Annotated in this window: 50 protein-coding genes, 2 tRNA genes and 1 pseudogene (2 of these 53 only partly in view); 13 read left to right on the top strand and 40 right to left on the bottom strand. The window is 49.3% G+C overall.

The window, feature by feature from the left end; all coding sequences use genetic code 11:
• On the bottom strand, nt 1–196 hold the beginning of the coding sequence (locus tag AC0YNW_RS02520) for an RsfA family transcriptional regulator (protein ID WP_475830633.1). Its footprint begins 455 nt before the window's first position; only the first 196 of its 651 coding nucleotides appear in the window; the start codon lies at nt 194–196; its stop codon lies off the left edge, out of view.
• Between the two features lie 266 nt (nt 197–462).
• On the opposite strand from AC0YNW_RS02520, the gene AC0YNW_RS02515 reads away from it, so the two are divergent.
• Nucleotides 463–699 carry a DUF2626 domain-containing protein gene (locus AC0YNW_RS02515; protein ID WP_119798306.1) on the top strand — a complete coding sequence of 79 codons (237 nt, stop codon included), beginning with the start codon at nt 463–465 and terminating at the stop codon, nt 697–699.
• A gap of 62 nt (nt 700–761) precedes the next feature.
• Here the strand turns inward: AC0YNW_RS02515 and AC0YNW_RS02510 are convergent, their stop codons facing one another.
• A complete protein-coding gene (locus AC0YNW_RS02510) occupies nt 762–1931 on the bottom strand; it encodes a class I SAM-dependent methyltransferase (RefSeq protein ID WP_475830632.1) in 1170 nt (389 codons plus the stop codon).
• A gap of 199 nt (nt 1932–2130) precedes the next feature.
• On the opposite strand from AC0YNW_RS02510, the gene AC0YNW_RS02505 reads away from it, so the two are divergent.
• On the top strand, nt 2131–3231 hold the full coding sequence (locus AC0YNW_RS02505; RefSeq protein ID WP_475830631.1) for a coiled-coil domain-containing protein: 1101 nt from the start codon (nt 2131–2133) through the stop codon (nt 3229–3231).
• A gap of 575 nt (nt 3232–3806) precedes the next feature.
• Here the strand turns inward: AC0YNW_RS02505 and AC0YNW_RS02500 are convergent.
• Together AC0YNW_RS02500 and AC0YNW_RS02495 are read right to left on the bottom strand one after the other, a co-directional pair.
• Complete coding sequence (locus tag AC0YNW_RS02500) at nt 3807–5114, bottom strand: ABC transporter substrate-binding protein (protein ID WP_475830630.1); 1308 nt, start codon at nt 5112–5114, stop codon at nt 3807–3809.
• 217 nt (nt 5115–5331) lie between these two features.
• Nucleotides 5332–6663: a PhoH family protein gene (locus AC0YNW_RS02495; protein WP_387471976.1), complete on the bottom strand. Its 1332-nt coding sequence runs from the start codon at nt 6661–6663 to the stop codon at nt 5332–5334.
• Between the two features lie 112 nt (nt 6664–6775).
• On the opposite strand from AC0YNW_RS02495, the gene AC0YNW_RS02490 reads away from it, so the two are divergent.
• On the top strand, nt 6776–7399 hold the full coding sequence (locus AC0YNW_RS02490) for a YhcN/YlaJ family sporulation lipoprotein (protein ID WP_475830629.1): 624 nt from the start codon (nt 6776–6778) through the stop codon (nt 7397–7399).
• 49 nt (nt 7400–7448) lie between these two features.
• Here AC0YNW_RS02490 and AC0YNW_RS02485 read toward each other — a convergent pair whose 3' ends face one another.
• The 7 genes from AC0YNW_RS02485 to AC0YNW_RS02455 form a co-directional block, all read right to left on the bottom strand.
• A complete protein-coding gene (locus tag AC0YNW_RS02485) occupies nt 7449–7601 on the bottom strand; it encodes a hypothetical protein (RefSeq protein ID WP_387471981.1) in 153 nt (50 codons plus the stop codon).
• An 86-nt stretch (nt 7602–7687) separates the two neighbouring features.
• Nucleotides 7688–8743, bottom strand: coding sequence for an LCP family protein (locus AC0YNW_RS02480; RefSeq protein WP_475830628.1), 1056 nt, complete (start codon nt 8741–8743; stop codon nt 7688–7690).
• Between the two features lie 10 nt (nt 8744–8753).
• Nucleotides 8754–9032, bottom strand: coding sequence for a hypothetical protein (locus AC0YNW_RS02475; RefSeq protein WP_475830627.1), 279 nt, complete (start codon nt 9030–9032; stop codon nt 8754–8756).
• Nucleotides 9029–9340 (bottom strand): YlaH-like family protein, encoded by a 312-nt coding sequence (locus tag AC0YNW_RS02470; RefSeq protein ID WP_387471988.1) that lies wholly within the window; start codon nt 9338–9340, stop codon nt 9029–9031. The genes AC0YNW_RS02475 and AC0YNW_RS02470 overlap by 4 nt, the downstream gene beginning before the upstream one ends.
• 69 nt (nt 9341–9409) lie before the next feature.
• Entirely contained in the window at nt 9410–11251 is a 1842-nt protein-coding gene (typA, locus tag AC0YNW_RS02465; protein ID WP_387471990.1) for a translational GTPase TypA, read from the bottom strand.
• Between the two features lie 49 nt (nt 11252–11300).
• Nucleotides 11301–11786 (bottom strand): hypothetical protein, encoded by a 486-nt coding sequence (locus AC0YNW_RS02460; protein ID WP_387471993.1) that lies wholly within the window; start codon nt 11784–11786, stop codon nt 11301–11303.
• A gap of 217 nt (nt 11787–12003) precedes the next feature.
• The gene (locus AC0YNW_RS02455; RefSeq protein ID WP_475830626.1) at nt 12004–12669 is read right to left on the bottom strand and encodes a TerC family protein; all 666 of its coding nucleotides are present in this window, start codon (nt 12667–12669) and stop codon (nt 12004–12006) included.
• 134 nt (nt 12670–12803) lie between these two features.
• Here AC0YNW_RS02455 and AC0YNW_RS02450 point away from each other — a divergent pair, with 134 nt between their 5' ends.
• The gene (locus AC0YNW_RS02450; protein WP_387472000.1) at nt 12804–13520 is read left to right on the top strand and encodes a TerC family protein; all 717 of its coding nucleotides are present in this window, start codon (nt 12804–12806) and stop codon (nt 13518–13520) included.
• Nucleotides 13521–13570: 50 nt separating this feature from the next.
• Here the strand turns inward: AC0YNW_RS02450 and thiI are convergent, their stop codons facing one another.
• The 10 genes from thiI to AC0YNW_RS02400 form a co-directional block, all read right to left on the bottom strand.
• Nucleotides 13571–14791 (bottom strand): tRNA uracil 4-sulfurtransferase ThiI, encoded by a 1221-nt coding sequence (gene thiI / locus AC0YNW_RS02445; RefSeq protein ID WP_475830625.1) that lies wholly within the window; start codon nt 14789–14791, stop codon nt 13571–13573.
• On the bottom strand, nt 14788–15939 hold the full coding sequence (locus tag AC0YNW_RS02440; RefSeq protein WP_475830624.1) for a cysteine desulfurase family protein: 1152 nt from the start codon (nt 15937–15939) through the stop codon (nt 14788–14790). The genes thiI and AC0YNW_RS02440 overlap by 4 nt, the downstream gene beginning before the upstream one ends.
• Before the next feature lie 83 nt (nt 15940–16022).
• A complete protein-coding gene (locus AC0YNW_RS02435; protein ID WP_475830623.1) occupies nt 16023–16715 on the bottom strand; it encodes a lytic transglycosylase domain-containing protein in 693 nt (230 codons plus the stop codon).
• Between the two features lie 159 nt (nt 16716–16874).
• Nucleotides 16875–18470 carry a DUF2339 domain-containing protein gene (locus AC0YNW_RS02430; RefSeq protein WP_387472009.1) on the bottom strand — a complete coding sequence of 532 codons (1596 nt, stop codon included), beginning with the start codon at nt 18468–18470 and terminating at the stop codon, nt 16875–16877.
• Entirely contained in the window at nt 18467–19165 is a 699-nt protein-coding gene (locus AC0YNW_RS02425; RefSeq protein ID WP_475830622.1) for a YwaF family protein, read from the bottom strand. Before AC0YNW_RS02425 ends, AC0YNW_RS02430 begins: the two co-directional genes overlap by 4 nt.
• Nucleotides 19166–19263: 98 nt before the next feature.
• Nucleotides 19264–19947: a response regulator gene (locus AC0YNW_RS02420; protein WP_475830621.1), complete on the bottom strand. Its 684-nt coding sequence runs from the start codon at nt 19945–19947 to the stop codon at nt 19264–19266.
• Nucleotides 19944–21335 (bottom strand): ATP-binding protein, encoded by a 1392-nt coding sequence (locus tag AC0YNW_RS02415; RefSeq protein WP_475830620.1) that lies wholly within the window; start codon nt 21333–21335, stop codon nt 19944–19946. Before AC0YNW_RS02415 ends, AC0YNW_RS02420 begins: the two co-directional genes overlap by 4 nt.
• Before the next feature lie 25 nt (nt 21336–21360).
• The gene (locus AC0YNW_RS02410) at nt 21361–22092 is read right to left on the bottom strand and encodes a DUF6081 family protein (protein WP_475830619.1); all 732 of its coding nucleotides are present in this window, start codon (nt 22090–22092) and stop codon (nt 21361–21363) included.
• A gap of 37 nt (nt 22093–22129) precedes the next feature.
• Nucleotides 22130–23044 (bottom strand): UbiA family prenyltransferase, encoded by a 915-nt coding sequence (locus AC0YNW_RS02405; RefSeq protein WP_475830618.1) that lies wholly within the window; start codon nt 23042–23044, stop codon nt 22130–22132.
• Between the two features lie 52 nt (nt 23045–23096).
• Entirely contained in the window at nt 23097–23837 is a 741-nt protein-coding gene (locus AC0YNW_RS02400; protein ID WP_475830617.1) for a DUF1836 domain-containing protein, read from the bottom strand.
• A gap of 237 nt (nt 23838–24074) precedes the next feature.
• On the opposite strand from AC0YNW_RS02400, the gene AC0YNW_RS02395 reads away from it, so the two are divergent.
• On the top strand, nt 24075–25394 hold the full coding sequence (locus AC0YNW_RS02395) for a hemolysin family protein (RefSeq protein WP_475830616.1): 1320 nt from the start codon (nt 24075–24077) through the stop codon (nt 25392–25394).
• A gap of 82 nt (nt 25395–25476) precedes the next feature.
• Here the strand turns inward: AC0YNW_RS02395 and AC0YNW_RS02390 are convergent, their stop codons facing one another.
• Complete coding sequence (locus tag AC0YNW_RS02390; RefSeq protein WP_475830615.1) at nt 25477–26166, bottom strand: aspartate/glutamate racemase family protein; 690 nt, start codon at nt 26164–26166, stop codon at nt 25477–25479.
• 105 nt (nt 26167–26271) lie between these two features.
• A complete protein-coding gene (locus tag AC0YNW_RS02385) occupies nt 26272–26772 on the bottom strand; it encodes a pyridoxamine 5'-phosphate oxidase family protein (RefSeq protein ID WP_387472028.1) in 501 nt (166 codons plus the stop codon).
• 111 nt (nt 26773–26883) lie between these two features.
• Between AC0YNW_RS02385 and pdxR the strand changes: the two genes are divergently transcribed.
• From pdxR to AC0YNW_RS02370, 3 genes are all read left to right on the top strand, one after another.
• Nucleotides 26884–28311 carry a MocR-like pyridoxine biosynthesis transcription factor PdxR gene (gene pdxR / locus AC0YNW_RS02380; RefSeq protein WP_475830614.1) on the top strand — a complete coding sequence of 476 codons (1428 nt, stop codon included), beginning with the start codon at nt 26884–26886 and terminating at the stop codon, nt 28309–28311.
• Between the two features lie 79 nt (nt 28312–28390).
• A tRNA-Thr gene (locus tag AC0YNW_RS02375) sits at nt 28391–28466 on the top strand.
• An 8-nt stretch (nt 28467–28474) separates the two neighbouring features.
• A tRNA-Pro gene (locus AC0YNW_RS02370) sits at nt 28475–28551 on the top strand.
• A gap of 159 nt (nt 28552–28710) precedes the next feature.
• On the opposite strand, the gene AC0YNW_RS02365 is transcribed toward AC0YNW_RS02370, so the two are convergent.
• Nucleotides 28711–28833, bottom strand: a complete 123-nt coding sequence (locus AC0YNW_RS02365; RefSeq protein WP_387472032.1) for a hypothetical protein — start codon at nt 28831–28833, stop codon at nt 28711–28713.
• A 153-nt stretch (nt 28834–28986) separates the two neighbouring features.
• Between AC0YNW_RS02365 and AC0YNW_RS02360 the strand changes: the two genes are divergently transcribed.
• A complete protein-coding gene (locus tag AC0YNW_RS02360; protein WP_387472035.1) occupies nt 28987–29196 on the top strand; it encodes a DUF2536 family protein in 210 nt (69 codons plus the stop codon).
• Between the two features lie 74 nt (nt 29197–29270).
• Here AC0YNW_RS02360 and AC0YNW_RS02355 read toward each other — a convergent pair whose 3' ends face one another.
• Together AC0YNW_RS02355 and AC0YNW_RS02350 are read right to left on the bottom strand one after the other, a co-directional pair.
• Nucleotides 29271–31568 carry a fibronectin type III domain-containing protein gene (locus tag AC0YNW_RS02355; RefSeq protein WP_475830613.1) on the bottom strand — a complete coding sequence of 766 codons (2298 nt, stop codon included), beginning with the start codon at nt 31566–31568 and terminating at the stop codon, nt 29271–29273.
• A 15-nt stretch (nt 31569–31583) separates the two neighbouring features.
• Complete coding sequence (locus AC0YNW_RS02350; RefSeq protein ID WP_475830612.1) at nt 31584–34121, bottom strand: fibronectin type III domain-containing protein; 2538 nt, start codon at nt 34119–34121, stop codon at nt 31584–31586.
• A gap of 558 nt (nt 34122–34679) precedes the next feature.
• Between AC0YNW_RS02350 and AC0YNW_RS02345 the strand changes: the two genes are divergently transcribed.
• A complete protein-coding gene (locus AC0YNW_RS02345; RefSeq protein WP_475830611.1) occupies nt 34680–35264 on the top strand; it encodes a SurA N-terminal domain-containing protein in 585 nt (194 codons plus the stop codon).
• Nucleotides 35265–35300: 36 nt separating this feature from the next.
• Nucleotides 35301–36269, top strand: coding sequence for a hypothetical protein (locus AC0YNW_RS02340; protein ID WP_475830610.1), 969 nt, complete (start codon nt 35301–35303; stop codon nt 36267–36269).
• A gap of 134 nt (nt 36270–36403) precedes the next feature.
• Here AC0YNW_RS02340 and map read toward each other — a convergent pair whose 3' ends face one another.
• Nucleotides 36404–37150 carry a type I methionyl aminopeptidase gene (map, locus tag AC0YNW_RS02335; RefSeq protein WP_475830609.1) on the bottom strand — a complete coding sequence of 249 codons (747 nt, stop codon included), beginning with the start codon at nt 37148–37150 and terminating at the stop codon, nt 36404–36406.
• 154 nt (nt 37151–37304) lie between these two features.
• Between map and AC0YNW_RS02330 the strand changes: the two genes are divergently transcribed.
• Complete coding sequence (locus AC0YNW_RS02330; RefSeq protein ID WP_387472047.1) at nt 37305–37592, top strand: DUF3977 family protein; 288 nt, start codon at nt 37305–37307, stop codon at nt 37590–37592.
• Between the two features lie 91 nt (nt 37593–37683).
• On the opposite strand, the gene AC0YNW_RS02325 is transcribed toward AC0YNW_RS02330, so the two are convergent.
• The 11 genes from AC0YNW_RS02325 to AC0YNW_RS02275 all read right to left on the bottom strand — a co-directional run bounded on the left by AC0YNW_RS02325 (nt 37684) and on the right by AC0YNW_RS02275 (nt 53866).
• Nucleotides 37684–38871, bottom strand: a complete 1188-nt coding sequence (locus AC0YNW_RS02325) for an aminotransferase class I/II-fold pyridoxal phosphate-dependent enzyme (RefSeq protein ID WP_475830608.1) — start codon at nt 38869–38871, stop codon at nt 37684–37686.
• Nucleotides 38864–39799, bottom strand: a complete 936-nt coding sequence (locus tag AC0YNW_RS02320; RefSeq protein WP_475830607.1) for a D-alanine--D-alanine ligase — start codon at nt 39797–39799, stop codon at nt 38864–38866. The genes AC0YNW_RS02325 and AC0YNW_RS02320 overlap by 8 nt, the downstream gene beginning before the upstream one ends.
• A gap of 16 nt (nt 39800–39815) precedes the next feature.
• Nucleotides 39816–41306, bottom strand: coding sequence for an aminotransferase-like domain-containing protein (locus AC0YNW_RS02315; RefSeq protein ID WP_475830606.1), 1491 nt, complete (start codon nt 41304–41306; stop codon nt 39816–39818).
• Between the two features lie 405 nt (nt 41307–41711).
• On the bottom strand, nt 41712–42965 hold the full coding sequence (locus AC0YNW_RS02310) for an ABC transporter substrate-binding protein (RefSeq protein WP_475830605.1): 1254 nt from the start codon (nt 42963–42965) through the stop codon (nt 41712–41714).
• A 712-nt stretch (nt 42966–43677) separates the two neighbouring features.
• On the bottom strand, nt 43678–45096 hold the full coding sequence (locus AC0YNW_RS02305) for a TIGR02679 domain-containing protein (protein WP_475830604.1): 1419 nt from the start codon (nt 45094–45096) through the stop codon (nt 43678–43680).
• Entirely contained in the window at nt 45086–49189 is a 4104-nt protein-coding gene (locus AC0YNW_RS02300) for a TIGR02680 family protein (protein WP_475830603.1), read from the bottom strand. Before AC0YNW_RS02300 ends, AC0YNW_RS02305 begins: the two co-directional genes overlap by 11 nt.
• Nucleotides 49190–49214: 25 nt before the next feature.
• Nucleotides 49215–50357, bottom strand: coding sequence for a TIGR02678 family protein (locus AC0YNW_RS02295; RefSeq protein WP_475830602.1), 1143 nt, complete (start codon nt 50355–50357; stop codon nt 49215–49217).
• Between the two features lies 1 nt (nt 50358).
• On the bottom strand, nt 50359–51852 hold the full coding sequence (locus AC0YNW_RS02290; RefSeq protein WP_475830601.1) for a TIGR02677 family protein: 1494 nt from the start codon (nt 51850–51852) through the stop codon (nt 50359–50361).
• Nucleotides 51853–52021: 169 nt separating this feature from the next.
• Nucleotides 52022–52834 carry a hypothetical protein gene (locus AC0YNW_RS02285; RefSeq protein ID WP_475830600.1) on the bottom strand — a complete coding sequence of 271 codons (813 nt, stop codon included), beginning with the start codon at nt 52832–52834 and terminating at the stop codon, nt 52022–52024.
• A 7-nt stretch (nt 52835–52841) separates the two neighbouring features.
• The gene (locus tag AC0YNW_RS02280; protein ID WP_475830599.1) at nt 52842–53411 is read right to left on the bottom strand and encodes an AAA family ATPase; all 570 of its coding nucleotides are present in this window, start codon (nt 53409–53411) and stop codon (nt 52842–52844) included.
• 173 nt (nt 53412–53584) lie between these two features.
• Nucleotides 53585–53866, bottom strand: coding sequence for an AAA family ATPase (locus AC0YNW_RS02275; protein WP_475830598.1), 282 nt, complete (start codon nt 53864–53866; stop codon nt 53585–53587).
• Nucleotides 53867–54259: 393 nt separating this feature from the next.
• On the opposite strand from AC0YNW_RS02275, the pseudogene AC0YNW_RS02270 reads away from it, so the two are divergent.
• A pseudogene (locus AC0YNW_RS02270) lies at nt 54260–54853 on the top strand (IS256 family transposase); the annotation flags it as partial.
• A gap of 88 nt (nt 54854–54941) precedes the next feature.
• Here the strand turns inward: AC0YNW_RS02270 and AC0YNW_RS02265 are convergent.
• Together AC0YNW_RS02265 and AC0YNW_RS02260 are read right to left on the bottom strand one after the other, a co-directional pair.
• Nucleotides 54942–57179, bottom strand: a complete 2238-nt coding sequence (locus AC0YNW_RS02265) for a hypothetical protein (RefSeq protein WP_475830597.1) — start codon at nt 57177–57179, stop codon at nt 54942–54944.
• A gap of 454 nt (nt 57180–57633) precedes the next feature.
• Nucleotides 57634–57671, bottom strand: the 3' portion of a protein-coding gene (locus AC0YNW_RS02260; protein ID WP_475830596.1) for an adenosylcobalamin-dependent ribonucleoside-diphosphate reductase. The gene runs 2656 nt beyond the window's last position; the window shows 38 of its 2694 coding nt (coding positions 2657–2694); the start codon falls outside the window, past its right edge — the gene reads right to left on this strand; its stop codon occupies nt 57634–57636.

The raw sequence follows: 57671 nt of genomic DNA, 5'->3' as shown, positions 1-57671 counted from the left end.
GTATCGCATCCTCATAACGCTTGCGAACACAGCTGTTCCAGCGGAAGCCGCAAGCGGCGGACGTGCGTCCGATTCTTTCGCCCACTTCTTCGAATGCTGCGAGCTGTGTGCTTCCTTCGCGAATATGGCGTAGAGTTACCTCTGCGAGAATGAGATCATCGTCCGGGCTCCACGCGTCTTGTCTAACTGCTGTCATGCAATCAAAACCTCCTAACGTAAAAGGCGCTTACTTATCTCTATGCCCTTGGTAGAGTTCATAGAATCTATTGGATACTAAATTGTATAACCAATTTTTTGCGACCTCATACATGATTAGGATGATTCATGAGCAAACTGTATAAAACAATAACATGTTTAGTCAAAAAAATTGTCAATTCGTCACGGTTTTAGGTTTACACTCGCAGAGGCAAACGTTATAATGAAGTTTAGAAAATCGGCGCAGGGTAAAAAGGGGGATGTAACATGGCACGCATGTATCGGGTACTTGGCTTCTGGTGTTTAGTCATCGGGCTTATGGCTTTTGCAGGCCATATGACGGAATTCGCGCTGCTCTTCTTCGCGCAAGCCGTCGCTTTCGTATTCTTGGGGTACTTGAATTTCTCCGAAAGAACGTACATAATGATGTTCTGGGGTTATATGGCGGTTTCCTTCATTGGATTCACCTATTGGTCAGTCTTCAAGATGAGCCTGCCATTCTAACAACAACAAGAACAAACAAGGCTGTCTGTACTGCGAGTCACTCGCATGCAGACAGCCTTTTTCTATGTCTTCCTCAAGATCATCACCTTGAAGCTCTCGCTCATCCCGTCGCTCAGCAACAGCTGCCTGACCGCCCTATTGCGTCTGGCCTCCTCGCCAAAGGGATTGGAGCCATCATGGCTGCCAAGCAGCTCAAAAATCCCGTTGTCCAGCAGAAACTGCTTTTGCGTGTTGTAATAGTCTACACGGAATCCGGCCTCCTCCGCCGATGTCCGTATAAAGGAGAAGGAGACATGAGCGGTAATATCCCTCTCTCCTGCATGTCGGAAGGGCGAATCGCTGGCCTGGTGGCGCAAATAGGTCATAAGCGTCCCCTGCATTCGGTGCTCCGCCGCATACTCGTCCGCTTCATAGCCGTAATCAATTAACATGACGTGGTCACCTGCATAAAGCAAGTGTCCAAGCTGCAATAGCCAATCGCGTGCTCCCGGGCATAGTTCTGTTATTTGACCGTCCCGCAAAACAATGCCGTCCCTCTCCAGCCACTCAAGAAAGTCCTTATTCGATATAGGCATCTCTGTATAAATAAAACCTTGACCAGGCGCAACCGCAACCCCCAGCTCCTTATATGCATCCCCCTTGCGAATGATCCGGTGAACGGGAAAAGCGTCGAGCAGCTCATTAGCAATGAGCAGAACCGATTCTTTCCTTTGCCGGGACTCCCAATAAGTTAAACACTGACTGGACGAAAATACCGGTGGAGCGCCTGGCAATCCAGCCTTCAGATAGGACTCCTTTACTTTCGTCCGATGCCCGGGGTGATCGTCTATCAGCACTTGGCTGAAGCGCTCCTCCCATCGGGGCGTTAGCCTGCGCAGCGACGCGGCGATGCCTGCGGACAATCGCCCCGTACCGGCCCCCCATTCGGCAAGGACAACTGGCAGGCCCAGTGTGGACTGAAGCTTTAAGGCATATCGGGATACGACCTCCGACATGACGCTGCCGATGGCAGAGCTCGTATAGAAGTCTCCTTCCTTCCCGACTCTTGTTTCGCCTGCACGGTAATAGCCGTTGGTTTCATCATACAGGCAGGCTTCCATATATTCATGAAAGGTAATGCAAGGCAGCAATTGTGTTGCTCCGCCTGGCAGTACGTACCACCCCTTCTGGCGGGACCGACTAATATGATCAGCGATTCGATGGGCCAGCGGAGTATCTGGAAAGCTTGTCATGGCATGTTTCACCCTTTTCCAAATGTAAGATATAATAGAATTGGCTTCCGCATAAACTAGTTGGTGAGCTTGTGCTTACATAGTAAGGATTGCTTCGCAAACCTTAGTAATGCTTACGAAGCAAGGTTTGCTTCGCAAACCTTAGTAATGCTTACGAAGCAAGGTTTGCTTCGCAAACCTTTTAGAAGGGAGGATGACGTTGACTGAATTCAACATCCGGAGACGAATCGCAGCCGCCCTGCTGGCATCGCTGCTCTGCGCCTTCATCATGCTCCGGCTGCCTGTGCTCGCCGAAGAGCGGGCCAAGTCCCCCGACGATCTGCACTCGCTTCTGGAGAAAAGCCTGTCAGTCGTTGAAATTGACAAGGAGATCGCCCGAATCCAGCAAGAGAAGGAAGCCCTGCTCCTTACGATGACAGAAGCGGAGAAACAGCTCGCCACACAGGAGCTTGCTATAGACGGCAAACGGGAGCAGGCTGGAGATGTATTGCGGGCCTATTATATGGGTGAGAGGGACATGTTGTACTTGTCCTTGCTGACGACAGATTCGTGGACGAATTTTTTTACATTGCTGGACTATATTGATATTATTATCTCGCAAGACAAGCATACCTTGAATGCTTACATCGGGCAATATCGGGATTTGCAGGACCGTTATGCCAAGCTAGAAGGCAAGCAAGCCGAGCTTATGGCTATGGAAGAGAAATTGAACCTTCAACGGGATAGAGTATTGGCGCTGGAGTCTCAGCTTGAAGGCGAGTTGGCCGGACGCTCGGACAGCGACCGCATTCGCCTGTTGATCGAACAACTAACAGGTTTTTGGGAATCTGCAGGCTTGAAGGAAGTCCGCGCCTACTTCGGCGCGTTGTCCCAGTCGATGGGCAAGCTTCCGGGTTGGATTCAAGACAACAAGGATTTGATGGAGATCAAAGGGCTGCAATATACGATTCGTGTGCCTGAAGATAAGTTGAACGAGTTTTTGCGCGAGCAGGATGAGCGGTTCAATGACTTCTCCTTCCGGTTCGAGGATGATACCATCACCGCCTTCGGAAAACGTGACAATATAGAAATCAGCATCTCTGGTCATTACAGTCTGATTCAGGAGCCGCGCAACGGACTGCTCTTCCATGTCGACGAGCTGCTGTTCAATGGATTCATGCTTCCGGACACGACACGCAAATCCTTGGAGGATGAGTTCGATCTCGGATTTTATCCCGGTCTCATTACGACATTTCTGAAAGCCAAGTCAGTAGAGATCAAAGACGGCGAGCTGATCATCAAGTTGAGTGTTACTTTGTAGACGTGTCAACTTGTGGCGACTAATTAAAGAGTAGTTAGTTTGGTGCCGGGTTAGGTGATTTATTTGGTGCGGTCGTTTGTGAGCAGGTTAGGAAGTCTAATTTGTTGTGGTTGGTTTGGTGAGCGAGTTAGGAAATCTATTTTGCTGTAGTTAGTTTGGTAGGCGGGTTAGTTTGTTAAACTCATAAGAAAGCGCAGGGTCCATGGCTAAATCAGCCGTAGAACCTGCGCTTATTGTTTCTTCGAAGTAATCTCCATTCTCGCGATTAAGATGATACCGTCGATCGTGAGCATAACAGACAAGTAACTAATTTTTCAGCAGCTCGGTCGGCTCTTTCACGGCCTGCAAGCCGAATTTCTCGGCTTACAGCTGCTCGGCATCCTCTTCCACGGTCTGCAAGCCGATTTTCTCGGCCTACAGCTGCTCGTGCCGCTCTTTCCCAGTCTGCAAGCCGATTTTCTCGGCTTACAGCTGCTCGGTCTCCTCTTTCACGATCTGCAAGCCGATTTTCTCGGCTTACAGCTCCCGACTCTGCCAGCAATTCCGCAGTACGCTCGCCTCTCACCAAACGCAGCCTATTCCTCCGCTTCTTCGGCTGCAATCTTTTGCACGAACACATCTGTCTCCCCACCTGCTGCCTTCCACGCGCTAGACCAGTCCTTCCAGCGCTTCGGCCAGTCAGGATCAGGCAGCATGTTGTCGGTACTCTGTACCTTAGCGCTAAGAGCCTCCAGCCACCAGTATGGCGGTGTATCGCCAGACTTCGTAATCAGCCTCATCTGATCGTACAAGGACGGCCTCACCGGCAGCTTGCCGCCCTCTTCAAAGTCCTTCAAGCTGCTATACGGGCTTGTCATCTCCTGTATCCACAGCATAGCCTCACTCTCCGAAGAACTGCTCGAACTAATGGCAAAGCTGGCTCCGTTGAGCCATGGATAATGAATATCCTGCTGCTCCACGATCAGCTTGCTGCGAGCCGATTGGCTTAAGCCGCTCAGCTCCTCCCACGGCATGATGAGCATAAGCAGTCTCTGCTGCTCAATGAGTTCATTCAGCTCTGTCGAGCGATGAGACGGAATCGCGGACACTTTCCCTGCCGATTGCATCCAGGTTAACCGGTTCAGAAGCGGATCCGGCAGCGCATGCAAATTAATGAGCCGCTCCTTGCCGCCACTCATCCGGTTTGACCAGACGAGCAGCTGCTCTAACTCATCAGGGCTGAAATTCATCAGGTACAGCTCTTGGCCAGGCTCAAGCGATGCCCGCGCTGAGGTGATCTTCTCTACCACCGATTGAAAAGCATCCCATTGTTTCGGCGGCTCCGACAGTCCTCCCTCAGCCAGTAGCTCCTTGTTCCAAGCCACTACATATGGATTAATCCGATAAGGCACCGCCCACAAGTAACCGTTCCACTTCAGCGTCTCCATTAATCGCGGCAATTGATCGGTCAATACTTCTCCTGTCATCAGACTGTCTACCGGCTTCAGTAACCCTTTCACTGCAAGCGGAATAACGCCCCCATTGTCGAGCAGCATCACATCAGGAGCCGTTCCTTGATTGCTCAACGTCAACAGATGCTCATATCTGCCGGCGCTATTCCGTTCATTAGAGATATCAACCTGGATATGCGGATACTCTAGCATAAATCGTTCCGTACGCTCTACCAGCCGAGCGTAATCTGCGGATGGCAAGGAAACGTTTACATAAAGATCAGTCGACAATTGCGTAATTCGCTGGCCCCCAGCCGGCTCTATCGGCGTAATTCCGTCGGATTGATTCACTCTATTCCAGTTCCAGCTCACAGATCGCGAGAAATACAGCAGCAACAAAGCGGTGAGTAGCAGTGCACCGATAATGAGCGGCGCATACTTGCGAGGAGACACAGCTTTCTTCCTTTCCGGCTACCTTGGTTATGGGTATAGAATAGCAGTTTGCAGCCGACTTGTACAACCCTAATGAGACAAAAGAACGACGAATTTTCCTGAAAACGATTTTCCAGCTCTATGGACAAATGAAACTAACGTTAAAAGAGGGTTATCCCTCAGCGATAGCTCGAAGGATAACCCTTTCTTGATATTTATGATAGCCGCCATGGCTGCGCTACAACAAATCGGCAGCATGCTGTGCAAGCTTGGACCGCTCCCCCTTCTCCAGTGTCATGTGACCGCTGATGTTCTCGCGCTTGAACTTCTCCACGATATGCGTAAGCCCGTTGCTAATGGAATCCAGATAAGGATGGTCGATTTGCCCCGGATCACCCATCAATACAATCTTACTGCCCTCCCCAACCCTGGAGACGATCGTCTTCACTTCATGCTTGGTCAGATTTTGGGCTTCGTCAATGATGATGAATTGACCCGGGATTGAGCGGCCTCTAATGTACGTCAAGGCTTCGACCTGAATGCTGCCCATGCCCATCAATATTTTATCAATATCGCCCGCTTTTTTCGTATCGAACAGGAATTCCAGATTATCGTAGATCGGCTGCATCCATGGCCGCAGCTTTTCCTCCTTCTCGCCGGGCAAATATCCGATATCCTTACCCATAGGCACGACCGGCCTTGCAATCAGCAACTTCTTATACTTATGCTCATCTTCGACCTTCAGCAAGCCTGCCGCCAAGGCCAGCAGCGTCTTGCCTGTGCCGGCTTTGCCGGACAAGGTCACGAGCGGAATGTCATCGTTAAGCAGCAATTCCAGCGCCATCCGCTGTTGCGCGTTGCGAGCTGTAATTCCCCATACCGGATCATTGCTCAAAAAGAGCGGCTCCAGTCGCACGCCATCTTGGCTCACTTTAAGCAGGGCGGATTTGGAGGTTCCCATCTCATCGCGCAAGATGACAAATTCGTTCGGGCTCAGCCGATCCTTCATTTGCAAATGACTAACACTTAGGAAGCGATAGGAGTAAAATTCATCAATCACGGAAGGATGAACATGAAGCGTAACGTTGCCGGTGTAAAACTCGGAATGCTCCACAACCCGGTCAGACAAATAATCTTGTGCCTCCAGCCCAAGCACATCGGCTTTGATGCGAACGAGTACGTCTTTGCTGACAAGCACGACGCTCCGCTTCTCCTCGACCTTCTCCTGCTCCATATGATAATTAAGCGCAACGGCCAGAATACGGTTGTCATTGGACATCTCGCCGAACATCTCATGTACTCGCACAAAGCTGCGATGATTCAATTCCACCTTGAGCAAGCCGCCTCCCGGAAGTGCTATGCCTTCATGCAGATGGCCCTGCTCTCTCATATTATCAAGCAATCTCGACACCAGCCTGGCATTGCGGCCTAGCTCGTCAGCGAGCCTTTTTTTGGAATCAATTTCTTCCAATACGATGGCAGGGATGATTACCTCATTGTCGTCAAAGGCAAATAGCGATTGAGGATCATGGAGCAATACGTTTGTATCGAGCACGAATATTTTTTTCATGAGAACCCTCCCGGCGTCGGATATACTTCCGCATACATAGCGTCAGATGGCAGCGGACACACTAGTATACAAGCGAAACGGCGCGACACACACTGATAAAGAGGTGGCATACATGTACAAATGGTTATCTGCGGCAATCGTTATAGCGTTACTGGCTACTGGCTGTGGCGCGCGAAACGATGCATCACCCTCCCCGCAAAATGATCGCCGCTATCAGGCTGCACAGGATGGCAGCGGCAAGAAGCTCATAGAAAATCGCAGCGAAGTGGAGGCTCATCTGGAAGAGCTCGCCAAAGGTGTGAACGGTGTAGAGAATGCGCATTGCGTCATTGTAGGCAATACCGCGATTGTAGGTATCGATGTGGAAGGCTCCTTGGAGCGCTCACGTGTCGGCACGATCAAATATTCGGTAGCCGAGGCGTTCCGTAATGACGAATATGGTGTAGACGCCTTTGTCACGGCTGATATCGATATCGCTAATCGGCTGGAGGAGATCGGCAATGATATCCGAAGCGGACATCCGTTCTCTGGATTCGCGGAAGAGCTGGCTGACATTATGGGCCGACTGGTTCCTCAATTGCCGCGCGATATTGTTCCTCCTGACTCAGAGCTCGACGACAGCAACGGGATGACCGAGCCAGAACCGGATCCAGAGCAAGGCCCGGATAATGATGCGGAAGGTGAGCTCCTTGAGCAAAACAGTCTCACCAAGCCTGCTCCTTCGCGCTCACGTTAAGAAACGGTAAAGCTGTCCAAAAGACGCAAGAAGCCTAGTGATCAGATCACTAGGCTTCTTCACATGCACATGCAACCATATGCATGGCTCTATACTTGTCCTCATCTTTCCCTTTGGCAACAGAAAACACAGCTAGCCGCTTGCTCCAACCATACATATCGTCAGGATGCGGATCTACCGCCATTACTGCTGGATTGTTCATCCGCATAACCTCCTTCTGAATCGGCCTTCATTCAAAAGCAGCTGCTTAGCTCCTATTATAGCTATTATATTACCGTCAGTCTACGGTCATTCAGCCATTTTTGCCTGAAGGGCCGCTTTCACCTTTGCAAGGCTGGCTTCATCGATGTATACATTCGGGCTTCTCCACACGCCTTCAAGGGACAGGAACTCAATGTCACTGCTTCTGATCGAATAATACGTTTCGAGCATGCGGGTAATTTCTTGCTTATGCATATCAGCAGAAATATTTTTCCCCACAGCTTCGATGACGCCGCCAATTTTAGGGATGCCACCTATACTGACGAGCTTGTCCACGATTGCGCCAAGCACTTCGGTCTGTCGGCGATTGCGGTCGAAGTCGCTGGACATGTTTTTGCCGTCGTTCGATTTCCGGTATCGGACGAAATCTAGCGCTTCCTTGCCCTTCAGGTCCTGAATACCAGGCTGCAGATCAATATCTGTGCCGTCCCTGGTATCCTTGTACTTCATTCTCATGTCTACGTTGACTGAAATTCCGCCTAAGGCATCCACAACATCCGAGAAGCCTTGGAAGTTGATCATAGAGGCATATTTGATATCGATATCAAACAGCTTGCCCATGACTTCCTTTACCGCCTTCTTCGCTTCCAGATCGGCTGCTTCCTTCTTCATACCTTTGTCGCGCGTTGCAACGACGTAGTTGTCAGCGTAGAACCGATTGGCCTTCCGTCCGCGGTATCCTTCCACTTCGACGTATGTATCACGCGGAATTGCCACGACTGTCGCTTTTTTCGTCGACGGATTAAAGGCTGCTACCATCATAACATCGGTATTCAGTCCTCCACCATGGTCGCGTGAATCAATGCCCATCAGCACAAAAGCAACCGGCTTTTGCTTGACCGATTCCTTCACAGGTACAGGCGTAGCTTCTGTCTCATCCAGTGCAATCGTGTCGATTGCATCCGAAGTCTTAAGCGCCACCACAACGATAAGTGTCGCCGCCGTAAGCAGCAGTCCAAAAAAAAGAAAAAAGAAAGCCTTAAGAAACGGATTTCTTTTTTTCTTCTTAACCTTGCCAGGTTTGGCAGGAGGACCTTTTCGCCCGCTTGAACGCGGCGGCAATGAGTTCGATTGTTGGCTCATCCTCTCACCTTCAAGCTTCGTTATATTTGGGAGTAGCGTTAATGTCATGAAGCAGCTGCTCCCCGGCTTCCCGGGGATACAGCTTCAGCAAGGCGCGTCCGTCCTTCACATAACGGACGTGAAGCATGGTCTCGTCAGCCCGCTCAATCTCAAAGGACGACAGACCATGATCTTCCTGCAAAATTTCTTCAAAAAAAGCAAGCGTGTCGCGCGCAGCCCCATCTTCTTGTCTCGCATCGGCAACGAGCCGGATTTGCACCCAATTGAACAGCGCATCCTCCAGTCTCATTGCCCTTGCTCCGCTTTGCGCGATTCCGTACCACCCGTTTTGCCCTTCTTCCACTTATCGTACATTTGGCGGCCTCTGAGCATCAACATCATGATGACGGCAACCGCCATACATTGAATGATCGGAAGCTTGTCGACCTGCATAATCATCAGGACGAACGAGCCAATTACCATTACGAGATAGACCATAATTTCCTTCAGGATCGGCAGCTTCGCCTGAGGGCGGAACACCGAATTAAAGATAAAGATCGTGAATCCCAATATGAGAAGATAGGAAACGAGCTTATGCTCGCTCAACCATTCCTGCATCTTACTTACCTCCTAACGCAAGTTGGCAGCTTGCGAAACGATACACTCTGATGTCACTTCGCAGTTTGCTTATACACCAGCTTGGGACATTTTACGATGCTTCTCCGCACGCTCGCGCTCGCTTTTCACAAGAATCTTCTTGCGCAGACGAATCGATTTCGGCGTAATTTCGCAATATTCGTCGTCGTTCAAATATTCCAAAGCTTGCTCCAGGGAGAAAATAACCGGTGTCTTCAGCTTCACCGTATCATCCTTGCCCGCCGAACGGACGTTGGACAATTGCTTCTCTTTACAGATGTTGACGATGATATCATTGTCGCGGTTATGCTCGCCTACGATCATACCTTCATAGATCTCTGCACCCGGCTCCAGGAACATCAGGCCGCGATCTTCTACACCCAGCATGCCGTAGAAGGTGGATGTGCCGTTCTCGCTTGCCACAAGCACGCCCTGATGGCGGCCGCCTACGCCCGTGCCCGCAAGAGGCCCGTAGCTGTCGAACGCATGGTTCATAATGCCGTATCCGCGCGTCAGCGTCAGGAACGATGTACGGTAGCCGATCAGTCCGCGTGCCGGAATGATGAATTCCAGACGCACTTGGCCGTTGCCGTTATTGATCATGTTGACCATTTCGGCTTTGCGTGTGCCTAGGCTCTCCATAACCGATCCCATGCTCTCTTCCGGAACGTCGATCAACAGGCGCTCGTACGGCTCTTGCTTGATGCCGTCGATTTCCTTGACGATAACTTCTGGCTTGGATACTTGAAGCTCGTACCCTTCACGGCGCATATTCTCGATCAGAATGCCAAGGTGAAGCTCGCCGCGGCCCGATACGATAAAGGCGTCAGGGCTTTCGGTCTCTTCCACGCGAAGCGCAACGTCTGTCTCCAGCTCTTTGAACAACCGATCACGCAGCTTGCGGGATGTTACCCATTTGCCCTCGCGGCCAGCGAACGGGCTGTTGTTGACAAGGAAAGTCATTTGAAGCGTAGGCTCGTCGATTTTCAAAACCGGCAGCGCTTCAGGATGTTGAGGGTCGGCAATGGTTTCACCGATATTGATTTCACGAATACCTGCGATTGCCACGATATCGCCTGCTCCTGCTTCTGCGATTTCGATGCGCTTAAGGCCTTGGAAGCCGAACAGCTTCTCAATTCTCGCCTGCTTCGGCTTGCCTTCACGGTCAATAACGGCTACAGCCTGGCCTTGCTTGATCGTTCCGCGATTGACGCGGCCGATCGCAATACGGCCCAAATATTCGTTATAGTCAAGAAGAGTGACGAGGAATTGAAGCGGCTCTTCCACATTTTCAGTAGGGGAAGGGATATGGCTGACGATGGTATCGTACAGCGCCATCATATTATCATCTTGCTTCTCGGCATCCAGGCTGGATGTGCCCATCAGCGCCGAAGCATAGACTACCGGGAATTCCAATTGGTCGTCATTCGCACCCAGTTCAATAAACAAGTCGAGAACTTCATCAATTACTTCTACTGGTCTTGCGTTCGGACGGTCGATCTTGTTCACTACTACGATTGGCGTAAGCTGATGCTCAAGCGCCTTGCGCAATACGAACTTCGTCTGTGGCATGCAGCCTTCGAATGCGTCCACGACCAGCAGCACGCCGTCAACCATTTTCATAATGCGTTCAACCTCGCCGCCAAAGTCGGCATGGCCTGGCGTATCCACGATGTTGATCAGGTAATTCTTGTACGTAATGGCTGTGTTTTTCGCCAAAATCGTAATGCCGCGTTCCCGCTCCAGATCGCCCGAGTCCATTGCACGCTCTTGCACCGATTCATGGTCCCTGTACGTTCCCGATTGTTGAAGCAGCTTGTCAACCAGTGTTGTTTTGCCATGGTCAACGTGTGCAATAATTGCGATGTTGCGTAAGTTCTCTCTTGCTTGCATAAGAAATAATCCACTCCAATTGTTTTTAGATTAACCTGTTGAATCTGACCTACCAGCGCTTGCGCGGCCCAAACATCATCCAGGCACCGGCCGCAATGAACAGCGCCGCGATGAGATATATGCCCCAGCTCCACATCAAAATAAGAACCAGGAACAGAACGGACGCAACTGCGAGCGCGATGGCAGCCGTAAACACGACACGCGGCACTGCAGCCCCTCCGAACATGTAGTATTCATATAACCCTGCGGCAAAACCGAAGATGAACATCGGCCATAGATACTTTAAGCTATCCCATCCAAAAATGTTGCAAATGATAAACAGCAGTGCGTATACTACGAGCATTCCGCCGGGAACCAGCATGACGGCCGGAACTACTCTGCCGAAATAAAGCACGTGAAGCAGTACCCCGGGTATCAGAACAAGCAGCGGCCAAAATATCGCTCCCAAAAAGCCGAACACACCTATTTTGCCCAACAAGATAACGACCCCAGCTAACAGCAGGATAATTCCAGCGGAATATTTGTTAGTAGGCATATCCATTCCGCTCCTTACAACATCGATCGTATAGAAAGACGAAAGACGCCAGTTTTTTTATCTTTATTAGTTTAATGGAACTGCGGCAAAAAAACCAGTAATCTGTCGAGAGATTCACAAAAAAAAGCAAAACCTTGCAAAAAACAGCGATTGCTCGCTGTTCCTGCATATAAGGAGATCGCTTGACTTAATGCCGTTTTACCGCATCTGCAACCCCTTATCGATATTCCACCCGTTTTTTCAAAATCGCCAAGATGACAACAAGCGGCACGCACAGCAGCGGAATGAGCTGCTCCAGCGTCCCGTTGCCATGGAATACGGCGGCATGGAGGCCGGGGTCCTTCATTAGCATCTCTCCTGCTGCGAAGGCGAGCAGAGCCGCGCCAATATAGGCGAGAAAAGGGAATTTGCCCAGCAGCTTGCCCAGCAATTGGCTGCCCCATATAATCATCGGTATGCTTAGCGCAATCCCGAGCAAAATAAGGACAAGATCTCCGTCTGCGACTGCAGCGATCGCCAGGACATTGTCCAGACTCATAATGAAGTCGGCTGTCACAATGGTCCATACCGCATGTCCCAGAGTTGCCGCGCGCTTGACGTGATGGGACTCCGGCATGGCCCCTGCATCTCCCAGCAGCTTAACCGCAATATACAGCAGCAGAATAGCGCCAGCCGCTTGCAAATACGGAATTTGCAGCAATTGCAGCGCTACGACCGTCAGGATGCATCGCAGCCCCACCGCGGCGAATGCGCCCCACCAGATGGCTTTCTGGCGCTGCTTGGGCGGCAGATGCTGGCTCGCCATCGCAATGACGATCGCATTGTCTCCGCTAAGCAATACATTAATTAATGCGATTTGAAGAAAAATAAGTACGCTGTCCACGATCGATCTCCCCTCTCATAACAGGGGTATGAACAAGCTATGGGGAATATGTCCAAAAATCCATCTTCCCGAAATTCCTGATTTATTGTAGACTTCAATAAGCAAGCATAGAGATAGAGAGGAGGAAACATAATATGGACTTTTTCACGGTCGAATTTTTCACCGCCCTGTTGACTATCGTATTCATCGACCTTATTCTGGCCGGGGATAATGCCATTGTCATAGGATTGGCCGCACGCAAGCTTCCGCAGCATCAGCAGAAGAAAGCTGTCATCTGGGGTACCGTCGGAGCCGTCGGCATTCGCGTCATCGCGACGCTGCTTGTCGTTCAATTGCTCTCCGTACCTTGGCTTAATCTGGTAGGCGGTCTGCTGCTTCTCTGGATCGCATTCAAGCTGCTTGTGCAGGAAGACAGCCACGATAACATCAAGGCAGGCAATACGCTATGGCAATCCATCCGCACGATCATTATCGCGGACGCGGCGATGGGCATCGACAACGTTATCGCAGTCGCTGGCGCGGCAAAGGGCTCCTCTCATGGTGAGCATGAAATCATACTCGTCATTCTCGGCTTGATCATCAGCGTTCCGGTCGTCGTATGGGGCAGCACGCTCTTTATCAAGCTTATCAACAAATACGAGTGGATCGTCTATGTGGGCTCCGCCGTACTTGCTTATACCGCATCCAAAATGATTACGCATGAAAAACAATTCCACGGTGCACTGGATGAAAACAAACTCATCTACTGGGCGTTCATCATCGTCGTGGTCATCGTGACGGTAGGCTCCGGCTACTTCACAAACAAACGGAAACAAGCCTCCGCAGCACAGAAAAGCAGCCAGTCCCATTAAGGGATGGCTGCTTCTTTTTGGTTGATAGCCGAAAATTCACTTTTCATTCCTTAGAACCAATCGTCTTCCTCGGCAGTCTCTTTGGATTTGGTCTCGCCGGGTGACAGGTACATATATTCCGTTCCTTTAATCGCATCTTCAATCATCGTATCCAGATTGGCAATTCCCGCCTCGATATTCTCCACAATATGAAGATTCGGATTCGTGCTTGGCGATTTCGGCAAGAACAGAGTACAACAGTCCTCATAGGGCAGAATGGAGGTCTGGAACGTGCCGATCTTCTCAGCCATGGCAATAATCTCGCTCTTGTCCATCATAATAAGCGGCTTCAGCATCGGCAATGGGGTGGCTCGTCCGATGACGTTCATGCTTGGCAGCGTTTGGCTTGCGACCTGCCCCAGGCTTTCGCCGGTAACAATACCGAGCGCTCCGCTTCTGACTGCAAGACCTTCCGTGATCCTCAGCATGACTCTGCGCATGAGCGTAATAATGAGATTATCCTGCCCGCTCTGGGCAAGTGTCGTCTGTATCTCCGTGAACGGCACGAGATGCAGCTTCAGAGGCGCTCCGCTAAAGTAGGACAGACGTTTTGCCAGCGCGACGACCTTGTCCTTCGCCTGCTCGCTTGTGAACGGATAGCTGTGGAAGTGGACCGCTTCAATCTCCAGCCCTTTCCGCAGCGCCATCCAGCCTGCCACCGGACTGTCAATGCCGCCGGAGAGCAGCAGCATAGCCTTGCCGTTCGAAGCGAACGGGAAACCGCCGGCCGCAGGAATGACCTCGCAGAACAAGTAAGTGGCCTCTTCTTGGATATCCACCTTCAATTCCACTTCTGGATTTCTCACATCTACGCTCAGCTCGGGGAATGCCCGCAATATATGGGCGCCGACGAGATGATTCATCTGCTGGGACTGATGCGGGAAGCCTTTCCATGCCCGCTTTACGCTGACCTTGAACGTCTTCGGCGGCGTTTTCAAGGAATTCATCAAGGTCATCGCAGCCGCCCTGATCGCCTCCAGTTCCGATTCAGAGCTAATGACCGGACTGAGCGATATGATGCCGAACAAGTCCTTCAGCCTGTCCGCAATCGGCTCATAGGGTTGGCCGTTCAGCTTCACGTACAGCCGCCCGAAGGTCTTCCAGTAGGTCACGCCTTTGAATGGCGTCAGCGCGTTCTTCACCTGCCGCTGCATCCGTTTCTCGAATTGGTTGCGGTTTCTGCCTTTCATGATCAAATCGCCATAGCGAAGCACTATCTGGTCGTATATCAATGTTGGTTACCCCTCTCAAGCGGCTTTAATTGTTCCATCACGTCCGTGAGAGCTGCGATCAGCCGCTCCACATGCTCTTCCTGGTGTTCGTCCCCGAAGCTGATGCGCACGCCGCCCGAAGCTTGCGCCGGGCTCGCCCCGATCGCCAGCAGCACACGGCTCGGCTTGTTGTCCTTCGAGGAGCAAGCGGATTTCGTCGAAGCTATTATATCATGCTGCTCCAGCATATGAACGATGACTTCCGGCTTCATGCCGGGATAGGAGAAGTGAACGATATGGGGTGCAAGCGGCTCCGCACCATTCAGCTTCAGCCCCGGCATGGTCGCGATGAATGCGCGAAGGCGGCGGGCAAGCGCGTACATTCGCTCTGCACGCTCCTCCATGCTCTCCATCGACATGCGCAGCGCCTTCGACGAAGCGACGATAGCCGGAACGTTCTCCGTACCCGCTCGGAAGCCTCCTTCATGCGAACCGCCTGACGAGAGCGCATGCAGCTTAACCCCATCTCTCACGTACAGCCAGCCTATCCCTTTGGGACCGCGCAGCTTATGGGCTGACGCACTGACCAGATCAATACCCCATGCTTCCGGCTCCAGCGGAACCTTGCCCAGGCTTTGTACCGCATCGACATGGAACAGGATCTGTGGATAATCGCGCAGCAGCTCGCCAATCTCACGAATGGGCTGAATCGTTCCGATCTCGTTGTTCACATGCATGACCGTGACCAGAATCGTCTCGTCTGTCAGCGCGTCCCGCACGGACTCTGCCGACACATGGCCCGACTCGCTGACAGGCAGGAACGTTACCCGGTAACCCTCCGCTTCCAGCTGCTTGAGCGCTTCATTCGCGGAAGCATGCTCGATGCCCGACGCAATAATATGGTTGCCGCGCGAACGATAGTGTCTGGCAGCGCCCTTAAGCGCCAGATTGTTCGACTCCGTACCGCCGGAGGTAAACAGCCAGCTTCCTCTAGTCGTGCCGAGCTGAGCGGCGACCAGCGCGCGGGACCGCTCAATCAGCTTCGCCGCTGCCACACCGCCGGCATGCAAGGACGAAGGATTGGCATAATGCTTCCTCATCACGTCCATCATCGCGGTGATGACCTCTTCATATGGCGGTGTTGATGCACAATGGTCGAAATATAACATCCTGATCATCCTTTCCTTGAAAAAAAGAAGAGATCGCGATTCCGTCGCAAATCTTGCGAACCATGAATCGTGATCTCGATACGTTAAAGCTTAGCCTGCTGCACTTTGCCGATATAACGCTGTGTCTCTCCAGGCAGCTCGTTCCACTTCGCCAGCAGCTCCTCTTGCGAAGAAATGCCCAGACGGTCGATTCTGCCAGGTCCAGCGTTATATGCCGCAAGCGCTACCGCTTCGTCTCCTCCATACTTCCGCAGCAGCATCGCCAGATATCTCGTGCCGCCTTCGATGTTCTGTACAGGATCGAAGGAGTCCGTCACGCCAAGTCCTCTGGCCGTGCCGTCCATCAGCTGCATGAGCCCCTTGGCCCCGGCATGGGACTGGGCAATCGGGTTGAAGCCCGATTCCGTAGCGATCACGGCTTGAATCAGAGAAGGATCTACGCCATACTTGGCCGATGCATGCTGGATTAGCCCTGCGAACGGCGATGACGAGTCGAAGCTGTCTGATGACCCCGTCAGCGCAGACACCGGACTTACCGGGGCGAACGAATAAGAAGACAGCTGCTCCCATAGTGTGTCCGACCAGACCGGCGTCTTGCCGGATTCAGCGGATTCGCCTTGCGAGCCGGCAAGCCGGGACGTTAAGATCGTATCGAATGGCGAGACCAGCTCATCGGATGAGCTGCTCGCCGATTTTTTGGAATTAGCTCCAAAGTCTAGCTTCGGCGCCAATTGCGCCTGCAACAGCGCCTTCATGGAGCGCGGGTCGATACTCATGAATGATGCCCCCTAACTTAGTCAGAAAAATCGCACATGAGTTTTATATCGGTATTCATTGTACATGTTTTTAGCCCCCGCGGCTAGTCTTTCCCAATTAGTGTACGTCAAGAAGCCTTCCGCCCCGCTGCTTGCGGTACGAAAGGCCTCCATCTGCAATTATAAGCTGCCGTTATTCCCCTCTGCGGCAGCCTGCTCCGACGGTTGCTCCGGCGCTTGCCACTTGTTGTTAATCCAAGTCATCACGAAGGACAAGCCACCAAGAACGAGCAGAACGAGCACTTTGAACAGAGCGTCCTTGCCGCTCAGATCCATAAAGATTGCTTTGATCGCCACGATGACAAGCACGACCGTACCGAACCACCTGAATGTTCTTTCCTTATAATACGCACCCCACAGCATGAGCATAAGCGCGTATACAGCCCATACGACCGACAAGGTCAAATTCATGTAGACGGCAGGCGCGTCAGCAAAATATTCCGTAAAAATATTTTGGATTTGTCTTGCCATCAATCCGCCGACAATCAGGTGGGAGGCAAGAGCGAAGATTCGGGATAATACGCGGTTGGTTGTATCCGAGAATCCTTCAAAGGCAAGCTTTCTCGCATAGAAGAAACCAAGCGCAGCCAGCAGCATCCAAGCAATCGCTCCCCAGTTCAGGAATGGAATGTAGACGCCAAACCATTCGCCGCGCGGAGTCCACCAGGTGACGGCATACCAGAAGACGCCGACATAAAGCCAGATCACGATGCCCAGAATGGTCGGAATAATCCACCGTTTCACATAACCTAAAGCGGTCAGCATGCAGGCGTATGAAGTCCACATCAGCACATTGAACAGGACGCCTTCGCCGAAGCTGTTGATCGACATGAGCAGAAGCAGTACGCCGCCTAGGCCGAACGTAACGGAAGATGCCGACATCTTCCCATTTAGCTTATAGATCGTCACACCTGCAATAAGGTACACAAGTGCAATGAACGCCAGCACGAAGCCGTAATCCAGATCACCATGCCAGATGATCAGCGCCCAGATGCCGAAGATAATACCGTTCGCCGCGCTCAAATACAGATCCAATCCGTCAAAGCTCAGCTTGTTCTTCCACGACGATGCCATAAAGGCAAGCGTATAGAACAGGAACGCAGCCAGCGCGTACCGGATCGGCATGCTCCATAAGCCATCCATGGACGGCAAGAAGTGAACAAAGTAAACCGTATACATGATCCAGGTTCCCGCGAAGCTGACGATACGCAGCTCCATCCAGCTTTTGACGATGCTAAGATAGAAGAACGCCGCATTCAGCACGAACAAGTATAGGAACAGCGTAAATACTTGATCCGTCTCCGGCCGCATCAGCAGCGGCGCAAGCAAGGCGCCAACAATGGCAACATTCATGAGCATGCGGGAATCATACCGGTAGGCGTAGACGGAAATGCCGATCGTCACAGCCGTCATGCCCAGCAGGACGAGCGTCGGCTCCCACAAGTTATAGTAGATGCCTGCGAAGGAAAAGGTAGCATACAGGAGACAAGCCCCGATGCCCAGCACTATTTCTCCCGTAATGGCAAGCTTCGGGCGCTGAGCCAGCTTGCCTCCCGCTACGCCAAGACCCGCCCCCGCCAGCAAGCCGAAGCCGATCTTCATGGCATCTGATATCCAGCCGCGATCTACCGAATATTGAAACAGCGTGACAAATGCAGCGATGATGAAAATAGCGCCAAGGAGTGAGGTCCAATGTTTTTTTAACATATCCATCATGTTGATTTCCTCCCATTCATCCAATACGCAAACTGTGATACACCGTATAAAATCAGGCATAGCAGAACAGCAACCAATTCCAGCTGGAGCAAATACCACGGCCATGGAGCTAACAGATCAAGCATGGAGGCCGTAGCAGGCTTTCGGGCCAAAAACATGAAGTTCGTCGTCCCGGTCGCCATGTTGACGATGGCAGCGGGAACAGCCAGCACATGAAGCCACAGCCAAGCCCCGAAGACGGATCGCAATGTCGGCTTATATCGCTCTACCGTCATGAGATACACTGCTGAGGCGATGATGCCGATATGCGCGATAAAGAAATGAAAATATCTGAAATGCGGAAACGCTTCATCCAGGTTAGGGGTCACGAGCGCCTGCAGAGCACCCAGCGTACCGAGGAAGTAAATGATGCTGTACAGCTGCCTGATCCGAAAAGCCAGCGCGGCCGCAGACAGCAGCAGCGTCAAGCTGCACAGCTGAAATGGCAGCGATCCAGCTCCCCAGCTCCCCTCCAAGACATAGGAGGTTTGAAGCGCAATCTCGCATGCAACCAGCAAGCCCGCCATGCCGAGGCGGAATATCCGGTTGCCGCGCTCTCCCCTAAGCCGCTTGCGTCCGAAGGCAATTGCCGCGAATACGATAAGCGCAATGGCTATTGCAACCATATGCTGGACCGAAAACATCTCGAACATCATCCGCCACCCCGATCATTGTTTTTCCAAACTTTAGTACCTGGCCTCAAATACAGCTTACAATATTTTCATAAAAAAAATAGTACCAATTGTATATGGTACTACTTTCGTCCATTCTTATGATCCAGGAGCCCCATATCCTTCACCTTGGCGGCTGCTTCCTTCGAGCCCTCCACCCCAAGCTTCTTAAGAATATGATTGACATGGTTTTTGACTGTTCGCAGCGTAATGAACAATTTGTCCGCGATTTGAGGCTGGGAATACCCCTCTTGAATCAGACCCAACAGCTGCAGCTCGGAAGGCGTAATAAGATCGCTCATCTTCTTCGCTTCGAACTCCCGCTCCAGCGTCTTCAGCCGCTTGAATTCCTCACGCAGCTGCTCCGCCGCCTCCGGGCTGATCGGCGATTGCTTGCGGTACGCTTGCCGGATCGCATCCGGCAGCTTCTCGAAGCTGCTCTTGATCTGATAGTCGATTGCCCCTGCATGGAAGGACTGCAGAATCAGCTCTTTCTCCTCCATGGAGGTCAGCATAATAATGCGTGCCCCTGTTGCGAGGGAGGCTTCCTCCGCCAGCAAGATGCCTTCAGGACGGCCGTCCAGCATAATATCCATCAGGATGACATCCGGCGATCCCTCATCGCCCAGCAGCGCCTCTCTCAGCTCGCTGCCGCTGGACGCTGTCCAAATAAGCTGGAAGCCGGGTTCACCCGCCAAATAATCGGCAAGCCCCCTGCGCCAGTCCGGATCGTCCTCCACGATTCCGATACGAATCGCTTCACTCATCGCATTCGCTCCTCTGTCCGTATTGGATGATACTCCGCCTGCAGCGCTTGCTTAGGAAAGGACAGGTAGAAGGACGTACCTTCGCCTTTTTTGCTTCGCACTTGAAGCGTGCCCTTATGCTTCCTCATAACATGCAGCGCATACGGCAGGCCAAGCCCAAAGTTATGCCCCGTTCTTTTCGTGGTATAAAAAGGATCAAACACATTCATCCGCAGCGTGCGATCCATGCCAGGGCCGGTATCAGCAAGCTCCAGAATGAGCTCGCGCTTCGTCTCCGTCAGCATAACGGTCAGCTTGCCTTGTCCGTTCATCGCCTCGATCGCATTCATCGCAATATTCGTCACCGCTTCGGCAGTCTGGGCGCGGTCGATGCTGCAGATCCAGCCTCTCGCCATCGAGACCTGCAGCTGAACAGCTCCAAGCGAGGGCTCCAGCGCGCGAAGCGCTTCATCCACCACTACCGCCAAATCCACCCGCTCAGGGCGAAGGGTCAAATCCTCCGTTCTCCGGTGAACGCGGGCCACCATCTCCTCCATATGGCGGGAAGCCGACAGCACCGCCTCCACATCCGCCAGCAGCTCCTCTTGCGAGGTCTGAATCGCATAGCGCTTCATCTTCTCGCCGAACAGCCGCAGCTTGCCGGCATCGTTCTTGATCGCATGATTGAGCATCGCGGTGCCGGAAGTCACGGCTCGAAGCGTAGAATCGTATCTTTTGCGGTCAATGAGAATGCGAATGCCCATAAATCCGTATGTAAATAATCCGAGCACAAATACGAGCGTGCCGAGTCCCACAATCCACGTATTATATACCCACATCCGCAGCATGCCGAGACTTGGCAGAATGTAGTTCATCGCCATGGCGAACAATACCGGCGGCAATACGGCGAAGCAGACCAGCCAGTGCGTCCGGGCCATCGCCGCAGGCGGAACCCGCTTGCTTAAGACCAGATAAGCACCCGCAATGATGTATGGCACCGCCCACCATACGACAATCGTAAAGGTGATGGGATGCAGCGTATTATACGTCGGTGTGAACAGTGTGCAAAGCACAATCGGGATGAGCAGCAGCCAAGGCAGCGATAACGCATAGGCGCGTTTTAGCCGGATGCCTCGATAAGCTATGGCGAACAACAGGAAGAAGTACGGCACAAAGTAGTAGGAGAACACAGATGAGAACGCTTGCAGCCGGTACAAGAGAAGTTGAACGCTTGGCTTTGCGCCTTGCTCGATCGCATAAGGCAGCCAGCTCAGATCCAGCAGCGCCGCAAGCGCACCGGCGCCCCCGCTGAATGCGAGCGCGCCAAGCCGCCTGTTCACGGCAGAACCCGGATCGGATAACCACACGATGCTGGCTACGGTCCATAAAGCAATGAACACAAATAACATGCTTCGGCTCCTTCAGTAATAACTCTTATTCCTTTACTTCTATTGTAATAGGTGACCATTCCGCAATGACGGTCTGCCCATGCGCGGATACGCTGCCCTCCGGCGTCAGGTCCTTCTCGGTCATAATGCCGAGCGCTACCGTAAATTCATTGAATTTCACCGGCGTGTTCCGCTCTCTGCGTATTTCTGTCCCATTGACATAGAAGATAACCTCGTCATTCGGACGATTGTACGTAATCTTATAGGTATTGAACTCGCGCGGCGCGAATCCTTCTTTCTCTTCCTTAAATACACAGAAATATTTGGTGCGGTCGCTATCCGGCACTTGCACGCCCGGGAATGGCAGCACCGCATACACGCTGGCGTACTGATCGTTGCTGACGAAGAAGTCCAGCGCGCCTCCCGTAGTGAAGTCCAGCAGATTAAGCGATACATATCCATCATACAGATCGCCTGGAGCGGTATTGGCCGTTCTGGCGCGAATCTTCAGCTCGAAGCTAATTTCGCCTGATTCCGGCACTTTCACCGGCTCGTTGGAATAATACATATGCTTCGCATTGTCCAGAATTTGCACCTTGTCGTTGCCCCGGCTGATGGCTGCGCGCACATACAGGATGCCGTTGCGTACAATAACGACCGCCTCCGGCTCCCGATATTGCCAGAGCGTTCCGTCAGGCAGTTGGAATCCGCCGATCTTCCAGGTGGCCCCTTCATCCAGTATCGTATGGAAATCTCCCAGTGTCCATGTCGTGCTCATTGATAGCCCTTCTTTCTAAGTTGTTGGTTGGAATAAATTATTGCAGCGCTCCTTGGACAATCAACGCCACGATCAGAATCGCGCCGCAGCTCATTGTTGCTTTCAAGGAAGCGCCCATTAGCGGCAGATAGGCGACGGATTGATTATGCGAACCCAATCGTCCATATACCAAATATATCGGAATCGCCGTAAGCAGGGCAAGCAAGGCATATACAGGCAAAGCGCCTGCAGCCACGCACAGGATCAGCGCCGCATAAGCCAGGAACATCAAAATTCGGGAGAAACGAAGCGCCCGCTGCTCGCCCCATACGACCACAAGCGTCTTCTTGCCGGCCTGCCGGTCCGCTTCCCAGTGCAGGAAGTGGTGGTTGAACAGGATCAGCGTCGTCAGCAGACCGATCGGCAGCGACAGCAGCAGCGCCCGATAGTCCAGCTGGGAGACCTGAACATAATACGCTCCTGCGACTGGCAGTACGCCGAAGGAAAGCAGAATCGCAACCTCGCTGTATCCCTTCCCTCTGTAGCCGAATCGAATCGGCGGCGCGACATAGAAATACGCGATAAACGCACCCGCCAGGCCGAACACCAGCACAGGCCAGCCGCTGATCAGACTCAGCGCAACGCCCGACAGTGCCGCAATGGCGAACATCAGCCAGGTTACCGCCTTGAATTTGCCGAGGCTCCATGTTCCGTTCGTCAGAAAACCGGAATTCGTCGATATAGCGCCTTCCGTTCCTTTGGCTGCTATATCCGTCCCGCTCTTGAAATCCCACAGATCATTGACCATATTGGAGAACAGATGGGCAGCGCCAGCTCCAATCAAGGTCAGGATGAACAGCCAGGGATGGAATTCACCCTTCCAGACATAAGCGCCAAGCGCACCGAGCGCCACCGGAATAAGCATAACGGGAATAACCCTGAACCGTGAGGCTTTTAGAAATGACTTCAGCATAGTTGTACGACCTCTCTTCTAGTTTGGGAAAAACAGGACTGATCTATAAGGGCTACCTCATATAGAGCGCAGCTTGGCAATAACGTCTGGCCATAGCCTGCAGGCGGGCAGCCTGTATCGAGATCACCGCGACGAACAGCACCGTATGAAGCGCTGCCCTCTGATCGACAGATAAGGAAGACACCGCTTCGGCGAGCTTGGCCGCTTCCTCCCAGACAACCTGCTCCAGCTGCTCTTCATTCATCGAATCCCACAGCTTGCGTCTGTCCAAGGCTTGGTACAAGCTCGTATAACGCTCAAAAAGCGAAAGTGGCGTAAGCCCGTCCAGCCCCGGCTTTCCGGCAGCATTACAATCGCTGAACAGCATGGCGAACAGCCGCCTGATCGACTCAAAGTCCAGATTGGCCTTCAGATCATCAATCATGAGCAGAAGTGCCGTTTGATCAAGCGAATATTTTTTGCCCGCTTGCGGGGGGTGAAAATAAATCTTGAAATCTCTTTTCACCCAGTTTTGCATGGACGTGACCGAAAGGGTAGAAAATTCCAGCAAATGGCCGAGTTCGGCTATCTCGTGCAGGGAAAAGCCCCGTCTCTCCTTGCATCTCATCAGCTTCTCCGCGATAGGCGGAAGCGGGCTTCCGGGAAGCATGCCGCGCATTTCATTTCCTCCGACTCCTTGTCCATTCCTCGTCCATGCATGGCGCAATATATCGGAAGACTTCTTGCCGCCGTGCTCTTCAAGCGATCGCAGCACGTCCGCGAGCTCCTGGCGAGTTAGCCAATAACGGTCCATCCGCCCACCTCCTGCCGTGCTTCAAGTTCATATGAACTCATCTTACGGCTGCGAATTGTCGTTGTAAAGACTCGAAAAACGATGAGAACGATGATTCCTCCATATCTAAATGAGCCTAACGACATTTAAACGCCTCAAAACGTTCCTTTTGGCAGTTGTCATAACCTGTAATCTTTCGCTATAGTAAAGCATAAGTAAATAAAAAACTATAAATATAAAGGGTAGTGAGAATCGAAAATGGGTAGTGGTATAGAACTTAATTTAATCTTGATTGCTCTTCTTATCTTTTTGACTGCTTTTTTCGTCGCGACGGAGTTTGCCATTGTCAAGCTGCGCCCTAGCCGGATTGAACAGTTGGTGCTGGAGGGCCGGAAGAACGCGGTTGCCGTTCAGAAGGTTACAAGCAATCTGGATGCCTACTTGTCGGCATGCCAACTTGGTATTACGATTACCGCTCTCGGACTCGGATTTCTGGGAGAGCCGACTGTAGAGAAAATACTTTTACCCGTATTTCATGGCATGGAAATGAACGAGACGCTTAGCCATGCTTTGTCCATTGGTATCGCGTTTATCTTCATTACCTTTATCCATGTCGTCGTTGGCGAATTGGCTCCGAAATCCTGGGCAATTCAAAAAGCGGAGTTTCTTACGTTTTTGACGGCAAAACCGATTATTCTTTTCCATACCTTGATGTACCCGTTCATCTGGCTGCTTAACGGCTCCGCCAATGCGCTTGTGCGCTTGTTCGGCCTGAAGCCGATGAAGGAGCATGAAGATGCTCACTCCGAGGAAGAGATTCAATTAATTTTGAACGAGAGCTTCCAAAGCGGTAAAATCAACAATACAGAGTACGGCTATGTAAGTCGTATCTTCGCTTTCGACGAATTGCTTGCCAAAGAAATTATGGTGCCGCGTACAGATATGATCTGTCTGCATACCAACTATTCGCTTATGGAAAACCTGGACATTATCCGCAAGGAACAATATACACGCTTTCCGGTCGCACTGGAGAGCAAGGACAATATCGTTGGCATGATCAATACGAAGCAATTGTTTCTGGAGTACGATGCCAACAAAGCGTTTGATCTGAAAAAGCTCATCCATCCCGTACTTAGTGTATCCGAAGTAACGCCGGTCAAGATGCTCCTTAAGCGCATGCAGCAGGAACGCGTTCACATCGCTATCCTGGTTGACGAATATGGCGGAACCTCCGGTCTAATTACGATTGAAGATATATTGGAAGAAATCGTTGGCGAGATTCGCGATGAGTTCGATGCTGACGAGCGCAAGGAAATCGAACAGCTAGCCGAGAATTGCTATCTTCTGGACGGCAAGGTACTGCTCGATGAACTGGCTCAGCTTACCGGCATGAGCTTCGAGGAAGAAGACGTCGATACGGTCGGCGGCTGGCTATACAGCAAGCTGGTAGATCCGAAGCCGGGCAAAGAGCATTATATCGGAAATTTGAAATTCATCATCCGTGAAACGAGCAAAAACCGTATCCGCAAGATCGAACTGCAGATTGAAGAGCCTGAAGTGGAAGTCGAAACGGCCTAATTGGATATCTTAAATATATTGTAATAAAAAAGACGCACCGGCTGACATCAGCTGGCGCGTCTTTTATTATGTTATACCGCATTTAGTCCAATGCTTGGTTCACCGATTCAACCGCATGTATGAGCGCAGTATCGAATAGTGGCACATCTGAATCCTCTTGCTTGATCAATAAGCCAATTTCCGTACAACCGAGGACGATACCTACTGCTCCACGAGCAACCAGGTTTTGGATCACTTGCTTATAATAGTCTCTGGATGATGGTTGAATGTTCCCTACACATAACTCTTCATAGATCACTTTATTAACAGTATCTCGTTCTGCTTGATCAGGAACCAATACCGTGATGCCGTGTGACACTAGACGCGACTTATAAAAGTCTTGCTCCATTGTATAGCTTGTTCCCAACAATCCTACCGTTCGAATGTTTGTTTTTTGGATTTGAGTTGCCGTAGCGTCGGCGATATGCAAGATGGGAATCGTTATTTTATCCTCCAAATATTCAATGACCTTGTGCATCGTATTCGTGCATATGACGATAAAGTCTGCTCCCGCCTTTTCCAGGGAATGGGCGACTTCTCCTAAATACAGGCCAGCCTTGTCCCACCGACCTTCTGCTTGATAACGTTCAATTTCCGCGAAATCAACACTGTACAGCAGACATTTTGCGGAATGCAGGCCTCCGAGCCGATGTTTAACCTCTTCATTGATTATTTCATAATAGGCAGCCGTTGACTCCCAGCTCATGCCACCTATAAGTCCAATCGTTTTCACCCGCTCCACTCCTTCCTATTAGCAAACCAACATTTCATGTTTACGAACTGCATTTGCTCAAATTATAAAAGGTTTGGTTGGATGCATCAAATACCATGCCTCTTGCTAAGCATTCTCCTTCGCTGTGCGCTCGCGTACGACAAGCTTGAAGACGAACGTACGGCTTCCCATAGAGGAGCGATAGCGTTCCACATGCGAGGCAGCAAGAGGCGACTCATAGTAGCCCGGCACATACTTGTCGAGCAGCGCCTGCATCGCTTCTGTCGCCTCGGTCAGATCGGGAACGGGCTGCATCTCTCCGAAGGCCATGACGCTCATATACGCCGTATCCGTCTTCGCCGGAATCGGGTTTGGAATCGTCCCGAATGATTCGCTTAACGTCAGACACGCCTCCTTATTCCGATCCATCAGCTCCATCTTGCGTCCCTCTTCCGCACCGTGAAAGTAAAAGGCGCCTCGCTCCCTCAGCCATACGAAGTTAAGCGGCACCACATATGGAGCAAGTCCATCCGTCAGTCCCAGAAATCCGGTCTGTGCCTCCTGCAAAAATTGCTCAATCTTCTCGTCATCCTTGCATTCCCTTTTGCTAAGCCGAACGGTAAACATCTGCAACATCCCCTTCACATTCCAATCTTGATTATGATACAGTCACTTTAAAGGGAAACTGTCACTTTCAAAAGAGACAGCTTCTATAAAATCAAAGGGGACAGACAATCCATGTTATCCATTACTCCATTGCTGGAGAGAAGCAGGAGCACACCGCTGTACAGCCAGCTATATAGCTATATTCGAAGCAGCATTGAAGGGGGCAGTCTGCCCGCGGGAGAAGCTCTGCCATCCATTCGCCAGCTCGCCCAGCATCTCGGCATTAGCAAAAATACAGTAGAGTCCGCTTATGGGCAACTGGTGGCGGAAGGCTACCTGGAGAACCGGGAACGAGCGGGATATCTAATTCTTCCGCTGGAGCAATTCCCTTTTGCTGCTGTCCAAGCATCCAAAAGCGATGAGCAGCAGACGAGTCACAGCCAGCAGCCCCGTGCTGCCGTTCATTACGACTTTCATTATGGCGACATTGCATTCGACCGCTTCCCCCACAGCCTATGGAAATCATGTGTGACCGAAGCGCTGTCAGCCGACCATGTCCAGGTGCTTGGCTACGGTAATCGCATGGGACATGCCGGCTTGCGCAAGGAGATCGCGGATTATGTCTACCAGTCCAGAGGCGTCATATGCGAGGCTGATCAGATTATTATTAGCGCAGGCACGCAACATTTGATGAGCGTGCTGGTCCAGTTGCTTCAACTAAACAGGAAACCGATTGCGATGGAAGAGCCCGGTTATTACGGGGTAAAGTCCGTACTGCGCAATTTGGGCTGTACCTTAATCCCCATTGAGGTGGAGAGCGACGGGATTCAGCTCTCGCGGCTAAGCGAGACGGAGAACGCCAAGCTCGTCTATGTCACGCCGTCCCATCAATTCCCGCTCGGCATGGTAATGCCGATTCAGAAGCGCTATCGCCTGCTCCAATGGGCGACGGAGAACGCCAGCTACATCCTGGAGGATGATTATGACAGCGAATATCGTTACAGCAGCGCCCCGATTCCGGCGTTAAAAGCGCTGGACAGCCAAGACCGCGTTATCTATATGGGAACCTTTTCCAAGTCGTTTTTGCCGTCTGCCAGACTAAGCTACGCGATATTGCCATATAGTCTGCTGGAGACATGCAGCGAGAAGCTGAATTCGATCAGTCCTTCGGTATCCCCGCTCATTCAGGAGGCCATTTGGCTCTTTATGAAACAAGGCCACTTCGCTCGTCATTTGAGGCGGATGAGGCGCGTATATCAAGCGCGCCATAAAGCCCTGACGGATGCCATTCGAGAGGTCTTCGGGGACAAGTGCGGCATCATCGGCGACAGCTCGGGCATGCATCTGCTGCTGGATGTGAAGGGGCGGCAAGCGTCAGAGCTTATCCCGCTGGCGGAGCGATTCGGCTGTAGGGTCTATCCCCCCGATAAGCATTGGAACAATCCCTCGGACTGCCCGGCATCATACATCATGTTGGGATTCGGCGGACTGGATGAGCGCCAGTTGCAGGACGGCGTCCGAAGGCTTAGTCAGGCTTGGTTACCCCCATCAATTATTTGAAAATTTAAACTTCAAAAAAGGTATTGCATATCCCAACCTTTCTGTGTAATAATACATCTTGTGTTCGAGAATAATACGTGCCGCTGTAGCTCAACTGGTAGAGCAACTGACTTGTAATCAGTAGGTTGGGGGTTCAAGTCCTCTCGGCGGCACCATCTCTTCTCGGGACGTAGCTCAGCTTGGTAGAGCACCTGGTTTGGGACCAGGGGGTCGCATGTTCAAATCGTGTCGTCCCGACCATCATTGAACTTATTGCCATACATATGACAAACGCCTTCGCAACTTAAGCAGCGAGGGCGTTTTTTTCGAATTTTCGGATAGACTAATAAAAACGGCGGCCCAGCTATATAGTAGCTGATACCGCCGCTTATCAGGCGAGGTCTCCCTGCGCACACCTATTTATTCGTCCGCTTCGTCCCACTTTCTGGAGTACGCTTTTTTCGTCACCCAGAGCGTGACCCAGGAAACAAGGACGATAATAATTGCCGAGAATATCCATACCGATGCCGGAACATTGCCCATCGCAGTACCTCCTCTCTTGTCCCCCTTATTGTACATGAAATCAAGAGGAACATTCATCAATTAAGTTAACAAATTTGGAACAATTTTTATCCCGCATTAGGTATAATAGAAAGGCTATGAACATAGGCAGCCGCTTTTTAGGAGGATACACCCATGGAATTCAGAATTGATCTGATCGATACAAAGGTAGAATGCTATGAAGCGTACAATATGAAATCGCTGGAAGCCCAGCTTGAGAAGGCCATCGAGATCAATAAGGCGCTCATGCTCGATGTGCATGCGGTCTCGCATCAGACGACCTTCGATCCGCGCAGCGAGAAGATGCTGTATAGCGCGATGATTCATTTTCGCATCAAGAAATAAGCTCCTCGCGCAAAAAAAGAACTGTCTTTCGGACCTTTGGAAGTCCGTAGACAGTTCTTTTCCTATTCAGCCGATTATTGCAGTCTCCACAGGGCTGGAACGTTGGATGGCTCCCAGCCTGTCAGTGAAGTGTGAGGCTGCAAGCAAAGATAGGTTTTGCCTGCATAAGTGACGATATCGCCTGCCACGTAGCTCTTCTGGGCCACCCAAGACGTCGGGCCGGTTGTGCCCTCCGAAGTTGAAGCCTGCAAGGCATTGCTCGCGGACGACAAATTGCCCGCCGCATCCTTGGCTTTGACAGTGAAGGTATACGACGTATTCGGCGACAAGCCGCTGATCGTAGCTGTCGTGCCCGTTACATTCACGCTGGAAGTGCCGTAATAGACGGTGTAGCCGGTCACGCCGACATTATCAGTGGAAGCATTCCAGCTGAGGCTAATAGAGCTGGAGGTTGCGCCTGTGCTTGCCAGTCCGCTTGGTGCGGATGGCGCAACTGTATCGCCGCCTGTGCCTGGACCGTCGCCGCATGGTCCAATCACCTTCCATGCTCCCCATGAGCCGCTTAGGTCTGGCCGGTCGCCACGCGTCCACCACTTCGCTTCGTAGATCGTTCCGCCATAAGAAGCTCTTTGGGCACCGTTATAGGCAGTGCTCGCATTCCACTCCTGGACCGTACAAACGCTCACCGGATCGGTCGTGACCGTAACCGGTGCGCTCGCAGCGGAAATATTAAGCGCCGCATCATAGGCCTTGACCGTAAAGGTATAAGCTGTGCCGGGCGTAAGCCCGCTAATGGTCGCGCTCGTCGATGGCACATTAACGGTAATGGAGCCGTATTTCACTTCATAACCGATGACACCAACATTATCCGTGGATGCATTCCAAGACAGCGATACGCTGGTAGACGTCTTCCCTGTCGATTGGACATTGCCCGGTACGGTCGGCGGAGCAACATCCAGAATCGGCGCATCCGTTGTGACGGTTAGCTGCGCGCTGGCCGCAGACAGATTGCCAGCAGCGTCTCTGGCTTTGACCGTAAAGGTATAGGCCGTATTCGAAAACAATTCGTTAATGGTGGCTGAGGTGCCCGTTACGGTCGTCTGTTTGTTGCCGTAATAGACGATGTAGCCGGTGACTCCCCGGTCATCCGTGGACGGGCTCCAGGACAAGCTGACCGAATTTTGCGTTTTGCCTGTGGAGATCAGGTTGGCTGGCGCAGTCGGCGGTGTAACGTCACTTCCTCCCCCGCCTCCGAGTTGATCCAGATAAGCCCTGTGGTTGGTGGAGAACTGGAAGTTGTTATATTTATCCCAGTTGATCGACCACGTCATCAGCCCTCTCATGCCGGGATGAGACCCGCCCCGAAGCTGGTAGGCTCCGCCGTAGGACTGGCCTTTCATCAAATAATTAAGCGCCTTCTGCACCTCTGCTACTGAGGTAAAGCCTCCGCCCGCATTCTGATTCGCAGGCAAGCCGATGACGACTTGATCCGGACGAAGCGGCGGGAAGAAGTAGTTGGCATTGCGCGCAATCGGAAAGCCGGTCAATACCATATCCGCCATCGCGACATGGAAGTCGGCATTGCCCATCGCATAATACTGATTATCCAGCGCGGTGATGGAGCCGGAATTGTAATGCTGCACCTGCAGCCAATCCAGAATATCCCGCAGCGCGTGGATGACTGGCAAGTAAGCGCCTGCACGGTTATCGCATGAGATACAGCTTCCTCCGTAGAACGTATAGCCTACCTGTACGAAGAAGGTTTCCGGAGCCATCGTCAGCATGAAGGCGTCGCCGTAGAAATCATGAAGCTCTCTTACAGCCGAGATCAGATTCGTAATGACAGGCGTCGTCGGATTGCGGAAGTCGCTGTCCCCGCTATTCAGATAGAGCGAATGTCCTTCGAAATCAATGTCCAGTCCGTTAAACCCGTATTTCGTAATGATTGCTTTCATCGAGGAGACGAAGGCGTTTCTCGCTGCCGTGGAAGCCAGCTGCACCTGTCCGTTCGCTCCCCCGATGGAAATAATGACTTTCTTCCCTTGGCTCTGCAAATATTGAATGTCGGAGATGAACTCCGCATCGGTCGCATTATACGGTGCAAATCCGATTGTGCCGCCTTGCGGGCCGTTCGTCGGCTCTGCAAAGGACACGTTGATCACATCAAAGTCGGGTGAAATATCGCGAAGCCTAATATTGCCGGAGCCGTTATCGAAGTTATGCCAGTACCCGACGATTATTTTCTTGTCGGCCGGGATGGAGGCGCTGGCTTTCTCAACGCCCCAAGGCATACCCGTTAATATGAGCGACACCATTAGCGCCAGCAGAAGCGCGCGAACAACTGGGCTGTTCATCCGAATCGGAGTTGTCATAGCCGCTCCCCTCCCCTACACCAAAGTCCACAGCGCAGGAACGTTGGTCGGTTCCCAGCCCGGAAGCGATGTATGCGGCTGGCGGCAGCTGTACGTACGGCCTCCGTATGTCACCTGATCGCCGATCTTATAGCTTACGTTCGGTGTCCATGCCGCCGGTCCTGATGAAACATCGGTTGTCGCTTGTACGGAAGCGTTCGCCGATTGATTGCCCGCCGCATCATAGGCTTTCACATTAAATGTGTACGTCGTGCCAGATGCAAGACCGCTAATGACGGCTGTTGTACCCGTCACGTTGACGCTAGTCGATCCATAACTGACGGTATAGCCGGCGACGCCGACATTATCGCTGGACGCGCTCCACGAAAGCGATACGCTGGAACCTGTTACAGCCGATACTTGCAAATTGGATGGCGTCGTAGGCGCCGCTGTATCATCCTGCGATGGCGTTGTACGGGTCAGTGCATTGCTTGCTGGCGACAGATTGCCCGCCGCATCTCTTGCCTTGACTGTGAAGGTATAGGCGGAATTCGGCAGCAGGCCGGAAATCGTCGCGCTTGTGCCTGTCACATTCACGCTTGATGTACCATAGTAGACCGAATACCCGGTCACGCCTACATTGTCCGTCGATGCTCCCCAGGACAAGCTGATGCTGGTCGCCGTTGAGGCTGTCGAGATCAAGTTGGTGGGTGCAGTAGGCGCTGTTGTGTCAGCTCCGCCGCCGCATGAACCAATCAGCTTCCATACGCCCCATGCCCCGCTCAGGTCTGGACGGTCGCCTCTCGTCCACCATTTCGCTTCATATTCGCTTCCACCGTAGGAGACACGTTGGCCTCCCGAATAAGCTGTGTCTGCGCTCCAGGCTTGAACGGAGCAGACATTCGCTGCATCCGTCGTTACGGATAGCGCCGTGCTCGCTGAAGACACATTACCCGCTGCATCATAAGCCTTGACCGTAAAGGAATAGGCCGTGCTCGGCGTAAGACCGCTAATCGTTGTGCTGGTTGCGATTGTATTCACATTCGTCGTGCCATAGCTGACGGTATAACCGGTGACGCCTACATTGTCCGTCGATGCGTTCCAGGACAAGCTGACGCTCGTGGACGTCTTCGCTGTCACTTGCAGGTTCGCAGGCTGCGACGGCGCCGTCACATCTACGACCGGTGCATCCGTTGTTGCAGCCACTGGTGCGCTGGCTGCAGACTGATTGCCCGCCGCGTCTCTGGCCTTGACGGTAAACGTGTACGCCGTGTTCGGCGTCAACCCGCTAATCGTTGCGCTTGTACCGGTTACGGTCGTCTGATTCGAACCGTAAGCAACAATATAACCGGTTACGCCGCGATCATCGGTAGAAGCGTTCCAGGACAAGCTGACGCTGGTCGAGGTTTTGCCCGTAACTTGCAGATTGGCAGGTTGCGTTGGCGGCGATGTATCGCTTCCGCCTCCACTGCCATATTGATCGAGATAAGCCCGGTGGCTGCTGGAGAATTGGTAGTTAACATATTTGTCCCAGTTGATCGACCAGGTCATCAGACCCTTCAGCTCTGGATAGCCCGCCGGATTGCGCAGTACATAGGAGCCGCCGAACGACTGACCTTTGATCAAATAATCAAGCGCCTTCTGCACATTTGCCGGTGTCGTATAACCTCCACCCGCAGCTTGCGGGGAAGCTGGCAGTCCAATCAGAATCTGATCGGGACGGAGCGGCGGGAAGATGTTGTTCGCATTGCCGGCAATCGGGAAGCCGATCAGCATCATCTCTGCCATTGCCACATGGAAGTCCGGCGTACCCTGCGCATAAGCTCTTCCATCAGGGCCAAGCATTGTGCCGGAATTGTAATGCTGCACATGCAAGTAATCAAGATCATCGCGCAGTGCGTGGATGACAGGCAGATATGCCCCCCAAGGACCGCCGTATGTGCTGGCCCCGCCTTGCACGTAAGCCGTTTCCGGCGCCATCGTCAGCAGGAAATTCGGTCCGTAGCTTGCAATAATTTCTTTGGAAGCCGCGATCAAATTCGTGATTTTCGGCGTAGTCGGATTTCTGAAGTCGGTATCGCCAGCGCCTAGTGCGAGCGAGCTTCCCTCCAGATCGATATCAAATCCGTCGAAGCCGTACAGATTAATAATATTTTTCATCGTTGTGACGAAGGTTTGCTTCGCCTGCGTTGTGTCCAGCTCGAGCGTGCCGTTTGCTCCGCCGATGGAGATAAGCACCTTTTGCCCGCGAGCCTGAAGGAAGTCAACATCCCCCTGGAACTCGCTAACTGTCGCATTGTATGGCGTAAACACCATATTGCCTGTATGCGAGCCGCCCGTCGGCTCGGCGAACGCAACTTGCACCACATCGTAGTCTGGCGATATATCCCGAAGCCTAATGTTAGTGGAACCATTATCAAAGTTATGCCAATAGCCTACTATAATTTTGCCGCCCGGCGCGGCCGCTTTCACTGTCGAAGCCCCCCATTGAAACCCCGACCATACGACAAGCAACGCAAGCGTAATCAGACAAACCCGCCCAATCGGCGACATCATTCGCGAATAACGAAACATAAATTCCAAATCTCCCTTCGATTTTAAATGCAAGAATGGAAACATCAATGTAAGCGATTACATTACGTGGACTGACGAAATAGTGCCCCCTTTCGCTAAGACGGAACTAGAGTAATAGCATTGCTTTTCTTACAGTGGACTTGCGGTGTGCAACTGGCAGGAATGGCTGAAAGCATGAAAGAGAAGAAGATAATAACGCGGAAAACATGAAGAATATTGGAATGGATAGAGAAGATACCTATATTTTGCAGCGGATCAAGCCCCTTTGGAAAGGAGATAATCCTATAGTAGTAGGGGAAATATCTATGGTTCATAGTAGTTTGGAGTTGATAGACACCTAGACCTGCATGTTCTGATTCAAAAGCTCTAAATAAATGGAAAAATATGTACACGCATGAAAAATGTCGACAAGGACATTGTCGTTTCATTGGATTGCCAACGCAAGCAATTCTGTGAACAAGCACTACTTTTTTGAGCATATCGGGCTAAAAATGTAACTTTTTTACTTTTCATTCGTTTATAATCTTAACTACTCCCAGCTTTAGGAGGCGATATATTTTGAAGAAAAGGGTAGTCCTTGCGGTACTCATTGTTATCGCGATCGGTATTACTGTTTTTGCATTCGTCAATCCCTCCCTTCAATCCGAGCCGGTATTGGCAAAGGGAGCCGGAGTCGAGGTGACGGTGAAGCGATTTAAGGATGCGAAGCAAAACCTGGAGCTGGCCCAAAGGATGTTGGCTGTCGAACCGGAGGCCCGAACCGACCAGGAGCTGCTGGATCAGATTCTGACTGACGAGCTTCTCTATTCATACGCAAAGAAAAAAGGGGTGTCCATCCCCGAAGAGGAATTAAGACAGTTTATTGATGAGCAAAAAGCTATGCTGGAGGACACGGATCAAGTGGAAATGGCAGCGTTGATGCAAGAACGTATCCGCCTGACAGGAATGGATGAAGAATCGTTCTGGCAAGACAAGGCAACGGTAGACGGCTACAGGTATTTCATTACCATTGGCAAGCTCACGGAGCTGTTAGTGAAAGAAGACATCATTCAAGGGGGTACATTCGCGGAATTCCAAAAGAAATTGCTACAAGATAATAAAAGTTCAATAAAGGTAAACTGGGATGCTCTGGAGAAGTCTTAGCCATAAATCATACAAACGGATGGATGAGTGGATCTTATGAAAATGGTATGGGTTATGATGCTTTCCTTATTTTTATCAGGCTGTACGATTTGGGGCGGAGTTCAGGAAGCCGAACAGTCATCATCCCCTGTTGTTTCCGGTTCGGACGCAACTTCGACGACTATACCAACAACGGTCACCGCTGAACCCGCACCATTCCATATCGAGCAAGCGATCTATATTGGCAAGAGCGACCAAGGGGATGTGTATGAAGCGTTCGGCCATCTATATCTCGTCGGAGCCGATCAGCAAGCCGTTGAGATCGGCGATACCGCTGTGACAAAGCGGGGAGCCAAGCTATCGATGGACGGCTCCGTTATTGTCTACCAATTCATGGATACGGCCAATATGAGCAGCCCGCTGGCTATAGCCCTTCATGCAATCGATACAGACAAGATCACTGTGCTGGATACGTACTCCCATTTGCCTGTGCTTGGCGATTACCTCTGGGCAGGCGATCAAGTTCTCGTCATGGACGCCAGGCAGTCGCATGCTCCGATGTTCGCCATGTACAGCGGCAGCACTGGAGAGCGGACAAGAACGGGTCAAGTGTTCCAGCGGCTTCAGGAGACAGATATCCGAAGCAGCTATCTGCTTCGATTTGACCCTCCTGAGGAACTTGAATCGATCGTGAGTAAAGATTATCCGATTACGATCTCTGTGCTGACATCCGACGGCGCGCTGCATGATTTGTTGGAAGAATCGTTGTATGAGACGCAATTCCTGGATGTTCGCTTGTCGGACGATCGCTCCGTTATCGCCGTATGGACGCATCTCGTGCCGGACAATTCCTCTCAGCTAATGCTGGCTGCTGTGGACCCGGCAACTTGGAAAACTGGCGAATGGCAGACGTACAAGACAGCACCCAAGAAGGAAGGTTTCATCCGGTTTCACACAGACCGCCAAATCGTGTTGCTTAGCAACGAGCAGAGCTTCCGGCTGCCCTCTCCAATTGACCCTTCTTAAGCGTTTTGCTCATCTGCTGACGATACAGCTAGTTCATCTCGCAACTATCGACGCATATGCGACAACATACGAAAGCTCCGTAAGGCTAATGCCTTACGGAGCTTCTTTGCTGTACGTCCCCATGGAAGGGCGGTTTATAGTTTGGTCAGGATAACCGGACCGTCCTCTGTTATCGCGATGGTATGCTCGTATTGGGCCGACAGGGAGCCGTCGACCGTACGCGCCGTCCAGCCATCCGAATCGATCTTCATACGATGCGAACCCGTCGTCAGTATCGGCTCGATCGTAAAGACGAAGCCTTCCTTGAGCCGGACCCCTTTGCCCGCAGGACCGTAGTGGAGCACTTGAGGCTCCTCATGCATCTTCTGGCCGATGCCATGGCCCGTGAAATCTCGCACGACAGCGTAACCTTTTGATTCGGCATACTTCTGAATGACATTCGACACGTCGCCTAGACGGTTGCCGATGACGGCTTTTTCGATCCCGAGATACAGCGATTCCTCTGTTGTTCTCAGCAGAGCGTCCGCTTCCCCGGACACATTGCCCACACGGTAGGACCAGGCAGAATCGGCTAGCCAGCCGTTTAAATTGACGACCATATCGATCGTTACAATATCCCCATCCTTAAGCGGATTTTTGGCAGGGAAGCCGTGGCACATCACTTCATTAACTGACGCGCATGTTGCATATTGAAAGCCGTGATACCCCTTCTGCTCCGGTGTCGCACCGATCTCGGCGAGGTAACGCTCTACGAATTGATCGATCTCCCAGGTTGTAACGCCAGGCTTGAGCATGGCTTCTATTTCCTTGTGGCATTGCGCCAAAAGCACGCCAGCCTCTCGCATTTTCGCAATTTCTTCTTTTGTTTTCAACACAATCATTTCATTCACCCTCAAATCTTATTGCTGCTTCTCCCCTATTATATCGCGTTTCCCCGCTTCGGTTCTACCCACAAGGAGTATGACCTGGCTATGACGAATAAAGGAAGATATTCGCCTCGGTCACGTGCAAGAGAAAAAGAAATGAGGTTACAACTTGAAATATATCGAAGCAGGAATCGGCAATCGATGGTTCATTCGAACAGAGACTGAGCTCGATGATGGAACGGAGATTGAACAGCGGGGAATTGTGAAGCCAATCCTGTTTCACTCCGCATACTTGAGAATTTGGATCGGCAAAACAGTGTACATTTGGGATACCAAAGAAAGGTTCAAGAAAACGAAAAAGCCTCGTCGTGCCTTTAAGTTTATTTTAGGAGTCGCAAGCTATTCGTACGAAGTAGAGTTAAAGACAAGGCGTACAGAATTTAGGAGCAGAAGTTAGAGCCTTCAACCTACTTGTCTAAAAGAATAGAGCCTCAACCCGCCACAGCGTAGGTTGAAGCTCCCCGTACATTCGATATTCTTAAATGTCATCAAACCGGCTGCATCGCCTGCATAAATTTCCCCATCCGCTCCAGCGCCTTCTCCAGATCTACGATGGAAGTGGCATAGGAGCAGCGCACATGCCCTTCGCCACCCCGTCCAAATACATGTCCCGGAACGACCGCCACCTTCGCCTCCTGAAGTAAACGGAGCGCAAACTGCTCGGAAGACATGCCCGTTGATACGATAGACGGAAACGCATAGAAAGCTCCCTCAGGCTCGTGACACGTCAGCCCAATCGCATTCAAACCTGCTACAAACAGCTTGCGGCGTTCATTATAGCTTGCCATCATCTCATCCTTAGCAGTCAAGCCATGACGCAATGATTCCAGTGCGGCGATCTGTGCAATGGCTGGCGCGCACACAGCTGTATACTGATGAATTTTCAGCATGCCGGCTATAAATTCGTGCGGCCCGCACGCATAGCCTATCCGCCAGCCTGTCATCGCGAACGCTTTGGAAAAGCCGCTGATCACGATTGTACGCTCCTTCATGCCTGGCAAGGAAGCGATGCTGACATGCCCTCTTCCATATGTTAGCTCGGCATACACTTCATCCGAAATGACGGCCAGATCGTATTTGATAATGAGATCGACGATCGGCTGCCAGTCCCGCTCCGTCATTACTGATCCGGTAGGATTACTCGGATAATTGAGCATCAAAACCTTGGAATTGGGCGTAATAGCGGCCAGGAGTGCCTCTGGAGTCAGCTTGAATTGCTGCTCTGCCGAGGTTGCTACCTCTACGATTCTCCCTCCATGCAGATGAGTGATCGGCTCATAGGCAACATAACTTGGCGCCGGAATCAGTACCTCATCCCCGGGATTAATGACGGTCCGCAGCGCCAGATCGACTGCTTCACTGCTCCCCACCGTTATGATGATTTCCTGTTCGGGATTATAGGTAAGACTGAAGCTGTTTGAAAAATAAGCCGATATCTCCTCCCGCAGCTCCAACTGCCCGGCATTGGCAGTATATTTCGTATGTCCGATGCGCAATGCCTGAACACATGCCTCGCGTACCTTCTCTGGCGTGACAAAATCCGGTTCGCCAATGCCAAGAGCGATTGTATCGCCGCCAGATGCCGCATTCAGATCAAAGAAAGCGCGAATGCCTGACGGCCGAATGAGCTGCACACGGGAGGATAAAAATCGTTCCGAACCTTCTTTCTTACACATGAGCCATCCCCCGTTTCGGACTCCGCTCTTGCAAAGAGATTTCAATAATCCGGTCCAGCAGTCCGGCAAAAGTAAATCCTGCGGCAGCTGCGCTTTTGGGAAGCAGGCTGTTGGCGGTCATGCCCGGCAAAGTGTTGACTTCCAGCACGTACGGCGTATCGCCGCACAATATCATATCGACTCTTGCATAGACCGAGCATTGCAGCAGCCGGTAGCTGGCAAGGGCCGCCTCGCGGACACGCTGTTCCACAACGGAAGGCAGCTCGATCACCTTCTCTTCCGCACCGCCGTCCTCATATTTCGCTTTATAATCGAACCACTCCGAGTGCGCGGAACGGATGCCGATAATCGGCAGCGCCTCGCCGTCCACAATGGAGCAAGTAATTTCCGTTCCTTTGATGTAACGCTCAATCAGGATCGTTCCATCCAGATCGCAGGCTTCTTGGACAGCCGACTGCAGCTCCCGCTCATTATGCACAAGCTGAATGCCGATGCTGGAGCCGCCTGTATTCGGCTTCACAATAACAGGGTAGCCAAGTCTCTCCACCGCCTGCGGGTCATACTCATGCATCCCCTTCCAGCTCAGCCCCTCAGGCGTTGGCACACCGCCTGCGGCTAGCAGCGTCTTGGACAGCTCCTTGTTCATGCACAAACTGCTTGCCAGCACACCGCTGCCCGTATACGGAATGCCAAGCGTCTCCAGCGCCCCCTGCACCGTTCCGTCTTCACCGAACTGTCCGTGCAAAGCCAGCAATGCCAGATCAATGCCCGATTGCTGAACCTTCGTAATCAAATCCTCCCGCTGATCAATTACGATGGGAACCACTTCATAGCGGCTGCGATCGAGAAGTCCCACCATCTCTTGCCCCGTCTTTAACGAAACCTCTCGTTCAGTCGAAATGCCGCCCATTATAACTCCGATTTTCATCCTGACACCCCATTTATCATTTTGCGCGCATCAGCTTGCTTGCCTGTTCGCCAATCATCCGTATTCCTTGCTCAATATGTTCATCCGCCACTCTTGAGAATCCAAGCCGCAGCGTATTCGTCCCTTCGCCTTCCCCAATGAAAAAGCGGTCTCCCGGCGTGAATATAACGCCTTGCTCCTTGCAGGCTGCCAGCAGCTCGCGTGTATTCACGCCCTCTGGCAGAGTAAGAAACAGATGCAAGCCTCCGTCGCCTGTCAGCTTCGCATCAGGCAGATAGGCTTCGCAGCATGCTTTGGTCAGCTCATATTTGCGCTTATATTCCGTTCGCGCTTTTTTCACATACTTATCGAAATTGCCGTTGAGCAAATATTGATACAAAATCGATTGATCGATAGTAGACGTATGGATCGATCTTGCCCGCTTAATGCTTTCCAGATGGTCGATCAGCGCACGGTCTCCCAGCACCCAGCCTACCCGCAGGCCGGGGAACAGCACTTTGGAGAAGCTGCCGATATAGATAACCCCGTTCCCTTGCCCTGCTGTCGCAATGAGTGGTGCAATATGCGCTCCCGAGTATCGCAGCTCCTCGTTAAATCCATCCTCAATCACGGGTACACCGTATCGTGTCATCAGCTTCATAACGGCGCTGCGCTTCTCCGGCGACATGACAATACCAGTCGGATTGTGATAGGAAGGCGTCAGATAAGCCAGGTCGAATGTGCGCCCTTGCTTCAACACCTGCTCGAGCTTCTCAGTAGAAATACCGTCGCGCTCCATCGGTATCCCGGTAATTTGGAAGCCTTGCAGCTTCAAATTTTTGAGTGCCGTATGATGCGTCGGATTTTCACAAATAGCCGCTCCGCTTCGTGATTCAGGTCGCAGTGCAGACAAAACAATATCGAAGCCTTCCGTAAAGCCGCTTGTAATGAGCATATCTTTGCCGCTGAGATCGACGCCCTTATTCTCCATATAGCGCATTAAGTAGTCAATCAGCGGCTTATAGCCCTTGGCGTATCCGTAATTGAGCAGTACCTGCCCTTCAATCGCCATCCGATCCATGAAGGCTCGCCTGACATCTCCCAGATCGAACAAATGCTCATCCGGAGCAATGCTGGTGAACGATATCATGTCCTTCGAGCCGCGAATGCCTGGCTTCATAATATCCAGCTCAACTGCCGATAGGGCATATCGGTTCATTCTGGCCATCCAATCGATCTGCAAGCTTGCAGAACCGTCTGAAGTGCTGCCGCCTGCTGCTGAGTGGCCCGACATCGCGGCAACATAGCTGCCTTTGCCGGGGATGGCATACGCAAAACCGTCATCCTCCAGGCTTTCATAGGCGGCAATAACGGTATTGCGGCTTACCTTCAGCAGACTGCTCATCTCGCGTGTGGAGGGCAGCTTCTGGTCCCCTTGAAGCGCCCCTTTTATAATTAAACGTTGAATGTATTCTTTCACTTGTATGACGACCGGCCGATCGCTAACGAGCTTGAAATCCTGGAACATCCTTCATCGCCCCCACTTACATGATGGCATAGTCGCGTCGCGAAAAAAAGAACCACCCCTTTGGATTTTTCAACCTTGGGTGGTTCCTATGTATCTATGATACTTCTGCAACGCTGTGCTCAATAATGAAGCGTATAATCCGCATTTTGTTCATCACTATTTGTGAACGGTTCACAGCAATTGATCTTCAACTTAATTACTCGTAAGTATTATGATAAAGGAATATCCACTCCTCCTCTAGATCAACCTTTCTAATCATGTTTGCACAATAGCATGTAAGCGTTATTGAACTATTTACCCTTATAACAGAAAATGAGGTTAACCAGATTAAGCTGGCTAACCTCACAATACGAAACCATTTTACAGTGAGTCACTATTTGAAATAGTGCCCCTCTCTGCCTCCTTTCACTCTTCGACTTCCTTAGTTTTTGCCGCAATAACCGCATCATTCACAGCACTTTCCATTTCATTCATTACGTCGTCCACTGATTTTGTGCCCATAATGAGCTCAGCCAATAAGGGGCCTGCCCCTTGATATGCTATCCATTCGTACTTGCTTGGTCTATCTAATTCAGGAAGTTCCAACTCAAACAGTGCTTTTACATTTTTGTTGTGGAGTTCCGGAATATTTTTTCCAAAATCATCATTATGAATTAATTCGCTCAGTACAGTTCCTCCTCCATTTTCCACCAAGAACTTTTGCACTTCATCCGATACCAGATATTGTATGATTTCAAACGCGCTTTCTTTATTTTCACTTTCACTGTTCATGTGAACAGAAATTGCCCTCGTTCCAGATCCTATATTGGAACTGGCATCAACTCGGGGGAAGGTCACCAAATCGATATCTTGATTGTTGGCGGCTCCATCTACGATTGGATATACCGGAACACCAAGAAACATTGCCGTTGTCCCGTGTTTCAAAAAGCCATCTGGGAAACTCAAAAAGCTCCTCGTCGGTCTATTCCCGTTCTTTTCATAAACGTTATCAATCTTTTGTATCACTTCCAATAATTCGGAAGATGATTTGAATTGATCGGTTTGCGAATCCAAATACGTGACGTTGTATTGATCTAATAGCATTTGTACTCCGTTGCCACTTATTAGGTCTAGACCTACATATTTCGATCCGTTAGGAAAATCAGAGAACCGACTTGCAAGCAGGATCACATCGTCCCAAGTCATTCCATCGGTTGGATAGGGAATATCGAAAGCATCGAAAGGGGCTTTATTATAAAATAACGCGGTTAAAATCCTTTGGATAGGCACCCCATATAACTCGCCGTTCTCACGGGAGTTTCTTTGCAACAGAGCCGGAGCAAATCGGGATAAATCCACATTCTCCTTGCTTATAAAAGGAATTAAGTCCGTATATAATTTATCCCGCAAATGGGGCGGGACGGACGCGGAATCTGTATCAAAAATAATATCGGGTAAATTCTTTTCTTCGTACAATGATTCGATTTCATGGTATAAAAGGATCTCATAGGTTATTTCATAATTTGGAAATGCGTTGTTAATTTTCGTTTGTAATTCTTCTAGAATCTCCCCAGAAGCACCAATCGACAATTTTATATTTTCTTTCTGTACGGGACCCACTTTGGAGCACCCTGCTATAATCAATACAATTAATGTGCACATTGCGAAAATTTTTTTCAATAGATTACCTCCTGTATACATTTTTAGTTTTAAAAAGGGGCTTAGATATCAGGAATTCAGGGCTAGATGTCCAAGTAAAATTATACATTAATATATATATTTTTGGTAGAATTACGTAAAAATATGTAGGTATGATGGCATAGTCGCGTCATGAAAAGAAGAACCACCCTGTTGAATTTTTCATCCTGGAGTGGTTCCTAAGCAAAGCAATGACCGCCATTCCAGCATCCATGCTTAGGAATGACGGTCATTGCTTTGCAGACAATTATCATGTTCGCCCGCTGAATGGGTATATCGCAGCTTTTATACACGTATGATGTGATTTTGCATAAAAGGTGAGAATACCACATCCAAAACTTTGATATTTCGTAAGCTATTGTTTCAAATAAGTTGAGAATTTTATTGGTAATATTTTATCTCACTAAAGGATTTTTCATAGATATTGCAAAAAAGGTCAGTTAGCAAATATGCAATAATCTTGCATATTATTCATTCCTTTTGGAAATATTTTTTCTCGTGATATTATTAAATATTAATACACGCGGACTTTTCTAAAAGCCTGATAATTAAAGGGTTCCCACAGACCTGCCGCTGCGCTGTGTAAACTTTTAATTGTTCAAAAGACTTTCAATAATCTTTGCAATCACTTGATCTAAAACCAAACACTTGCCTGTTAGGCAGAATTAAAGTCCCTGCCTAGCCATGAATATTTTCAACGTTCATTTGGTTCATTATCAACTTGATTTTTAGAAATCCCAGAAGACACTTCCTTAATCCAATCGCTTCTCAGTTCCTTACCAAATAATTCCTGATAAACTTTTGCTTTAATTTGTATCATCTCTTTTGCTAAACCGCCCTCTAATTCTTGAAGGATTTTTAGGTCTGCATCAGATAAAGGTTTGCTTTTGGTCGCAACATGATTGCGATATATGGAAGTCTCCATACGCCAAGCGTAAAATTCTGCTGAGAACTGCTCCCTCATATTGTTTAACATCTGGATGCCTGGAACATCTAGATCCCCTGAATAGTAAATGATACAGCTTGGGCTTGCTTCAAGACATTTTTCTATAAACACTTTAGAAGCGGTTCTTGCCTGTCCGATCGTACAAAGAAGAACTGGAAAATCCGGTGGAAGTTGTTCTAATGAGAATTCATTTAGATTAAGAAAATGAATGGTTTCATCAACTAAGTAAGAAATTACAGACGGATTTTCGATAATATATATTGACGAGTACTTTGGTAATTGCTTCATCTCTTCAATTTCACGTAAATTTAACGTGCGAGGGGAAGTGCCTTTGACGAGATGTGGTACAAAAACATGTGAAATCGAACTAAGATCATCATCCAGAACGTCGAAATTCCTATAAATTTGGCGTTCGAACAAATACTCTGGTATGACTGTCATATGGTTATCAACATTTACGCTTTGATTTAGACCTTGGCTATTTATATCATTGAGAGCGCTCCATAATAATCTTCCTTTTGCATTTGTTTTATCAAAGGCATGTGAATCCTCAGTAACATAAGCAGCGAACATAGGTAATCTAATTTTTCCAGTTGAGATCCCACATTTATTAAACATCTCATCTTTACTCATGAGCAAATGCCATAAAGCGCTCAGACATGTCAGCAATTCTGAATAGACATTTATGTCTCTGTCAAAAACAGTTCTCAAAACCCTATAGCCTTTGGCATCTCCTTCCTTTAATCTTTGAAACCAGTTAAATGTCTTTTGAATAAATATTTCAAGTTCAGTATTAGATATATTAAATCGAGTAATAAAATCTAGTTCAACTTGAATAAATAGATTAGCCCAAGCCGAAAGTTTTGACTCTTTTTGTTGGCGTTTGGTGGAAAGTTGATGGCCGTAGTATAACTCCAACAATTCAAGTAAAGAAACTGAGTATCCTGCTTCTCTAGCCGCTTTTTCAAAATCGGCGGCTGGAAAACGCGAACCCTTGTAGCGAATGCCAAGAAAGCCACGCAAAGCTTTTTCCTCTTCTTCGGTGGGCCGCATTGGCACCGTGCCGAATGCTCCGTAGCTTTCAAACTTCTTGCGATACAAGTCGAAAAGGCGGCCAAAGCCGCCGCTCTGCCGAAAAATCTCGACCAGTTGCCTGTTATCCTGCATTGCGGGAACGCTCCTCGATACGTTGCTCTAGCGATAGAAGATGTTTTTCTTTCCCATCCCAATAGTAACGTGCAACGGCGAGTACCGGGGAATCCACAGGTCGGAGAATTTGGGCAATGGAGAGTTCATCTACCGTTTCGTAGCAACCCCACAGTACCTGAGAGTTCATAATATAATCGAACTCAAAGTCATGCACAAGTTGAAACATCTGCGCAATGTTTTCGTTATCGATACCCGCAAACGCCTCATCTAATGATATGACACGCGGTGCATCAGGTGCGGCGTAAGAATATTTGGCAGCTATCGCCGCAAAGAGCGGCGAGTAGATACTCATCGCCTTTTCCCCGCCACTGAGCTCCCCGAACACTTTGTTCGTGAAGCGCTCCTCTGGAATGCCCTTGCGCGTGATGAACATGTCAAAGCGGAACCATTTGCGGTAATCCAGCGCTTTTTTCATCTCTTCAAACATAGAGAAACTTGCGTCGTCCTTGCACTTTTTTCGAGCTTCATTGATTTTGGACATGAAGTGCAGGCGCACTTTTTCCTTTTGAGATGGCGTCAAATAGATGGACTCCTTGGATAGGTACGACAACAGTTCCGTCGTCGAAATTTGGTCCTCTTCTTTGCTCGCGAGAGGTATCCATTCGAGCCGCATCTGAATAGTGCCTGTTACACGCCGCAGCATCACGTTCGCGTCTTGTTCCCAGCGCTTCGCGGCCCGCACTTTCTCATGGATCGTAGTACCGACAACATCAATGAGCACCTTTTCAAACAACTTCTGCTCCTCTTCCCGAATATGCTCCGAAATGCGCTTTAGTTGATCATTCACATCGCGGTGCACTTCAAGTGGCGTGTTCTCCACATGGTGGGGCGAAAAGACCAGGAATTGCCGCGAGCAGTTCTGCACGAGGATCTGCCAGGACGGATTCTCCATGTCTTCGGTCTGAATCTCAAGGGAAATCGTACGCCGCGACGGCTTAAGATTGTAATCCACAAGTTCGTGCTGGGCGTAGCCTTCTGCTTCTTTTAACGCTGAAAGCACTACATCGAACGAAAGTCCCTTGCACGATTCTTCCAGTGTCATTATGGTCTCAGAAGCGCTCCGTGGGGGACATACGAAGCCGAGAGATAGCTCCTCTTGGTACAATTTCATCCACCCATTTAGCAATCGCAGCCTCTCTTCCATCACCGGTTGCTCTTTCGTTTGATTTTCAATGAGGCCACGAATTTTAATCTCTGCTTCGTTTATTTGTTTGCGATAAGAGTCTAACCGCCCATCTGCCGACTGCGCCGCATTTCTCGCTGCCTCTATCTCCTGTTTTACGTCCGTATCGCCAAGGTCCTGTATACGCTCGAGAAACATCGCTTCATAAGACTTGTTCTTCGCGATATCCCGCTCGAGATCCGTTTTCTCATCTGCAAGGTAGTCATAATCGCCTGTCAAACGTTCTTTCTCCGACGCAAGATCTGACAGCGACTGATTCGCTGCAAGCCATGCGCTGTGCGCCATGCGGAGATCAACGAGTGTATCTCTGTAAAGTGTAAGGTCGCTAAGAGCCTGTTGGTAGCTGGCCAGCTTAAGCGGCAATTCCAACTGCTGTGTAGCATAATAGAGGGCGTTACGCAAAATTTGTGTTTCGTTGCGGTAGACACGCAAAGCATCTTGGAGCCGTTCTACCACAGAAAGTTGAGTGGCGCGTTCATGACGCTTGGTTTCATGGCGTCCAAGCGACTCTTTAAGCCCCTGGAGGGATGGGAACACTTCCCGTTCCATGACAAGGAGATGCTGCTGCTTTTCTATGGAAAGCTGTTCGGATTCCAGATTATCTTTCTGGTGCGTGAGTTCATCACGCTGACTTTGCAGCTCTTTTAGCTTGCGCAGACGGATTTGTTCCCGCGCCGATTTGCCAATGTATTTATCTTCGTACTGAGGTGCCAGCCCCCCAACCATACCGCTGCGGAATTCCCCGTTTTCCAACACATACCCTTCCTCATGGGGAACAATAGAAATGGTTTGCAGTACAGTGTTAATATCCTCCTCTGTGAGACCGCTGGTTGGCGTCGGACGTACATAAGTCAGTAAATTTTCTCTTTTGTACGACCCTACTTGCACCACGGCCATCGAGGCAGCGACCATGGAGCGATCACTCTCGTGCACCACAAGAGCCGTAAGGAGTCCCGCGCGGGTAATGGCGTCCTCGATGGCTTCTTTTACAGTCGGCTGTATGTGTTCCAGAAATTCAACCGTTTCATAAAAATAAGCAACACGTACGTTTTGTGTGCGCAAGCGCTTCATTTCTACCGCTTCCGAAGCGGTAAGAGCGGGCTCCATCTCCTTTTGTGCAGATAAGGCTTCAGCCTTTCTTTCGGCCTCCTCGATTTGCTCTAGGAGGAGACGGATGGAAGCCGCAAGATTTGCATGCTGCTCCTGTAGTGTGCGCAAGCGTTTGTCGTATAAGAAACTCAGCCAGTCAGTAACCGCTGCTGGAGAGACGTCATCCAGAAGATCTCCAATCCCTTGCAAGATTTCCTTCACTTCGAGAAGCTCTGCGGGCTGAATTTGAAATTGTTGAGCACTTTCCACCCATTCGGCAACGGTATGCTCAACAGATGCTGAGCATACGGAAATCTCTTTCACTATGGTGCCAATCTCAACTTCTATCTGATTTGCACGCTCTTCTTCGGCCGCCACATTTCGCTGCATTTGATCCTCATGTTCGAGGCGAGATTGCATCGAAAGGAGTTGATTGGCGATTTCTTGTACCTTGCTTCGGTACTCTTGGAGAGTTTCTTGCCAATTTTTAAAAGCTGCGTCTGAAAAGCTATCGAGGCAAGATTTAAAGTAGTTACGTAAGGTACCGTGGGGTGAGAAGTAGGTCTCGTCCGCCAGCGAATCCAGTTCCGAAAGCGCATCCTCGCGGCTTTGGACTGCTTTGTATTCATTTCCCTCAATCTGCTTAATCCGGTTCTCCACTTGCCGTTGCTGTTTTTCATTCTTCTCTATAGCCTCAGTCTTTCCCAGCAGTTTCTCCTCTGAATCTCGTAGGGCTTGTCTTACCTGACCCAATTCTTGCTCAAGTGTGAAAATAGGGTGCCCTTGCATGGATGCTATTTTCTTCTGCATGGTTTCCTTTATGTTAATTTGTTCTGCCTGTTTCCGCTCCAGTTCTGTTTTGGCCACGGAGACTACGGCTTCGGCGGCTTTACAATCCTTGATACGCTTCATGGATTCATTAAATCGTTTCTCGCTGAACACAAGATGTTTCGCCTTCTCATATAGAGAGAGTTGATTGTAGGCGTCGTACGCTTCTACCAACTTCGTAAGGAAGCCCAGTTCGTTGCCAAGACGGTTCTTCTTTTCTTGCAGGCTATCCATGCTCTCCAGCGACGATGAAAGCGGGGCCAATTCATGTTGCGACAATTCTGGAAGGGCATCAGAGAGGACGTTGGACACTTCGCTCGCTTTCACGGCATTGGAGAGCTTCGGGCTACGAAGCTGGAGCAACACGCCAATCAGCTCCTTAAATTCCTGCGTAGTTCTAAACCCATAGATTTCTTGATTCACGAGTTCCACATAACGTTGCTGACTGTCGGTGACTTCTCCGTCCCTTCCAATGCGGTCTGCCAAGTCCCCCATAGTAAGAGGAAACTTTTTGGGTTCCCCGCTTATAATTTTTTCATCATACAACTGAATGTCGTGCCCAATGCGCTTGTTGCGGAGAATGAAATACCACGTGCGCATGGTGTTGTCGCTCTCCCGCCGTTTTCCATTCAATCCGATGCCAACGGTCATAAAGTTGTTTCCTTTGCGATACTCCATGTAGAGATATCCCGTACCTTCTTCTCGCTTTGATACATGTTTATTACCAAGCAATAGATCGATCATCCGTCGGTCCTGCGAGCCGAATGGATCAAGACGCGACGGGCGCTTATCGCCGTCGAGCAAAAACGGCACTGCCATGGTAGTGGATACTGATTTACCAGAACCGTTAGCACCACGGACAAAAAGACGTCCATTGCTAAACTCAAAAACTGTGTCACCATGATACCAGAAATTAATGAGACCAAAGCGATTCAAATGGAACGAACTCATCGCCTATTCCCTCCGTTTACATAGATTAAGATACATATTCCCCTGTAACGCGGCCAGCAGCGGAATAGAATACAACCTGCCCGTCCGCGAGCGCATCTGCCATGTGAAAGTCAGACATATACTCTATAACCTCTCCCCAAATGACGGTAAGAGGTCGTTCTGTAAATGATTTGGTCCACCCGTGGCCGTGCAGATCTTTGATCTCTTGAAACCATACGATTGCCTCATATTTCGAACACAGGACATGACCGTTATGATCGAGAGCTACTTCTTGACCGTTTACCTTATCCCAAATGAGGGTTGCATACTGCACGGTTGCATTGGAGATCTGATCATCTTTCGGATAATAGTCCCCGTAACGATTTTCTGCATGGGTGAGCATCGTCGTACGATGGTATCGTTCAAGGTACCAATATTCAAACAGTTCTGATATCATCGCGTTCAGTTTCTCAAGCTCTTCCCTATCTTCCAAAAGCTTGGCTTCCTCTGCAGACAATTCATCATCATATATAGCCGATTCTAAAAATAATCTGCGCAGAAGCCTCTGTCTCGGAGTTGTGGCATAGACGATTTCTTTGCCAATCTGTTCTTCTAACTGCCTACGATTTTGAATTTTGCTGAGATCAAAGAAGTAAAGCAGTGCGAAATGACGGAAATAAGGCGTAGTCTGAAACAAAACATCATGCCGTTCATCGTCTCGAAACACGTCTATTTCACGGTCCACGACATAGACGAGCCTTATTTTCACACAATGTTGCAGAACGTCCGCAAAGGCCCTGCGGTGCGAACGCTCTTCCCATGCGAAAGGAACGGCTTCTTCTGGGTAATACATACGGATGGCATCACAAGCGTTTTGCAGCGTAAATTGCTGATCCTCCCCGTTATCTTCCAAGAAAGCAAGGAAACAGCAGACAAACATATAGTGGCGTGATGTAGTAAAGTCTCCAACGCCCATAAACGCCTTTGGCGAGACAGGAATTTTCTCTAGTTTGATAAACTCATTACGCAGGAGTAAACGATATCCGAAGTATTCACGCACGATGTCGGCAATGTCCGCTTTTCGAGCGAGAATCTGAAAATATAGGTCCGCCTGCGTGTCCCGATGAATCCAGTGGTAATGAAATAGGGCTTCAATGCATTCCTGAAGCACCAAGCGATCTTTATCCATGCTAGTCCTCCATAAACACGAATTCGTAATCATTCATTGCCAACGTACCATCGGTGGAACGCAGGCGAATACGCTTGCTGGAACGTAACTTAAGATAGAATCGGCGCCCATCTTCCGTTCGGCTTTTTAAGTTTTTTGTAATCATGGCTTGTCCCAACAATTCAAGTAGTAGGTCCCGCACTTCGGGATACACGACACCGATTTCATCCAGCGTTATTTTATCTTCCTTGATTAGGCTGTTGAATTGCTCCTGCATCATCCGCGTTTTCTCCAGATGCTCCTGAACCAGAAGCATCTGTGCTAAGGGGTCTTCATATACTGGCACTTTGGTGCGTCCGCTACGGTTCCCAGGTGTCTTTTTGTTAAGGGGCAGTTCGAAAGGATCGCATTCCCACACATGCTTTGTCGTGTCATCCTCAGATTTACGAGGGACTAAAAAGTGTTTTGTGGTGGAAGCGCCAAACATCGCACCAGCAATAGCATGGCAGTCCCGTAAGTCCGAAGTGTTCGCAAAAATGCGGGCCAGTTCCAAATAGTCATTTTTGCGGCTTTTTAAGTAGTTGAATTTATCGCTAATCTGATCTGCAATTCGCACAATTTTTTGGATGGTACCGCGAGTTTGTTCGATGAGAAAACGTGAACTAGCTTTGCGGCCGTTGATTTCCACAAACCACCCTCTAAAACCGAGCCATTCTGCCCTTCTTCGCTCAGAGGCAAGCTCCGCCTCAAACGTTTCATCAATCTGCTGCTCCGCTTCGTATGAAACAATCACGGAAATAATGTGCTCGATCTCAATTTCATCGATAAACCCGAGGCGTTCCTCGATCAGATCTTTCTTCTCCATAATACCGACTACGAAGTCACTTAACAAACGCACAAATTTTTCTTTGTATGGCAAAAAGGACTCCGTGCGGACTAGGCGTTCATATGGTTCGCTGTTCACATGTGACAAAAAATCGGCGGTGCCGTTGCGAAGGGCTTCAAACCGGGACATGAGGTCGCGCCAGATGTTGCGGATATCGCCCAGCGTCCCGTTGTTCGAAGGCCCCCACTTGCGAAGTTTGGTCAGGTCCTCTAAAATATGGTCCGTCAATACTCGCTCGAACGATCCACCGCGAATCGCCTGCAGATTATGCTGCATCTCCTCCAGCATACGTTCGAGAGAAATCGTATATTGCGTGACCTCATAATAATTCTTACGTTTATAAAAATCCTCAATGCGCTGTGCATGGGATTCATCTTGATGGATGATTAGGTTGTTCCATCTCACGAGTGACTTGAGGTCTTCTTCCAAGTCTTTCTCGGAATAATCCATAAAGTGAGAGCCAAATTGCTCGGATGTTACTAATTCTCGATACACATCATCCAGAAACATATAAGAGTTGTATTCCTGTCGGTACTTCTGATAGAATACGTAGCAGATGGGACGGTATCTTTCTGCTTTAGTAACAGAAAGATACGTCGCCTCTTTTACGGAATTAAATAGAAAGCTCATTCGGCCACTCCTTTCTAGGACAGATATATACGTATCTGCTCCGTAATTTTAGGTTCAACATACTAGTCTAAACTCTAAGGGATATCCCAGCCTGCCTCTGACAATTCTTGAAGATGCGGTTCACAACCGTTTTGATGGGCAGCTACACATAATAAGTGCGTTGGTCTAGTCATACCAACATAAGCATTTTTAATGCATGCGAAACTGTTTCAAGCACAGGCGGATTGTGATTTCCTTTCATGTACTCAATGATCGATTCAACATCATACCTTCTATAAAAAGTTTCCAAATAAAGAGTAGCGGTATGCGTTTCACCCTTTACGTTATGAATAGTTGACAATTGAATTGGAATTTTATGATTATCCCTTTCATGAATGTACAAATTTGATTTTTGACTCCCGTCCGTAGGCTGGATAAGCGATGGCCCGTCCAAAAATGCAACTAACCCAGAATTATGTTCTCCCCCTAATTGGGGGCAGATTTGGATTGCTATGAACTCCCTCACATCCGCGAAAATCTCTTCTCCGGTATTAATCTGCATACACCACTGTACGTGCTTACCATTTAATTGATCATAAAGTTCCTTATGTTCTATTTTCAATATCTGACTCAGGGTTGTTTGGGTATAAGGCATATTATTGTTTCTTTTTATTCCCGATAACCGGATACTTTTCAAGCTTCCCCGATAAATAAGCAATTGTTTCTGTCTAATGGAATCTCCCATATGTAATACTGCCATCTTTATATAGTCACAAAGACTTTCAAAATCTTGCTTTTTATTCGCATCCGGTATTCCATAGGGTTGAAAATAGGAAGGTATTGCACGCCGCTCCTTATGTTGACTTACCCAACCAATTGCTTTGAAAACTGTTCTCTTCGTCTCGTGTAATCGTTGCTCACAGATTAGATCTCCAAACTTAAGCAGTACATTCCGTATAGATTCGTCGTTATATATTAGCAACTTTGGTGCAATATCCGGCACACTTATGTTACCTCTCAAGTCCTGCGGTACTAAACAAATCTTCCCGTTGTAGAAATTCAATTAAGCGAAGTTGCGCTTGTGGATGAATATGAGCTTCTATTTCCTCAATCAAAGCAATCTTTAAACCCGAATAGTTTTCGCGGTTCAACAGTAATAGCTCAACGGCAATAAATAATATATTATGGGAACCTAGCCCCGATTTATTTGTAGAGAGCTCCAAACTTAATTTCTCAAGGATAGTCTTTAGTTTCAGATCGGTTATGGAAAATAGGGAGTTCAAAGGTGATGTAATTGGCGTAAATTCTTTCAAATACGTATTGATCTGCGTTAATAGTTGCTTGCCATTTTGATCTTCTATATGCCCCTCCCCATCAAATCCCCCAAAGTAATTTAGAATTGCCTTATTGGCTTGTTCCATAGCCTGTATGAGATAATGAGCTTCCTTATCATCAAACGCTTGATGATAATCCAATATATAGGAAAGTCGAGAGTTTTTTCGCGGAGCTATCTCATTCTCTGCGTCCCGGAGTGGTTTCAAATAAGTAGTTTTTAACATCGCCCTAGCTTCGCTGTTCATTAAACTTCCTTCATCATCGGTCCCAGCCTTCACGTCATAGAAAACGCGTCTTCCTTTGCGCCTTCCTTTCAAACATACTTTCAAAAAATATTTTTGTCGCTCTCCGTCATTCTCTATACTTAACCACTCTAGGAAGTTTTTTCCTCATGCGGCTCAATATCACGAAATAAACACTAGATTTCCAAAGTATCGGTTCGATCTGCCTCCAATGTTTTTCCAGCAGGCATATGAAAGTCATCATATTCAATTTTTATAAAGTCATTACTATGCGTAGTTAAGATCAACTTAATGGCATCTATAATAGCTGTCTTTCCAGAATCATTTTCCCCTACGATTAAGTTAAGCCCAGCAGTAAAAGCTACATGCAGACCCGGCTTCACTTTGCTCGTCCCAGGGACTTGTTCACCGTATCCGTATTTTCTAAAGTTCCAGACATTCAATTCAGCTAAGAACATATGACACGACCACCTTATACTCGACTCAATTCTACAAATAACTTTCGACGCGTTATGCGAGATTTCCTTTGAAGCACATGGAAAGCTGTTGAACCCTTCTCCGCACGTAAGTTGAATAGTACCCCGAATGAAACAAGCCGGCAGTTTCTGCTCTCAGTTGCTTCGAAGAGCTTAAATGATAACCTTGAGATTCTTTCTCTAATTCCGGCTTTTCCGAATGCTTGCCATCTTCGAGTTCGTAACACCGAGATGTTCGCCCCACTATCATAGGCCTATTTTCTGTAATTCGATGACGTAAAGTAGTTTGGGTACCAACATTTGGAGCCTTAACAGGCAACAAAAAAGTAGGGTATTCTCGGGATTGTCGAATTCACCAAGAAGGAGCCCTACTCCATGACCACTATACCCGAAAACCCGTTTGATCATCTACTTGAAAATGCTGTCACTAAGCTGGTCCAAGAAAAGCTAGAGCTACTGCTGCGGGAAGAAATCAAAAATGACATGCAAACTGAACATCAAGGCCCACGTACCAGCTTAAACGGGAACTATACTCGTACGTACCAGACGCGATACGGTACGATTCATGATCTTCAAGTTCCACGTGATCGAAAAGGCTACTTTAAAACGCGTCTATTTCAGCCGTATCAACGTCGCGAGGGGTGGCTGGAAGAAGCCATCATCCACATGTACAAAGGCGGAATGAGCACCCGTGACGTTGCAAAATTCATTGAAAGCATGTTTGGCACGCACTACTCACCCACGACCATCAGTAACATCACGCAAACGGTCATGGAAGACATTGAACAATGGCAGAAACGCCCGCTGGAGAAGCGTTACTCCGTCATTTACTTAGATGGTCTGTATGTGAAGCTGAAACGCAACACCGTCAGCAGCGAAGCGGTTTAGGCTATGGGGATCGATGAGAAAGGGATTCGTCAGATTCTAGGGTTCTACGTAGGTGGCTATGAAAGCGCAAATGGTTGCCGCTAAAGGCTGTTTTTACTCATTTATATGTAAATTCGTATGAAGTTTGAAACAGATATGTGACTTTATTGGCGCCGCAAAATATCGGCTGTCATTTTTTTCGGTTGCCCTTCCTAGATTTCTTTTGCTGTTTCAGTTTTCGCCTGCTTCGTTTCGCTTTCTCATCTTCTTTTTTGGTATTCATCGTTAAACGTTTGAACTTTTCATACATTGGATCGAAAGGATTTTGCGTTAAGGAGTAATCAAGAAATCCTACTCTTTCATTCGTTTCTTCAATCAACATCAACATCCTCGGAGTCGGTTCTAAGCAGTCGTAGATATCCCTCATTGCGAGTGGTTTTTCAAGGAACTGTTTGAGTTCTTCCGGCGTAGGGTATCCCCTTTTCCAAAGGGAATATTCCCCTATTTTTTTTCTCACTCTTCCGAGTTCAAACAGTTTGACAACGGGGTTTAAGAAATATTTAGTAATAGATGATGCATCCGTGATGATTACATCATCTTTTATTTTTGCAGTAAAGTTGAATATGTTTACGCAAACGACTTTAATAATATTTTCAGCGGACGGAGGATGTATCGGAAGATCGATTGTCGCCACTTTGCGAACTTTATCCCAATCCTTTTGCAACACCTCTGCCCTTCTGATGACTTGCTCGACACCATAATATACCGCATCTTCCATTTGGAAGATTTCTTTTGGCGAATACGGTAGCCGGAGGCATTTCATCTCAATCAAAAGGATTTTGTCTTCAAATGTTGCTAAAAAATCAAATTCCGCCGGCTTTCCGTCGAATGCCTCGATCTTTACTTCTCCTAAGTTCACCTGCAAATTTCGATTATACGAAAGCGATGTCTTGATGTAGCGTTCAAATGCCTTGCCTTTATACGCGTCATCAATATTCCAAACTCCAAATTGCTGTTCGATCATTCTCGGTAGGTTTAACTGTTGAATTAAGGCTGGCACTAAAATGATGTCGCTTCGGCCCATGTAGACCAACGGCTGGGAAAATAAATCCGAAAAATCGTCTTTCTTAGTTTTTGGTTGGAAGGTGAACATCTCGATCAGCTCCGAGGAAATCTCGACTTCTATTGCAAATAACCGAGAAAAACTTGAAACGATCAGCTCCTTTTCAAACCTAGGAGCGAGATGCCTATACTCCTCTCGGTTAGAGTCGTCGAAATCATCGTGAGATTTTTCCGTATACACGGCCGCTAATGCCTGTAAATAAGAAATAAACTTGAAGAACATTTCAAAGCTTATATTCTTATTTTTTCCCAGAGTATCTTTACCCCAGAAGTCAGAGTCAATGAATTCCAAAGAACTGATTGCCAATTGATTACGCTCTTGAAAAAGATCGACCAACCGTCTCAGCTTTTCCTCGTTCGAGCCAAGAAAAGTTCTGATATCTCCAAGCTCAGACATTGCCGCCAATTCGCGCGCTAGTGGGAAAAGCTTTTCAGCGAAGTTCTTAACTAAACTTTCATTTTTATAAAAATCGACCTTCTCTTTATACGAATATCTCTCCACGGCTGCCGCTTCTAATTTGAGAAATTCTTTATCAGGTGGTTCAAAATACATGACCTCTTCGTTGTTTTCATTACGACGCACAGAATAGTTCCATCCCCTGAATTTGACCAATTCCCACAGATGGTCCAGCATTTTTCTATGAAGAGCCAGCAAGCTTAGCTTTTCTATACTTGGAATTTCGTACGGGGAAACGTCCTCCGCGATCTCGATATCGCGTTCTAAGGCCTTTTTTCCTTTATAAAAAAGGAAATTAAAAACCAAATTTACAATTTCGATTCCCGCTTCCAAATTTGAATCCATCGATATAATGCCAGTTTCCGTTGAATTCGCCACATTTCTTGAAAAAAGATCCAAGCGATTCATTCTCAAAACTTTTGCCTGCTCTTCAATTTCTGCCAACCTGTATTGGTTTTCCAAGAAAACGCACAGCATGTGAATGATTGTAGGAACCGGAAACTGAAACAGTTCCGCATCTTCCAAATATTTCGTGTTGCTCTTATTGTGGTCATGTAGCACCAGTATCGCTTTAATCATGCCCATATATTGAACCGTGAAGGAAATGCTGTCTTTTCTTTGATCCTCCAACATTTTACGAACTTTTTTACACGCCGCGTTAAATGTAAACAGTACCTTAGTCTTTTTCCCAAATTCTCTTTGTAGCGGCTCAGGCAGACAATCCGACAGTAAAATCGGAGACATAAAATTTCCGGTGTGCTTTAAGTAAACTTCATGAATTATTTCAGCTGCCGTTGCTACGTCCTCTTCGTCTAGCGCTTTTTTCAATGCTTCGTAGTTTATGTCCATTTGCTGCTCCTCAAAATGTTTCTTATTTCAATTTCCGTTTCCAGCGGCTCTTTATTATTTTCATAATACACCAGTGACTCTGATGAAGTACAGGATCCCCGAATATGCCATAGTGCAACGGAATTCGCTGCTGAATCTTTGGGGAGTAGAACCTATTTATTGTTCAATCTATCCATATCCAATTTATGGCCAGATGAGAAACTACCAACCGGCAAATCTAACCACACTAACCCTGATCATGAAACCAGCCTGTAGCTGCTCAAATGCTGCGCTACAGGCTGGTTTCACACTTTGAATGCTTATGCATCAATTATACGTCAACGCATAAATATACAAAATACTGTATAATCCATTTTTCTCAATATATATGACGAACATTTCTCAACTAGTGTGCAAAAATTATCATCTTTTATGCAAAATCACATATGAATGATTCGTCCCAAAATTAACTTGCTCAATTACACTTACTAAACCCGCAACTAGCACACTGCT

The organism is Paenibacillus sp. J31R120, from assembly GCF_056269225.1.
Note: the sequence above shows the minus strand (reverse complement) of the source record. Positions and strands in the feature narration are given on the sequence as shown.

Coding starts and splice junctions, on each gene's coding strand:
- AC0YNW_RS02515 (WP_119798306.1), top strand. CDS start 463: ATGGCACGCATGTATCGGGTACTTGGCTTCTGGTGTTTAGTCATCGGG.
- AC0YNW_RS02510 (WP_475830632.1), bottom strand. CDS start 1,931: ATGACAAGCTTTCCAGATACTCCGCTGGCCCATCGAATCGCTGATCAT.
- AC0YNW_RS02495 (WP_387471976.1), bottom strand. CDS start 6,663: ATGAAAAAAATATTCGTGCTCGATACAAACGTATTGCTCCATGATCCT.
- AC0YNW_RS02490 (WP_475830629.1), top strand. CDS start 6,776: ATGTACAAATGGTTATCTGCGGCAATCGTTATAGCGTTACTGGCTACT.
- AC0YNW_RS02485 (WP_387471981.1), bottom strand. CDS start 7,601: ATGAACAATCCAGCAGTAATGGCGGTAGATCCGCATCCTGACGATATG.
- AC0YNW_RS02480 (WP_475830628.1), bottom strand. CDS start 8,743: ATGAGCCAACAATCGAACTCATTGCCGCCGCGTTCAAGCGGGCGAAAA.
- AC0YNW_RS02475 (WP_475830627.1), bottom strand. CDS start 9,032: ATGAGACTGGAGGATGCGCTGTTCAATTGGGTGCAAATCCGGCTCGTT.
- AC0YNW_RS02470 (WP_387471988.1), bottom strand. CDS start 9,340: ATGCAGGAATGGTTGAGCGAGCATAAGCTCGTTTCCTATCTTCTCATA.
- typA (WP_387471990.1), bottom strand. CDS start 11,251: ATGCAAGCAAGAGAGAACTTACGCAACATCGCAATTATTGCACACGTT.
- AC0YNW_RS02460 (WP_387471993.1), bottom strand. CDS start 11,786: ATGCCTACTAACAAATATTCCGCTGGAATTATCCTGCTGTTAGCTGGG.
- AC0YNW_RS02450 (WP_387472000.1), top strand. CDS start 12,804: ATGGACTTTTTCACGGTCGAATTTTTCACCGCCCTGTTGACTATCGTA.
- AC0YNW_RS02440 (WP_475830624.1), bottom strand. CDS start 15,939: ATGTTATATTTCGACCATTGTGCATCAACACCGCCATATGAAGAGGTC.
- AC0YNW_RS02435 (WP_475830623.1), bottom strand. CDS start 16,715: ATGAGTATCGACCCGCGCTCCATGAAGGCGCTGTTGCAGGCGCAATTG.
- AC0YNW_RS02430 (WP_387472009.1), bottom strand. CDS start 18,470: ATGATGGATATGTTAAAAAAACATTGGACCTCACTCCTTGGCGCTATT.
- AC0YNW_RS02425 (WP_475830622.1), bottom strand. CDS start 19,165: ATGATGTTCGAGATGTTTTCGGTCCAGCATATGGTTGCAATAGCCATT.
- AC0YNW_RS02420 (WP_475830621.1), bottom strand. CDS start 19,947: ATGAGTGAAGCGATTCGTATCGGAATCGTGGAGGACGATCCGGACTGG.
- AC0YNW_RS02415 (WP_475830620.1), bottom strand. CDS start 21,335: ATGTTATTTGTGTTCATTGCTTTATGGACCGTAGCCAGCATCGTGTGG.
- AC0YNW_RS02410 (WP_475830619.1), bottom strand. CDS start 22,092: ATGAGCACGACATGGACACTGGGAGATTTCCATACGATACTGGATGAA.
- AC0YNW_RS02405 (WP_475830618.1), bottom strand. CDS start 23,044: ATGCTGAAGTCATTTCTAAAAGCCTCACGGTTCAGGGTTATTCCCGTT.
- AC0YNW_RS02400 (WP_475830617.1), bottom strand. CDS start 23,837: ATGGACCGTTATTGGCTAACTCGCCAGGAGCTCGCGGACGTGCTGCGA.
- AC0YNW_RS02395 (WP_475830616.1), top strand. CDS start 24,075: ATGGGTAGTGGTATAGAACTTAATTTAATCTTGATTGCTCTTCTTATC.
- AC0YNW_RS02385 (WP_387472028.1), bottom strand. CDS start 26,772: ATGTTTACCGTTCGGCTTAGCAAAAGGGAATGCAAGGATGACGAGAAG.
- pdxR (WP_475830614.1), top strand. CDS start 26,884: ATGTTATCCATTACTCCATTGCTGGAGAGAAGCAGGAGCACACCGCTG.
- AC0YNW_RS02365 (WP_387472032.1), bottom strand. CDS start 28,833: ATGGGCAATGTTCCGGCATCGGTATGGATATTCTCGGCAATTATTATC.
- AC0YNW_RS02360 (WP_387472035.1), top strand. CDS start 28,987: ATGGAATTCAGAATTGATCTGATCGATACAAAGGTAGAATGCTATGAA.
- AC0YNW_RS02355 (WP_475830613.1), bottom strand. CDS start 31,568: ATGACAACTCCGATTCGGATGAACAGCCCAGTTGTTCGCGCGCTTCTG.
- AC0YNW_RS02350 (WP_475830612.1), bottom strand. CDS start 34,121: ATGTTTCGTTATTCGCGAATGATGTCGCCGATTGGGCGGGTTTGTCTG.
- AC0YNW_RS02340 (WP_475830610.1), top strand. CDS start 35,301: ATGAAAATGGTATGGGTTATGATGCTTTCCTTATTTTTATCAGGCTGT.
- map (WP_475830609.1), bottom strand. CDS start 37,150: ATGATTGTGTTGAAAACAAAAGAAGAAATTGCGAAAATGCGAGAGGCT.
- AC0YNW_RS02325 (WP_475830608.1), bottom strand. CDS start 38,871: ATGTGTAAGAAAGAAGGTTCGGAACGATTTTTATCCTCCCGTGTGCAG.
- AC0YNW_RS02320 (WP_475830607.1), bottom strand. CDS start 39,799: ATGAAAATCGGAGTTATAATGGGCGGCATTTCGACTGAACGAGAGGTT.
- AC0YNW_RS02315 (WP_475830606.1), bottom strand. CDS start 41,306: ATGTTCCAGGATTTCAAGCTCGTTAGCGATCGGCCGGTCGTCATACAA.
- AC0YNW_RS02305 (WP_475830604.1), bottom strand. CDS start 45,096: ATGCAGGATAACAGGCAACTGGTCGAGATTTTTCGGCAGAGCGGCGGC.
- AC0YNW_RS02300 (WP_475830603.1), bottom strand. CDS start 49,189: ATGAGTTCGTTCCATTTGAATCGCTTTGGTCTCATTAATTTCTGGTAT.
- AC0YNW_RS02295 (WP_475830602.1), bottom strand. CDS start 50,357: ATGGATAAAGATCGCTTGGTGCTTCAGGAATGCATTGAAGCCCTATTT.
- AC0YNW_RS02290 (WP_475830601.1), bottom strand. CDS start 51,852: ATGAGCTTTCTATTTAATTCCGTAAAAGAGGCGACGTATCTTTCTGTT.
- AC0YNW_RS02280 (WP_475830599.1), bottom strand. CDS start 53,411: ATGAACAGCGAAGCTAGGGCGATGTTAAAAACTACTTATTTGAAACCA.
- AC0YNW_RS02275 (WP_475830598.1), bottom strand. CDS start 53,866: ATGTTCTTAGCTGAATTGAATGTCTGGAACTTTAGAAAATACGGATAC.
- AC0YNW_RS02265 (WP_475830597.1), bottom strand. CDS start 57,179: ATGGACATAAACTACGAAGCATTGAAAAAAGCGCTAGACGAAGAGGAC.